Source organism: Azospirillum endophyticum, assembly GCF_016595245.1.
GTDB lineage: Bacteria > Pseudomonadota > Alphaproteobacteria > Azospirillales > Azospirillaceae > Azospirillum > Azospirillum endophyticum.
In genome coordinates this window covers 1-57,051 of sequence record NZ_JAENHM010000074.1, presented here as the reverse complement: position 1 = coordinate 57,051, position 57,051 = coordinate 1, and the positions used below count along the sequence as shown (strand labels likewise).

Here is a 57,051-nt window from a genome sequence, read left to right as displayed (position 1 = left end):
AGCAGCGCATGTAGGGCACCGGCGTCGGCGAATTCAGCGTGAAGCGGACGGCGCCGCAGCGGCAGGAACCGGAAAGCTTCATGGCAGGGATCTCCGCGATCAGAGGCGTTCTCCCGTACCAGATGGGGCCGCGATCGTCCTTTGACACCGCCGGCACCGATGGAATGCAGCGGAAGGGGGCCTGCGATCCCCGGAATCCTCGATGCGATATGCGGAGCTTTGGCCCGCCGAAAGCAGGGGAAAGGTTAGGATGAGGGGGGTGCGCGGCCGAAGAGATCCTCGACGCGGATCCCCCTCATCCTCATCCCCGTACGGGGAGGTCAACCAACAAACACTCCCGCCCGGAAAGGCGGAAGCGACCCCTATCACCCCATGATGTTCTCGTCCGCCATGCGGCGAGGCATGTCGGTCTGGTGCTGGCGGTCCTGCTTCGGCGCCTTGGTAACGGTGAAGCCTATTCCCGACAGCAGAAGGACGCCCAGCGAGGCGACGGTGACGATGTTGCAAAGCATAGCGACAGACCCTTTCCCTAACCTCTTTCGGCCGTCCGGTTTCCCCGGCGGCCAGACCCTTATTGTGCGGTCTCCTGGGCAATAGACGCCGGGAGCCGTTCTTTCTTCCGTGAGCCGGGCCGGGATGAGGAAAAATAATCGTCCGTTATTCGAACTGTATTTGTTTCCAACACCTTGCCAGCACAGGCTGTGCGGAGCGGTCAGATAGTCCCGCAGCTGCGAACTGGCAATGGAAGCCGGCGACATATCCGCGCAGCTCTGGTTAACGAAATTGTCATGTCACGGCCCAGGGCGGGGGAGGCGTCCCTGCGCCGCGTCGTCGTCCACCAACGAACCCTTTGAACCGGCATCCTTTTCCGCCGGACGCAGGCTGACCGTCACCTTCAGCCCCTTGCCATCCTGTCCGGCGTCGAGCCGCACCGACGCTCCCAGCCGGTCGGCCAGGGCGCGGACGATCGCCAGCCCCAGCCCGCTGCCGGTCCGCGGCGGCTCGCCCGGACGGGTCAGCCGGTAGAATCGCTCGAACACCCGCCCGCGCTCGGCCTCCGGGATGCCGGGACCGTCGTCCTCGACCTCCATCACCGGGCCGGCCCCCGGTTCCTGCCCGACCCGCACCGCCACCGTGCCGCCCGGCCGGTTGTAGCGGATGGCGTTGTCCAGCAAATTGCCCAGCAGCTCGCCGACCAGCACCGGATTGCCGGCGACCCGCAGGGCGGTGCCGTCCTCCGGTCCCTCGAAGCGGACCTCGATATCCTGGGCCAGCGCCGCCGGAACCTGCTCGGCGGCGACCTCCATCGCCACCTGGATCAGGTCGGTCACCTCGGGGGCCGTGGGCATCACCGGCGCGTCCTCGTCGGCGCGGGCCAGCGCCAGCAGCTGGACCAGCAGCCGCTCCAGCCGCTTGACCGCCCCCTCGACGTCGTCCAGCGCCGCCCGCCCCTCGGCGCTGTCGGTGCCGTGGCGGCGCAGCAGCGCCAGATGGGTGCGCAGCACCGCCAGCGGCGTGCGCAGCTGGTGCGAGGCGTCGGCGGTGAAGCGCCGCATGGTGCCGATGGACTGGTCCAGCCGCGCCAGCAGGCCGTTGATGGCGACCACCAGCGGCAGCACCTCGGCCGGGACCACCGCCAGCGGCAACGGCACCAGCGCCAGCCCGCCCCCCGCCGCGCCGCGCGTCGAGCGGGCGTCGATCACCCGGCGCAGCCGGCCCAACGGCGCCAGCCCGCGGCCGACCGCTCCCCACACCAGCATCCCGCTGCCGCCGACCAGCGCCACCTCCAGCAGGGTCAGCCACAGCAGCAGGTTGACCTCCACCGCGCGCCGTCCCTCGGTCGTCTCCGCCACCTGGACCAGCACCGGCTGCGGCACGCCGTAGAGCCGGCGGACCTGCGCCGCCACCCGCACCGGATGGCCGTGATAGGTGGCGTCGCGGAACACCGTGACGTTGGTCGGCATGGCGGCGATGTCCGGCAGCGGCAGGTCGAGATAGCCGGTGATCACCCCGCCCTCATGGGCGACGTTGTAATAGATGTTGTCGCGCGCCTGGCTCTCCAGCATGCCGAAGGCGACGGCCGGCAGGTCGACCGTCACCTCGCCGTCGTCGTCGCCCACCGCCAGCCGCTCGGCGATGGCCAGCGTCGAGCCGGCGAGCAGCCGGTCGTGGGTCGACTGCACGAAGCCGTGGATCAGCGCCGCGCCGCCGACGCCCAGTCCCACCGCCAGCGCCGCCAGCGGCACCAGCAGCCGGGTCAGCAGCCGGCGCCGCAGCGACGGCACCCGCTCCGCCCGGCCGCCCGGAAATGCCGCCATCAGGCGCCTTCCATCAGATAGCCCAGCCCGCGGATGGTGCGGATCTGCGGCCCGTCCGGCTCCAGCTTCTTGCGCAGCCGGGCGACATACAGTTCGATGGCGTTGGGCGCCACCGGCTCGTCGAAGCCGAACACCTCGCCGGCCAGCCGGTCCTTCGGCACCACCTTGCCGGCGCGCGTGATCAGCCCCTCCAGCACCGCCAGCTCGCGCTTGCGCAAATCCAGCACCCGGCCGTTCAGCGTCACCGTCGCGGTGGAGCGGTCGTAGCGCAGCGCGCCGCAGGCCAGCTCCGGCACCGGCGTGCCCTGGCCGCGGCGCATCAGCGCCCGCACCCGCGCTTCGAACTCCGCCGGATCGAAGGGCTTCAGCAGGTAATCGTCGGCCCCCAGGTCCAGCCCCTTCACCCGGTCGGCCACCGCCTCCCGCGCGGTCAGGATCATCACCGGCACGGTGGAGCCGCGGCGGCGGATGCGGGTCAGCACCTCGAACCCCGACAAATCGGGCAGCCCGAGGTCGAGCACCACCAGACCATAGGGTTCCGCCCGCTCCAGCCGCACCGCCTCCTCGCCCGACGCGACATGGTCGACGGCATAGCCGGCCAGCTTCAGCCCGCCCGTCACCCCGCGCGCCAAGGCGGCATCGTCCTCCACGATCAGGATGCGCAAGGGAGCCGCCTATCATCCGAATGGGCCATCATCCGATCGCGCCTGTTCCGTTCCACCAACAATTTTTGCACGCGACAGATTGGCGACAGGTTGATTGCCTATAGTCACGGCAAATCCGCTTGTAAGCCCAACCAACCCGGCCCGCAACGGCGCCGTGGAAACCAACCGCAGGAGAGGAAGAGATGCGCACCAAACTGGCCCTTCTGGTCGCGACCGCGCTGACCATTACCGTTCCGGCCTTCACCGCCGGCACCGCCCAGGCGCAGTCGGTCCCCGCCGGCTACGACCCCGCCTATGCCAAGATCATCGAGGCGGCGAACCAGGAAGGCGCGCTCAGCATCTATTCCGCCACCGACGCGGCTGCCGTGTCGGAGCTCCTGAAGGGGTTCGAGGCGCTCTATCCCAAGGTCAAGCTGGAATACGCCGACCAGAACTCGACCGAGATGTACAACCGTTTCATCAGCGAGGCGGCGGCCAACACCGGCACCACCGACCTGATGTGGTCGTCGGCGATGGACCTGCAGATGAAGCTGGTCAACGACGGCTACGCGCAGTCCTACACCTCGCCGGAATCGAAGAGCATCCCGGATTGGGCCAACTATAAGAACGAGGCCTTCGGCACCACCGCCGAGCCGATCGTCTTCGCCTACAACAAGCGCGTGGTCCCCGCCGCCGACGTGCCGAAGACCCACGCCGACCTCGCCAAGCTGCTTGCCGAGAAGCCGGACGCCTACAAGGGCAAGGTCACCTCCTACGATCCGGAGCGCAGCGGCGTCGGCTTCCTCTACATCACCCAGGACGTCCAGGCGAACAAGAACACCTGGGATCTGGTGAAGGCGATGGGCCAGACCGGGGTGAAGCTCTACACCTCGTCGGGCGCGATGATCGAGCGGCTGACGTCCGGCGAGCACACCATCGGCTACAACATGATCGGCTCCTACGTCTACGAGCGCCAGCACAAGGATCCGGAGTCGCTGGGCATCGTGCTGCCGTCCGACTACACCATCGTGATGTCGCGCATCGCCTTCATCCCGAAGGGCGCCAAGCACCCGAACGCCGCCAGGCTGTTCCTCGACTATCTGCTGTCCAAGCCGGGCCAGCAGGCGATGCAGGCCCGCTACATGGGGTCGATCCGCACCGACCTCGCCAGCGCCAACCCGACCGCGGGCATCCCGGAAAGCACCCTGCGCCCGATCCATGTCGGCCCGGAACTGCTGACCTACCTCGACCAGGTGAAGCGCCTGAAGTTCCTGAAGGACTGGCAGAAGGCCCTCCAGGGGAAGTGATCTAGTCCGACCTGAAATCACCCTCTCCCGCCCCGGGAGAGGGAAGGGGCCCGCCGAAGGCGGGAAGGGTGAGGGGCGATCCAAGGAGCCGGGTGGTTCCTGATCCTCGCCTCACCCCTCACCCTCCCCGCGCCTTTGGCGCGGGTCCCCTCCCTCTCCCGGGGCGGGAGAGGGAAGATTTGCGCCAAAAGGAAATCCCCCATGAACCGCGCGACGCGCATCGCGGTGATCGTCGCCATGGCGATTGCCGTGCTGGCCCCGATCGGCCTGGTCGTCTACCAGAGCTTCCTCGACGGGCCGTTCTTCCAGCCCAAGACCGCCTTCACGCTCAGCGCCTACGAGTTCGTCCTGGACGACGAGGATTTCTTCGACGCCCTCTACAACTCGGCGATCATCGCCCTCGGCATGACCGCCATCGCCGTGCCGGTCGGCGCGCTGCTGGCCTTCCTGATGACCCGCACCGACCTGCCGGGCCGCCGCTGGATCGAGCCGGTGATCCTGGTGCCGATGTTCGTGTCGTCGGTGGTGCTGGCCTTCGGCTTCGTGGTCAGCCTCGGCCCGGCCGGCTTCGTCACCCTGTGGTTCAAGGGCGTCTTCGGCTTCGTCCCCTGGTATCTCTATTCCAAGTGGATGCTGATCGTCATCGCCGGCCTGACCCACGTGCCGCACGTCTTCCTCTACACCTCGTCGGCCCTGCGCAGCCTGGGCTCCGACGTCGAGGAGGCGGCGCGCATGACCGGCGCCGGCCCGCTGCGTACGGCGATGACCGTCAGCCTGCCGATGGTGATGCCCAACATCCTCTATGCCGCCGTGCTGGTCTTCTTCCTCGGCTTCGAGCTGTTCGGCCTGCCGCTGGTGCTGGGCGACCCCGAAGGCATCCTGGTGCTGGCGACCTACCTCTACAAGCTGACCAACAAGCTGGGCACGCCGTCCTACCAGCTGATGGCGGTGGTGGTGGTGGCGATCATCTGCATCGCCCTGCCGCTGGTGGCCCTCCAGCGCTTCCTGCTGCGCGCCGCCAACCGCTACGTCTCGGTGAAGGGCAAGGCATCGGCGCAGAAGCCGGTGTCGATCGGCGTCTGGCGCTGGCCGGCGGCGGCGATGATCACCGGCTGGCTGCTGTTCACCGTGGTGGTCCCGATCAGCGGCCTCGTGCTCCGCGCCTTCGTGTCGAGCTGGGGCGAGGGCGTCAACCTGCTGGACGTGCTGACGCTGGCGCATTTCCGCGAGCTGATGGAGTTCCCCAACCTGACCCGCGGCATCGTCAACACGCTGCTGATCGCGTCCGTCGGCGGAGCGCTGTCGGTCGGCGTCTACACCATGCTGAACCTCGCCGCCCACCGCTGGCAGTCGGGCTGGACCAGGCTGATGGACTATCTGGTCCTGCTGCCGCGCGCCATGCCGGGCCTCGTCGCCGGTCTGGCGATCTTCTGGGTCTTCCTGTTCACGCCCTTCCTGTCGCCGCTGCGCCAGACCATGATCGCCATCTGGGTCGCCTACACGCTGGTCTGGCTCGCCTACGGCATGCGTCTGGTCAGCGGCGCCCTGCTGCAGATCGGCCCCGAGCTGGAGGAGGCCGGCCGCATCGTCGGCGCCAGCCCCGGCCGGGTGTCGCGCGACCTGACGATCCCGCTGGTCAAGGTCGGCCTGTTCTCCAGTTGGCTGCTGATCTTCGTCACCTTCATGCGCGAATACTCGACCGGCGTCTATCTGCTGGCCCCCGGCACCGAAGTGATCGGCTCGCTGCTGGTCTCGCTGTGGGGCACCGGCGCCGTCGACCTCGTGACCGCGCTCTCCACCGTCAACATCGCGATGATCGGCGGCGGCCTGCTGCTGATGTCGCTCTTCGGGAAACGCTCCCATGGCTAAGCTCATCATCGACGACCTGCATCTGTCCTACGGCAGCACCGAGATCCTGAAGGGCATCACCGCCACCTTCGCCCAGGGCGAGATCGTCGCCCTGCTCGGCCGGTCGGGCAGCGGCAAGACCACGCTGCTGCGCTCCATCGCCGGGCTGGAGGAGCCGAAGAAGGGCGTCATCTCCATCGGCGACCAGCCGGTGTTCGACGCCGCCGCCGGCCTCAACGTGCCGTCGGAGAAGCGCGGCCTCGGGCTGGTCTTCCAGTCCTACGCGCTGTGGCCGCACAAGACGGTGTTCGAGAACGTCGCCTACGGCCTGCGCCTGCGCAACGTGCCGAAGGCCGAACTCCAGCAGCGCGTCGCCGCGGTGCTGGACGGCGTCGGTCTCGGCCATCTCGGCGACCGTTACCCGCACCAGATGTCGGGCGGCCAGCAGCAGCGCGTGGCGCTGGCCCGCGCGCTGGTCTACAACCCGCCGGTCATCCTGCTCGACGAGCCGCTGTCGAACCTCGACGCCAAGCTGCGCGAGGAGGCCCGCATCTGGATCCGCACGCTGATCAAGCGGATGAACCTGACCGCCGTCTTCGTCACCCACGACCAGGTCGAGGCGATGGCGATTGCCGACCGCATCGTCCTGCTCGACGGCGGCCGCATCGTCCAGGCCGGCACGCCCGAACAGCTCTACACCGAACCGGTGAGCCTGTTCGCGTCGGAGTTCATGGGCGTCAACAACCAGATCAAGAGCCGGGTGCAGGACAAGCGCGGCGGCTACGCCCGCATCGAGCTGTCCGGCCATCCGCTGTGGGGCAAGGACCGCGCCGGCAAGGGCGTGTCGGAGGAGGCGACCGGCGTCATCCGCCTGGAACAGGTCGAGGTGGTGGACGGCGAAGGGGAGAACCGGGTCCCGGCGGAGCTGGAGACCTCGGTCTATCTCGGCAGCCACTGGGAGCATGTCTTCCGCTGCGGCGACCAGACGCTGCGCGCCTTCGGCCGCCCGCTGCCGGCCGGCACCCACTGGCTGCACTTGCCGCCGGAACAGCTCTGGGTGTTCTGAGCGGGGCTTTCCCCGCCTCCCGCTTCCGCGCAAGCCAACCTTGCGCGCGGGCGGGGGGCGGGCATCCTCAGACCCGGAGCGCCTCGATGACTGCCCGCAGTCCGGCCGACAAATGCTTGCGGGTGGGGTAGTAGAGATACAGCCAGTCCTCGGGCGCGCACCAGGAGGCGAGGCATTCGATCAACTCGCCGCGCTCTATGAAGGGCCGCGCCCGCTCCTCCCAGACATAGGCCAGCGCCACGCCCGATCTGGCGGCCTCGACCATCAGTTCATGGTCGTCGAGCGACAGCGGCCCGGCCGGCTCGAACGCGATGATCTTGCCGGCCCGGCTGAATTCCCAGGCATAGGCCGCACCGCTGGGATAGAGGTTGCGGATGCAGACATGGTCCTTCAGGTCGGCGGGCGCCTTGGGAACCGGCCGCGTCTCGAAATAGGCCGGCGAGCCGACGACCGTCAGCCTCAGCCGCGGCTTGATCTTCACCGCCGTCATGCCGTCGCGCAGGCTTTCGCCCAGCCGGATGCCGGCGTCGAACCCCTCGTCGACGATGTCCACCAGCCGGTCGGTGGCGACGATCTCCAGCTCCAGCTTCGGGTTCTGCGCGATCAGCGTCCCCATCACCGGGCCGAAGACGAAGGGCGCGATGGAGTTGGGCGCATTGATCCGCACCTTGCCGAACGGCGTGTCGCGGAACTGGTTGAGCGCGTCCAGCGCCGAGCCGATCTCGCCGAAGGCCGGCGAGAGCTGGGCCAGCAGCATGGCGCCGGCATCGGTCAGCGACACGCTGCGGGTGGTCCGGTTGAGCAGCCGGATGCCGACGCGGGCCTCGAGATTGCCGACGGCATGGCTGATCGCCGACGCGGTGACGCCGCGTTCCTCCCCGGCCCGCCGGAAGCTGCGGTGCCGCGCGACCGCATCGAAGGCGGCCAGTTCCGAAAGGTCGGTGGTGCGCATTACTGAAATCCACTCAGCATTGATGAGAGAACTGTCTAACTAATCAGCGTAATCGAAAAGCGGCAGATTTCTCCTCGCAAGCCCGGCGGGTGCCGGGCCAACCCAGAGGAGAAAGAGCATGGCCGACTTCGTTCCCCCCGCCCGCAACGCCGCGTCCCCCTTCGCCGACATGCGCGGCCATCATGTGGCGGTCCGCACGCCGGACCTCGAAACCGCCAAGCGCTTCTACGTCGACACGCTCGATTTCCGCGTCGTCGCCGAGTGGGATTATGCCGACGAGCAGCTGGCCTATCTGGCGCCGCCGACCGACGACCATTTCTACATCGAGGTGCTGGGCGGCGGCGACCCGACCCCGCAGGACGTGCGTCCCTACAGTGACCTCGGCGACAGCCTGAAATATGCCGGCTACCACCATTTCTGCCTGAACGTCGACAGCGTCGACCGCACCGTCGAGACGCTGCGCGAGCGTGGCGTGACCATCGTGACCGAGCCGTTCGAACTGCCGGCGATCAGCCGCCGGCTCGCCTTCTTCTGCGATCCCTTCGGCAACCTGATCGAACTGGCCGAACTGCTCGCCTGAACCGCTTCCCGCCGGCTGCGCCCCCGGTCGGGGGCGCCGGCAAATTTCTTGGCAAATCCCGTGAAGGAATCGTCATGACCAAAGCCATCATGATCGTCGGTGCCGGTCCGGGCATCGGACAGGCCGTCGCCGGACGCTTCGGCCGCGAGGGCTGGACCGTCGTGCTGACCGCCAGGAACCCGGAGCGTCTCGCCGGCCTCGCCGCCGACCTGTCCGCCCAGGGCGTGACCGCCCATGCGATCCCGGCTGACGCCACCGACCCGGCGGCGCTCCGCGCGGCGCTCGACGAGGCGGACCGCCTCACCGGCGGCCTCACCGCCCTCCATTTCAACGCCGCCGTGGTCCGCCGCCAGGACCTGTTCAGCATGACCGACGAGGAGGTCGCGCAGGATCTGGCGATCAACGTCACCGGCGGACTGCATGCCATCCGTGCCGCCACCACTCTCTTCGATGGCCGGACGGGGACGATCCTGGTCACCGGCGGCGGCCTCGCGGTCGCCCCGCACGAGAGCTACGCCAGCCTCGGCGTCGGCAAGGCGGCGCTCCGCAACATCGTCCAGGCACTTGCCGAACCGCTTTTCGGCAGGGGCGTGCGCATCGCCACCGCCACCGTCGCGACGCTCGTCAGCCCGGGATCGCGGGAGGCGCGGGACGTCGCCGACCTCTTCTGGCGCCTCGCCACCGATGCGGATGCCCCCTGGGAAATCACCTATCCGCCGACCTGAACCCGACATTTTCGGAGGGATCGATATGCACGGCATATCACTCCCTCTCCCGCCTCGGGAGAGGGAAGGGGCCCATGGCATCGCCATGGGAAGGGTGAGGGGCTATCCAAGAATCACAAACCGCATGGTTCCTTGCATGACCCCTCACCCTCCCCACGCCTGACGGCGCGGGTTCCCCTCCCTCTCCCGGGACGGGAGAGGGCAATTGGCTGCGTGCCGCACCAGGATAACGACGATCCCAGCGTCTGCACTCTTTGCAAGACTTGACGATCACACGGCGATCTCGATGCCCAATGATGATTTGAGGAGCAAACCACCATGAAGACCTGGTTCATCACCGGCGCCTCGCGCGGCTTCGGTGCGCTCGTCGCCGAGCGTGCGCTGCGAAAGGGCGACGCCGTCGTTGCCGCCGCCCGCAATCCGCAAGCCGTCGCCGACCGGTTCGGCGACCATCCCAACCTGCTCCCGGTCGCGCTCGACGTGACCCGCGAGGATCAGGCAGCCGCCGCGGTGGCTTCCGCCGTGGAGCGTTTCGGGACCATCGACGTCCTGCTCAACAATGCCGGCTTCGGCCTGATGGGCGCCGTCGAGGAGGCGAGCGCCGCCGAGGTCGAGGCGGTCTACCGCACCAACGTGTTCGGCTTGCTGAACGTCACCCGCGCGGTGCTGCCGCAGATGCGCAAGGCGCGGTCCGGCCGCATCCTGAACATCTCCTCGATCGGCGGCTATCGCGGCGCTGCCGGTTTCGGCGTCTACAGCTCCACCAAATTCGCAGTCGAAGGGCTGTCGGAGGCGCTGCACGCCGAGCTGGCGCCGCTCGGCATCCATGTCACCGTCGTCGAACCCGGCTATTTCCGCACGGATTTCCTCGACGCGGCGTCGCTGTCGGTCAGCCCGGCCATCATCGCCGACTATGCCGAAACCGCCGGCAGGGTCCGGACCATCGCCGCCGGTCTCAACCATGCCCAGCCCGGCGATCCCGCCAAGCTGGCCGATGTGCTCGTCAGCTTCGCCGATGCCGCCGACCCGCCGGTTAGGCTGCCGCTCGGCAGCGACACGGTCGCGGCGATCGAGGCCAAGCACGCCGCCGACCGGGCGATCCTCGATGGCTGGCGCGGGGTTTCGCTGTCGACCGACTTCGCGCCGGCTTGAAGCCCGATCTGCCGCCCTCAGACCTCGATCAGCGCATAGGGCCGTCCGGTCTCCTTCGGGATCGTCTGCGCCACGTTGTAGACCGGCGTCCCCCGCAAGGTTTTCCCGCTGTAGCTCCCGTGATGGGCATGCCCATGCGCCACCGCCCGCACGTTGTCGAAGCGGTCGATGGTCTCGGCCAGCCGCGACGATCCCAGGAAGGGGAAGATCTCCGTCGGTTCCCCCTCCACCGTCGCGGCGATGGGGGCGTAATGCAGCACCACGAACACCCGTTCGGTGTCGAGCTGCCGCAGCGCGCTCTCCAGCCGCATCGCCTCGTTCACCGCCTCGTGGACGAACTGCTTGATCGCCGGTTCGCCGAAGCTGTCGAGCATGCGGTTGCCGAAGCCGCCGCCGAAGCCCTTCACCCCGGCGAAGCCGACCCCGCCGATCTCCTGCGGCGCCCCGTCGAGGAACCGCACCCCGGCCTGGGTCAGGATGTGCTGGACCTCCTCCAGATGGCCGCATTCGTAGTCATGGTTGCCGAACACCGCGACCACCGGAATGCCGATGGAACGCAGGGCGTCGGCCAGGATCTCGGCCTCGCGCGGCTTGCCGTGGTTGGTCAGGTCGCCGCACAGCGCCAGCACGTCGGCCTTGCCGGCGATCTCCTGGAACAGCTCGCGATAGGGATATTGCGTGGTCTCGCCGACATGGATGTCGCCGATGGCGGCGACGGTCAGCCTGCGCTGCTCATCCATTCCCGGTCTCCTTCAGGCCCTGCTTGGTTCCCTCCTCCCCGACCACGTCGGCGAAACCCCATTCGGTGACGTCGATCAGGTAATCCTCGCGCGAGAAGAGCCGGCCGCGGCAGATGCGGGTCTGGGCGACCGGCAGCTTGGCGCGCTCCTGCATCCGTTCCAGCAGCTCCGCCACCAGCCAGTCGGGCACACGGTCGCGCTCGGTCGGATAGATGAAGCGGAAGTTCAGCAGGTGGATCAGCAGCACCTCCCAATGCTGTTCCATATGGGAGAGCAGCCTTTTCCAGTCGATGCTGTCGTGCTGCTTCAGGATCATGTGGACCACGTCCGGCCCATCGTATTTGTGGCGCATCTGGACGAAGGATTTGGAGAAGATCATCTCGGTCGGCGCCACCAGCCGCACGTCGGCGCCGCAGATCACCGCCCGGTGCTCCTCCTTGAACCAGCGGTCGGTGACCGGGTTGATCGCGACGGCGGAATTGAAGATGACGTCGAAGAACAGCTCGCCGTGCCTGACCTTGCCGATCCAGCGCTCGTCCTCGATCTCCGTCTCGAAGCCATGGTCCTGGAAATGGGAGAGGATGCGCGGGAAATCGCCGCCGCGGCAGAAGATGTCGATGTCCTTGGTCGGCCGGGTGATCCCGGTATAGGCGCTGACCGCATAGGTCCCACCCAGCAGGAACGGGATGCCCGACTGGATCAGCAGCTTCAGGCTTTCGGTATAGAAGGCCTCGGCCTCCGCGCTGACGGTGGCGCTGCCCTCCCGGAGTACGCTCATGGACCACTCCCCGTTGCATGCCGATGCAGCACGTCGTCCCGGTACAACAGGGCAGGGCGGGAAGCGTTGCGGGGAGAGGTTTTCCCCCGCCGTTCGGCCGCTCCTTGCCTGGCATGGCGTAATTTGATTTGGTGCGGCCGACCGGCCTTACTGGAGCGCGCCATGGATGTATCCACCAGGAAATCTGCCGAGGATTTCGCGGATGCCGTCGACGCGCTCGCCGCCGCGATGCGTCGGCCGGTCGAAAGCGGCTCGGACCTGAGGGCGATCGAGGCGCTGCTGGAGCCGCTCCGCCAAGCGCTCCCGGCCGGCCGGGCGGAGGCAGTCCTGCGGCTGGCCGGGATGGTCCAGGAGGTCGATCCGGTTTTGCGCCTGTCGGCGCTGGCCGCGATCACCGGCGATCTGCGCCACTATGAAGACCTGTTCGATCTGGTCGAAGCGCAGTTCGAGCAATCGGACTTGGACAGGCTGCTCCACATCCAGTGCTGCATCGGCCGCCAACTCTTCCTGATGCGCATGGACGCGGCGAGCCGGCCGGGCTTCTTCGAGGACCGGCTGTTTCCGTATTACATCCGCCTGATCGGCGCGATCCGCCGCCGGCTCGGCATCGATCCCCGGCCCCGCCCGCCGGGCAACCCGGCCACCGGGCGGGTCATGCTGGTGACCAACCAGTTCCTCTCCCTGCGCCATCAGCCGTCGCGCGACCTGCTGTCCTATGCGACGGTCCTGGAGGAACGCTGTGGGCGGGACGTCGTCATTCTCAACACCAACATCATGCCGGCCGACCTCCACAGCCTGTTCGTGCCGTCCTTCGCCGCCAGCATCGAGCCGGCGTTCGACGGCAAGCAGGTGATCGAGGCGGAGGGCCGGTCCTATCGGATGCTGTCCTCGACTGGCCGCGCGCTGACGCGGGACAAGGTCGACTGGTTCCTGCGCGCGGTCGACTGGCACGACCCGGACGTGGTCGTCTCGCTGGGCGGGTCGGTCGTCGTCGCCGACCTGCTGGCGGCGGCCCGTCCCACCCTCTGTATTCCCACCACCAGTGGCCTCACGCCGTCGCTGGCCGGCATCGTGCTGGATTACGGCGGCGGAAGCCGGCCGGCCGGCGGTCCGCTCGCCGCCTCGTGGCGGCCGTCCCGCTTCCTCTTTTCGCTGATCGGCACCCCGCCGCCGGTCCAGGCCGCGCCCGCCCAGATCGCAACCGACTGGACCGCAACGGCCAGGGCGGAAAGCCGGGCCGGCTTCGGCCTGCCGGACGACGCCTTTCTGTGCGTGGTGATCGGCAACCGGCTGGACGAGGAGGCCGATGGCGCCTTCCTTTCCATGCTCGACGCCCTCATCGACCGGGTGCCGCGGGCCGCGGTGGCCTTCGCCGGCGAAGCGGCGGCGCTTGCCGGGCGCCTGCACAGGGCTCGGCATGCCGGTCGGCTGTTTCCTCTGGGCTACGTGAGCGACATGACGACCCTCCTGCGGGTGGCGGACGCCTATGTCAACCCGCGGCGCACCGGCGGCGGAGCGAGTGCGGCGGCGGCGCTGGCCGCCGGCGTCGTCCCGGTCTCGCTGCCGGCGGGCGACGTGGCCGCCGTCATCGGCCCCCGCTTCGTCGTGCCCGACTATGCTGCGGCCTTGGACCGGCTCGCCCTGCTGGCCGAGGATCCGGCCGCCTTCGCGGCGGTCGCCGCCGAAGCCCGGAGCCGAGGGGCGGGGCGGGCCGACCCGGCCGAGGCCGCAGCGGCCCTGTCGCGTTACCTGGACGAAGCGGTCGCGGTGCACCGACCTCTCCCGTGACCGCCGGTGAGGATGCGGCAGCGATCCATAGCCAAGGCTATAGAATGAAATATTTGTCATCCAACAGTAATTACCTGAAGTTTCCCGTGATAGAGCGATGGATGTGGCGGCCCTTGAAGTGAAGATAAATGTTCGCTCCGGCGGTTGACGCATGGTGACTGCCGATATATGGTCGCCCGCAGTTGGGGAGTAGCTTCCGGCGCCTCGCCGGGGACGTGTCAACATTCTTGCGCTGGCTCCAGTGCATGGCACGTTCAGTGGACGATCGTCTGCCTAGCGAGACCAGTGTGTCCGGGAATCCGTGCCGGCCGGATTCCGGGCATGCTGATCCATGTGCCCGGCAGGAAGCGCTCCGTGACTCCTCTTTCCATTGCGGTCCTCTCGCTCAGCATGTCGGCCGACGCCTTCGCCGCCTCCATCGGACGGGGGGCGTCGCAGCGCCCCAGCGTCTCCGTCGCCCTGAAGGGCGGACTGGTGTTCGGGGTGGTCGAGGCCATCACGCCGCTCGTCGGCTGGGCGCTCGGGCTGGCGGCGGCCAGCTATGTCGCCGCCGTCGATCATTGGATCGCCTTCGTGCTGCTGTCCCTGGTCGGCGGCAAGATGGTCTGGGAAGGCTTCCAGCCCGAGAGCGGCGATGCGGAGCAGCGGGCGCGGCGCGCGAGCCCGTGGACGCTGGTCGCCACGGCGGTCGGCACCAGCATCGATGCGGCGGCGGTCGGGGTCTCCCTGGCTTTCCTCGGGTCCGACATCGTCACCATCGCCCTGTCGATCGGCTTCGCCACCTTCGTCATGACCACCATCGGCATGCTGATCGGCCGTGCCGTCGGGCACCGTCTGGGCAAGACCGTGGAGGTGCTCGGCGGGCTGGCGCTGATCGCGCTTGGGAGTTCGATCCTGGCCGATCATCTCGGCCTGTTTGCCTGACCGGGCCTGCGGTCCTCATCGCCCCTTTCCGGCTGCTCAAGCAGGGGCGGCATGGAGGGGCAGAGGGGGCGCGATGACCGGCGAAAGGCCCGGGCCTCCACGGCCAAAACCGAAATAAGTAAAAAAGCAGTTGAATCAGAAAAAATTCCTATAACATGCCCGCGTCATTTTCCAGCCGCGGAGTTCCGACCATGCCCATCGACACCCGGACCCTCAAGGACGACCATTTCCCCTGCTGGGCGGAGGAGCCGCCGGCGCCCACCGAAGGCTCGCTGGTTCCCGGCTCCCAGTTCCATGAGGAGCAATGGGTGATGGCCGCCGGCATGCTGGCCCGCGGCAGCAGCTTCCTGTCCGTCTCCCGCGCCATGGGCTGCGGCCGCACCACGCTGTGGCGGGCCTATTACGGTTCCAAGGACTTCCGCATCCGGGTCTGGTGGGAGCGCGAGGCGTTGAACCGCGAGGCCGAACTGCGGCTGTCCTCGCTGCGCATCCTGGTGGCCGAGCAGATCGAGCGGCTGGTCGCCGCCGGCGATTCGGCGACGGTGCGCTGGCTGGCCGAGCGGCTCGGCCTGTTCCCCGGCCTCGATGCCACGCGGAACGCTCCCCGGAGCATCCCGGACGCCGGGCGACCGCTCGACGCGCAGCCGCCCCGTCCTCGATCTCCCCGGCCCGAGGATCCGCCCGCCGTCACCGTTCCGGAACTCGACGACGACATCCCCGGCGCGTTGCGCGAGCGCACGCCGCCCGATCCGGCCGTCATCGCCGCCATCGTCGCCCACCCGGAAACGGAAGGCCCGAAGGGCGTCTTCCCCTGGACCTTCAACCCCGACGATCCCTTCCCCAGCCTCGCCGCCGGACCGGTCAGCCGCCGCGCCGACGGTCCGTTCTCCCGGCGCCGGTAGGCCGGGCGGGATGGAACATCACCCGGATTCCTGTTCCACGCTGTTCCATCGCTTCGAACAGGAGGCCCCGGTCCCGGTCACACCCTGAAGTCAGGCTTCCCGGCTAGGATGTTGGATGTGACGGTCTTGATGTCGCGCAACCCGCACATCGCCATGGTCACGTCCATCTCCTTGCGGATGATCTCCAGGCACTGGGACACGCCGGCTTCGCCGCCGGCGCCCAGCCCATAGAGGAAGGCGCGGCCGATGAAAATGCCCTTGGCGCCCAGCGCCAGAGCCTTGACCACGTCCTGGCCGGAGCGGATGCCGCCGTCCATCAGCACCTCGATGCGGTCGCCCACCGCCTCGACGATGGCCGGCAGGGCCGAGATGGAGGAAACGGCGCCGTCGAGCTGCCGGCCGCCATGGTTGGAGACGATCAGCGCGTCGGCTCCGGTGTCGGCCGCCATCACCGCGTCCTCCGGGTCGAGGATGCCCTTCAGGATCAGCTTGCCGCCCCAGCGGTCGCGGATGCGGCGGACGTCGTCCCAGTTCAGCGTCGGGTCGAACTGCTCCGCCGTCCAGGAGGACAGCGACGACAGGTTGCTGACGCCGGTGGCGTGGCCGACGATGTTGCGGAAGGTGCGGCGCTGGGTGCGCAGCATGTTGATCGACCAGCGCGGCTTGGTCGCCATGTCCAGGATGTTGCCGATGGTCAGCTTCGGCGGGGTCGACAGCCCGTTCTTGATGTCCTTGTGGCGCTGGCCGAGGATCTGGAGGTCCAGCGTCAGCACCAGCGCCGAGCAGCCCGCCGCCTTGGCCCGGTCGATCAGCTTGTCGATGAAGGCGCGGTCGCGCATGACGTAGAGCTGGAACCAGAAGGGCTTGTCGGTGTTCTCCGCCACGTCCTCGATCGAGCAGATGCTCATCGTCGACAGGGTGAAGGGAACGCCGGCCTTGGCGGCCGCGCGGGCGGCCAGGATCTCGCCGTCGGCATGCTGCATGCCGGTCAGGCCGGTCGGGGCCAGCGCCACCGGCATCGCCACCGGCTGGCCGACCATGCTGCTGGCCAGCGTCCGGTTGGTCATGTCCACCGCCACGCGCTGGCGCAGCTTGATCCGGCCGAAGTCGGACTCGTTGGCGCGATAGGTCGACTCGGTGTAGGAGCCGGAATCGGCATAGTCGTAGAACATCCGCGGCACGCGCCATTCCGCCAGCTGCCGCAGATCCTCGATGCAGGTGACGGGCCGGTCGGTGAACAGGTTCGCCCAGCGCGACGGCGGCCGCGACGAGGGCATGCGAACGGAGGTCATGGGACGTGTCTCGACGGTTGCGCGTGAAACGGAAGGGCGTCGATTTGGCCACTCCCTCCGCGCACCGTCAAGCCATGGCTGCGGCAAAGCCGCCACTTGGCCGGCCGGTATCCCGCGGCTCAGCGGGCCGGCTTGCCTTTCCGTTTCGGCTTGTCCTTCGCCTGTCCGGACTTCGGCGGCGTCATCATGGCCTTCAGCGCCGCCGACTGGTTGCGCTTGGCCGCCGACATCGCCGCGGTCGTCCACATGCCGGCGGCGCGGTTGGCCCAGGACAACCACGCGCTCATGAAGGGGTTCTTGGTCATCATGGCAGCGACTCCGGAACAGGGGACGGCTGATCCCACAACAGCGCCCGGCCGCCGATGTTGCACTGCACATCATCGCGCCATTCAGGCGCCCAAATTTGTGGCATTGACGCTGCATTCCTGGGCAGTTGCGCGAACGCTGGTCAGCCGACGCTGCCTGCGAATGCCATGCCTCCCGCTGGCATATCCATTGCGTACAGGGCCGTGGGATAGGGTGTCGTCGGGGGAACAGGCCGCATGGATACGGAGCGTGAGACCAGGGGAAAAGGGACGGGCGCCGCCGCGGCGCGGTTCCTGCGCGCGGCCAGGCTGTGCCGCATCCGCGACGTCGAACAGCTTCTGGCGGTCAGCGCCCTGGTCCGCGATCTCAGCGCCCTGATCCATGCCCTGCAGAAGGAGCGCGGCGCCTCCTCGATCTATCTGGGGTCCAGCGGCAGCCGCTTCGCCGCGGACCGTGCCCGCTGGCAGGGCGATGCCAAGGCGCTGGAGGCGGTGCTGCGCAGCCGGCTCGGCCTCGTGGACGAGCAGCTCGACCGCCTCAGTTCGGGCGCGCAGTTCTACAACCGGGTGGCCATCGCGCTCCATGCGCTGGACGGGCTGCCGGTCCTGCGCGAGCAGGTGTCGTCGCTGGCGCTGGTGCCGCAGGATTCGGTGAAGGCCTTCACCGACGTCGTCGGCCATCTGCTGTCCGTGGTGTTCGAGGCGGCCGACATCGCCGCCGACCCGGCGATCTCCCGCGCGCTGGTCGCCCTGTTCAACATGGTGCAGGGCAAGGAATTCGCCGGGCAGGAGCGGGCGACCGCCAGCGCCGGCTTCTCGCGCGGCCGCTTCGACGGGGTGGAGCATGGGCGGCTCGCCCACCTGATCGACGCCCAGAACCGCGCCTTCCGCATCTTCGCGGAATTCGCCGACCCGGCCCATGCCGCCGCCTTCCGCACCGCCCTGGCCGACCCGGCGGTGGCGGAGGTGGAGCGGATGCGGGCGGTGGCCCTTGGCGCCGATGCCCGCCATGGCGAGCTGTCGGGCATCACGCCCGAGGTCTGGTTCGAGCAGGCGACCCGCCGCATCGAGCTGTTGAAGACGGTGGAGGACCGGCTGACCGAGGATCTGCGCCGGCTGTGCGAGGCCAAGCTGGCCCAGGCCCGCGCCGACCTGGAGCGGGCCGACGGAAGCGGTCCCGACGCGGTGATGCCGGTCGCCATGCTGCTGGTCGATGCCGATCCGGCGCTCGCCGGCCAGGAGGGCGCCGGCCTCTACGCCCCCGACGGGCTGCGGCCGAAGCTGATGCGCTCGGTCCTCGACGTCATGCAGGCCCAGTCCCAGCGGCTGCGCGACGTCAGCCTGGAACTGGAGACGGCGAAGGCGGCGCTCAACGAGCGCAAGGTGATCGACCGTGCCAAGGGCCTGCTGATGTCCACCCGCAACCTGTCGGAGGAGGAGGCCTACAAGCTGATCCGCAAGACCGCGATGAACCAGAACAAGCGGATCATCGAGGTGGCGGAGGCGATCCTCAGCATGTCCGACATCCTCCGCGGCGTCACGGCCGGGGGAGGGTGAAGAGGGGGCTGTCGCACATGAATATGATGTTCTTTACAAGGAAACCCGTCATCCCCGCGAAGGAGCCTGTGAAAAAATCAGTCACTCACTGAGAGAAGCCCCAAGTTCGAACCACGTCGCGTTGGATCGCATCGTGCGCGTCCCTCGGCCGTCATTCCCGCGAAGGCGGGAATCCAGTCTTCACAAGCACTTGTGTTGGAAATCCTGGTTCCCCGCCTCCGCGGGGATGACGAGTAGGAGATGTGCACGCCTGTCAGATCAGGGCTTTCTCATATAAGTTCGATTTCTTCACAGGCTCCTTCGCGGGGATGACGAAAGTCTTTTCAAAAGAATGCAATGCTCATATGCGATTGCCTTGGGGTGAAAGGGGAGGGACCGATGCCCGTTCCGCGGCTACCGTTCGATGCGTCCGCCCCGAAACGGGCGACCAACGTCAGCCTCAACAGCGACCTGTTGGAGCAGGCGAAGGCGCTGGGCGTCAATGTCTCCCGGGCTTGCGAACGTGGCTTGGCGGAGCAGATCGCCGAACTGCGCGACAAGCAGTGGCTGGAAGAGAACCGCGAGGCCATCGCCTCCTCCAACGCCTATGTCGAGGCGCATGGCCTGCCGCTGGCGAAGCATCGGCCCTATTGATGGCGAGGTTCGACGTTTACCGGCCGGCTTGGCCTGTTGTCGGAGGATTCGCCAATCATCATCGTTGGAGTGAGGGCCGGACATGCCATCCGGCCCCACTTCTGCCTCACTTCATCGACGGGAAAGCGAACTGGGCGCCCTCGCGGACTCCGCCGGTCGGCCAGCGCTGGGTGACGGTCTTGCGCCGGGTGTAGAAACGGACCCCGTCGGGACCGTAGGCCGACAGGTCGCCGAACAGCGACCGCTTCCAGCCGCCGAAGCTGTGGTAGGCGACCGGCACCGGCAGCGGCACGTTGATGCCGACCATGCCGACCTTGATCATGTCGCTGAAATAGCGGGCGGCCTCGCCGTCGCGGGTGAACAGGCAGGTGCCGTTGCCGTATTCATGGGCGTCGATCAGGTCCATGCCCTCCTGCATCGTCTTGACCCGGACCATGCACAGCACCGGGCCGAAGATCTCCTCGCGGTAGATGGTCATGTCCGGGGTGACGCGGTCGAACAGGCAGCCGCCCAGGAAATTGCCGTTCTCATGCCCCGGCACCACCAGCCCGCGGCCGTCCACCGCCAGGTCTGCGCCTTCGGCGACGCCCTGGTCGACATAGGCCTTCACCTTCTCGTAATGCGCCCGGGTGACCAGCGGCCCCATCTCGCAGCCGGCCGAGGTGCCCGCCCCGACCTTCAGGTCGCGCAGCGCGACCGACAGCTTGTCCTTCAGCCGCTCCGCCACTTCGTCGCCCACCGCGACGACGACGGAGATCGCCATGCAGCGCTCGCCGCAGGAGCCGTAGGCTGCCCCCATCAGCGCGCTGACGGCGTTGTCCAGGTCGGCGTCGGGCATGACGATGGCGTGGTTCTTGGCCCCGCCCAGCGCCTGCACCCGCTTCCCATGGGCGGTGGCGGTCGCATAGACATACTCGGCGATCGGCGTCGAGCCGACGAAGCTGACGCCCTGCACCCGCGGGTCGGTCAGCAGCGTGTCCACCGCCTCCTTGTCGCCGTTGACGACGTTCAGCACGCCCGGCGGCAGGCCGGCCTGCTCGGCCAGCTGCGCGATGTAGAGGGCGGCGCTCGGGTCGCGCTCCGACGGTTTTAGGATGAAAGTGTTGCCGCAGGCGATGGCGATGGGATACATCCACAGCGGCACCATCGCCGGGAAGTTGAAGGGCGTGATTCCTGCAACGACTCCCAGCGGCTGGAACTCGGACCAGCTGTCGATGGCCGGCCCGACATTCTTGGAGAACTCGCCCTTCAACAGCTCCGGCACGCCGCAGGCATATTCGACATTCTCGATGCCGCGGGTCAGTTCGCCGAAGGCGTCGTCCAGGACCTTGCCGTGCTCCTGGGTGATGAGCGCGCAGACGCGCTCGGCATTCTCCTCCAGCAGCTGCTTGAAGCGGAACATGACGCGGGCGCGCTTGGCCGGCGGCGTGGCCCGCCAGGCCGGGAAGGCGGCCTCGGCGGCGGCGATCGCCTCCTCGACCGTCTTGCGCCCGGCGAGCGCCACCTGCCCGGCGATCTCGCCGGTGGCGGGGTTGACGATGTCGGCGGTGCGGCTGCCGGCGGGGGCGTCGGTCTTGCCGCCGATCAGGTGCGGAACGATGGGCATTGGGCGTTTCCCGGACTGTAGCGTGTGGATGTGCTTAGGTGGTCGCCTGGATCGCGTCGGCGACGACGTTGAACAGCCGGTCGAGGTCTTCGCGCTCGCTGATGAAGTGCGGGCCGAACTGCAGGGTGTCGCCGCCGTAGCGCACGTAGTAGCCGGCGTCCCAGCACTTCATGGCGATCTCGTAGGGCCGCCGCGCCGGTTCGCCGGGCAGGGGTGCGATGGTGACGGCGCCGGCGAGGCCGCAGTTGCGGATATCGGCGACGTTCTTCAGTCCCTTCAGCCCGTGGATCAGATCCTCGAAATGCGGCATCAGCGCCGCCGCCTTGTCGGCCAGCTTCTCGCGCTCGAACAGCTCCAGCGCGGCGAGACCAGCGGCGCAGGCGACCGGATGGGCGGAATAGGTGTAGCCGTGCGGGAACTCCACCAGATATTCGGGCCCGCCATTGTCCATGAAGGTCTGGTAGATCTCGTGGCTGGCGACCACGGCACCCATCGGCACGGCGCCGTTGGTCAGCCCCTTGGCGACGTTCATGATGTCCGGCACCACGCCGAAGTAATCGGCGCCGAAGGCGGTGCCCATGCGGCCGAAGCCGGTGATCACCTCGTCGAAGATCAGCAGGATGCCGTGCTTGGTGCAGATCTCGCGCAGGCGCTGGAGATAGCCCTTGGGCGGCGGCAGCACGCCGGCCGATCCGGCCATCGGCTCCACCACCACCGCGGCGATGTTGGAGGCATCATGCAGGGCGACCAGATCCTCCAGCGCATCGGCCAGATGGGCGCCTTCGTCCGGCATGCCCCTGGTGAACAGGTTCTGCGGCAGCAGGGTGTGCGGCAGATGGTCGGCATCGACGCCGGTGCCGAACAGCTTGCGGTTGCCGACGATGCCGCCCAGGCTGGTGCCGCCGAAATTGACGCCGTGATAACCCTTCACCCGGCCGATCAGCTTGGTCTTGGCCGGCTGCCCCTTCATCCGCCAATAGGCCCGCGCCATCTTCAGCGAGGTGTCGGCGGCTTCCGACCCGGAATTGACGAAGAAGACATGGTCCAGCCCGGCCGGCGTCATCGAAGCCAGCTTGTGCGCCAGCTTGAAGGCGGCGGGGTGGCCGTGCTGGAAGGCCGGGCTGTAGTCGAGCGTGGCGATCTGCTGCGCCACCGCGTCGGCGATCTCGCGGCGGCAATGGCCGGCGCCGCTGCACCACAGGCCGGACAGGCTGTCATAGATCTTGCGGCCCTGCGCGTCCCAGTACCAGGCGCCTTCGGCCTTCACCATGACGCGCGGGTTCTTCTTGAACTCGCGGTTGGCGGTGAAGGGCATCCAATGGGCGTCGAGTTCCTCGCGCGTCAGGCCGCCGGTTTTATCGAGGGCGCTGCCGATCTCGTTGTCCAGGGGGGCCATGACGCCGCTCTCCTCATGTGGTCCGGGGATGATGAGGAGGAGTGTGCCGTCCGGTTCGCTGTGGTTAAATCCAAACCATGCGAACTTCACGTAAGCCATGGCTTACCCGAACCCGAGCCGTCCCATGAGCAAGCCCGCCCGCCCGTTGCCGTCCGTCGCCGACGCCGACATCCGGCTCCTGCGCGTCTTCACCACCGTGGTGGAGTGCGGCGGCTTCTCCGCGGCGGAGGTCGAGCTGAACATCAGCCGGGCGGCGATCAGCCAGCATATGGCCGACCTGGAACGGCGGCTCGGCCTGTCGCTCTGCCGGCGCGGGCGGGCCGGGTTCCTGCTGACGGAGGAGGGGCGGCTCGCCCACGAGGCGGCGCTGCGCCTGCTGGCCGGGCTGGAGAGCTTCCGCAGCGAGATCAACGCGGCGCATGGGCGGCTGCGCGGCGAACTCAGCATCGGCATCACCGACAGCCTCGTCACCATGCCGCGGATGCGGGTGACCAACGCGCTGCGCGGCCTGAAGCGCGAGGCGCCGGAGGTCCGCGTCAACATCCGCATGATCCCGCCCAACGAGATCGAGCGCGGTGTGCTGGACGGCCGGCTGCATGTCGGCGTGGTGCCGGAACGCCGCGCCCTGCCGGGGCTGGAGCGCCTCGACCTGTACGAGGAGGAATCCCGGCTCTATTGCGGGCATGGCCATCCGCTGTTCGATGCGGCCGCCGTGACCCGCGAGACGGTGGAGACGGCCGACGCCGTCGCCCCGACCCAGTCGCAGCCGCCCCATGCCCTGACCGCCACCGCGACCGCCACCGACCGCGAGGGCGTTGCCTTCCTGCTGCTGACCGGCTGCTACATCGGCTTCCTCCCGGTGCATTACGCGGCGCACTGGGTGGAGCGCGGCGTCATGCGCGCCCTGCTGCCGGACAGCCACCATTACCGGGTACAGTTCAGCGCCGTCACCAAGAAGGGAGTCCCGCCCAACCTGGTGCTGGAGCGCTTCATGGATCTGCTGGAGCGGACGGAGGAAGCCTGACGATCACTGCCCTGGGGATCACTGAACCGTGCGCACCGGCGAGAAGGGCAGGCCGGCCTGATCCAGCGCCCGGTCGATCACTTCCTCCGACTTCTGGTCGAACAACTGCAGCAGCAGGTCGTCGACCATCCAGTCGTTGGTCGGGGTGCAGGCGGTGAAAAGCTCGCTGATGACCTCCGCCTGGAAATCTTCGCGGCCGGCATCGCCGCCCTCATACTCCAGGCGCTTGGCGACGCCGACCGCGACCTGGAAGGGATGGGTCAGGCCGGGGGCGACGGTCGCCTTCTTCATCAGCGCCGCCATGCCCAGCTCGCCGTCGTCCCAGGCGAGGCGGCGGGCATTCTCCGGCGGGACGCCGGCGCGCGCAGCCATGCCGGCGACGAACAGGGCCAGGTCGCCGGCGCACAGCGCGCGGAACAGCAGGACCGGCGTCAGGCGGCGGTTGGTGTGCAGCCACTGGATCACCGCATCGATGTCCTCGGCCCCGCGCAGCACCGGGCGCAGCATGCGCATGGTCGCCGCTTCCCGGCCACGCTCCACCAGCCGTTCGACCAGCTCGCGCGACAGGCCGTGCGCCTGCATCAGCGTGGCGCGCATGCTGTCGGAGACGAAGGCGACCACCCGCTCCACCATCGCCAGCGACAGGCCGGGGCGGGTCGCCGCCGCCTCGCTGACCATGCGGACGCGGCCGAAGCGGTCGAGTGCCCGGCTCATCGCGCTGTCCGGCACCTGGGCGCCGTCGTTGCGCAGCAATGCCGTCACGGCGATGACGTTGCCGCGCTCGGCGATCGCGCCGGAAACGCGGGCGGAGACGGTGGAGCGGCTGGCGACCGCCACATGCTTGCCGGAATCGGGATCGGACAACACGTCCAGCAGAAGGTCGTCGGTCAGCCCGGCGGCATCGCGCAGGATGGGGAAGGCCACCCGGCCGACGTCGCGGACCAGCCGCTCCGCCAGATCCCCGGTCAGCAGCGGGCTGTTGCGCAGCTGCCAGGCCACTGCCTCGCGCACCGCCACCTGGGCGTCGCCGGCGAAGCAATGGACCACCTCGATGGCCAGTGACCGTTCGGCCGGGCTCAACGCGCCCGCCTCCAGATCGTGGAACAGCTTGTTCATCGTCTCGATCCGCGTTTCCGCGTTCGGCGAGACGAGCAACCGCTCCACGTCCTTCGACGACAGGCCGTTGGAGTGGGGGGCGTCTGGTTGGGCGGCGGCGTGTGGCATCATGGCACCCGGCTGCGGCATCGGAGGAGCACCTTCAATCGAAATCGAGGCAGGAATAGCGGACCATGTCGCCCCACAGCCGGTCGAGCCGGCGGAGCGTGCGGTAGCTGGCCTTCAGGTCGCGGACTTCGGTCTCGTTGCGCACCAGGGCTTCGGCCTGCGCCTGCTCCATCCGCCGCAGCCCCTCCCACAGCTCCCGCCCCTTGTCGGTCAGCTGGAGGCGGGCGGTGCGGCGGTCGCGCTGGTTGGCGGCGCGGTTGATGTAGCCGGCATCGACCAGGATCTTCAGGCTGTAGGAGGCGTTGGATCCCAGGTAATAGCCGCGCTCCATCAGGTCGCGGACCGACAGTTCGTCCTCGCCGATCAGCATGACCATCAGCGCCTGCACCGGCCCGATGTCCTCGACGCCCTGCTTGGACAGGCCGACGCGGACGACGTCGAGATAGCGCCGGTGCATCCGCTCGATCAGCCGCGCCATGCCGTGGAAGTCGGCGAGGTCCAGTTCCTCGCCCGGCTTGCGGCCCTCCTGGCCCGGGGCATTGTCGTCCGGTCCCGGTTCGGGTGCGTCGTCATCGTCCCAGTTCAGGTTGCTCATCGCGTCCATGATCCCGACTCAACCCCCGGCTCAACCATTGCCGTGTCCTTCTCGCTCAAGTCACTCTGCCGCGGCGGCGAGGCCGCGGAAGCCATGCGGATGCGCGCTGCGCCATGCCCAGGCGCTGCCGATGATGCTGTCCAACTCCGGGAAGCGCGGCTGCCAGCCGAGATCGCGGCGGATGCGCTCCGACGAGGCGATCAGCACCGGCAGGTCGCCGGGGCGGCGGGGTCCGGCCTTCACCGGCACGGTCTTGCCGGTGATGCGCTCCACCGAGGCGATCACCTCGCGCACGCTGTAGCCGGTGCCGTTGCCGAGGTTGTAGCGGACCGACCGTTCCTCCAGCGCGTCCAGCACCCGCAGATGGGCGTCGGCCAGATCGCAGACATGGATGTAGTCGCGGATGCAGGTGCCGTCCCGGGTGTCGTAATCGTCGCCGAAGATCTCGATGTGTGGGCGCTTGCCGGTGGCGGCGTCCATCACCAGCGGGATCAGGTGCGTCTCCGGATTGTGATCCTCGCCGAGCCGGCCGTTGGGATGGGCGCCGGCGGCATTGAAGTAGCGCAGGCAGGCGGAGCGCAGGCCATGGCAGCGGTCGGCCCAATGCAGGGCGCGCTCGATCATGAACTTCGATTCGCCATAGGGGCTGCCGGGATCGATCGCCTCGTCCTCGTCGATGGGGATCCGCTTGGGCGAGCCGAACAGGTTGGCGGTGGAGGAGAAGACCAGCTTCATCACCCCTGCCTTCACCGCGGCGCGGATCAGGGTCAGCGAGGTGACGGTGTTGCCGTGCAAGTAAGCGTGCGGGTCGCGCATCGATTCGCCGACCACCGAAAGGGCCGCGAAATGGAACACCGCGTCGAAGCGCCATTGTCCGAACACACGGGCCAGCGCCGCCTCGTCGGCAAGGTCGGCCTGGACGAAGGTCGCCTCGGGCGGAACGGCGGCGGCATGGCCCTGGCGCAGGTTGTCGAACACCACGACCCGGTGGCCGCGGTCGAGAAGCTCCGCCACGCAATGGCTGCCGACATAGCCGGCGCCGCCGGTGACGAGGACGGTTTTCGAAGTCGTCATGGACTGGGTTTCCTTGAACCGGATCTCGGGCCGCATCCGGAATCGGGCGGCCGCTCAGGGTGGAAGGAAAGCGGGGGGCGGTGCGGGGGGCCGGATGGGGGGATCACGGCGCCTCGTGCAAATTCATCGCGTCGCAGCATGCACGATCTCGGCGGGGTCTTACCAGATGGCCGTAACGACCGGAACGAACGGCCTAGGACCTTGGTAGAAGCTTGGTTTCCTCTATTGTTATCAATTACTTGATCTACAGTTGCTACCCCTTTTTCGGAAACTGGAAAGGGGTGCGTACCGAAACTTGTCACACGTCTCTAAAATGTCTCCGGTGTAAAGCTTGAGCGTGCCAAGTCCGCCGACGCCTCCCCCCGCGTCAGGATCTGTCCAATCATAGGTGGCCGCCCCTTCGTCGGGCCGGCCGCATCCGGCGCCCCCCAGCCGGCCTCCTGTCCCGCGTCCGTCGCCGCCGGCAGCTTTTTCCGTTCGTCCCGCTCTCCCCGATTATCGGCGCCGCGTCAGGTGGCGAATCCTCCTTCAGGAAGGATCGAAGATGAGTTCCGTGGATCGGCCCCTGCTGACCCAAGCCTACCGGAAGATCGGACAGGGCCTGTTGCTGGCCGGCGTCCTCAGCCTGTTCGTGAATGTCCTGATGCTGGTGCTGCCGCTCTTCACCATGCAGGTCTATGACCGGGTGATGAGCAGCCGCAGCCTGGAAACGCTGACGATGCTGGCGATCATCGCGGTGGGCGCGCTGGCGCTCTACGGCGTGCTCGACTTCATCCGCGCCCGCGCCTTCCTCGTGACCAGCGCGGTGATCGCCCACCGCTTCAACGTCCCGGCGCTGGAAGCGTCCATCGTCGACGCGCTGTCGGGCGGTCCGCGCAACGCGGCGCAGACCATGCGCGACCTGAACGACCTGCGCAGCTTCATGACAAGCAGCGCCGTGACCGCCCCGCTGGAATTGGTCTGGGCGCCGATCTTCCTGGCGATCCTGTTCCTGCTGCATCCGGTCTACGGCGTGCTCGCCATCGTCTCGGCCCTGGTGCTGCTGGTGATGGGGGTGCTGACCGACATGCTGACCCGACGGCCGATGGCCCAGGCGAACGAGGCCTCGGCCCGCGTCTTCGCCGACATCGCCGGCACCGTCCGCCATGCCGAGGCGATCGAGGCGATGGGCATGCTGCCGGCGCTGGCCCGGCGCTGGCAGTCGGCGCAGAGCGGGTCGGCCGGGATGATCGACCGCGGCGCCACCCTGTCGCGCGGGCTGGCTGCCGCCTCCCGTTCACTGCGGATGATCCTGCAGGTCGGCGTGATCGCGGCCGGCGCCACCCTGGTGATCGACAATCTGGTGACCCCCGGCAGCATGATGGCCGCCGGCCTGATCACCGGCCGGCTGCTGCATCCCTTCGAACAGCTGGTTGACGGCTGGCGGCAGTGGGTGAAGGCGCTGGAGGCGCATCGCCGCATCCGCGACCTGCTGAACAACGGCGCCTCGGCCCGCTCCACCATGCCGCTGCCGCAGCCGCAGGGGGCGCTGACCGTCGACCGGGTGACCCATGTGCCGGCCGGACTGAACCGCCCGGTGCTGCGCAACGTCTCCTTCGCGGTGGAGGCGGGGCAGGTGCTGGGGGTCATCGGCCCGTCGGGCGCCGGCAAATCGACGCTGGCCCGCCTGCTGGTCGGCGTCTGGCAGCCGACGGCCGGCGGCATCTATCTCGACGGCACCAGCACCTATCTGTGGGAACGCGAGAGCTTCGGCAAATATGTCGGCTATGTGCCGCAATCGGTCGCTTTGCTGGACGGCACCATCGGCGAGAACATCTCCCGCATGGCCAGCGCCGACCCGGCGGAGATCGTCCGCGCCGCCCGGCTGGCCGGCGTGCACGAGATGATCGGTCGATTGCCCTTCGGCTACGACACGCCGGTCGGCGACAGCGCCTTTTCCCTGTCCGGCGGTCAGCGCCAGCGCATCGCGCTGGCTCGCGCCCTGTTCGGTCGTCCGCGCCTGCTGGTGCTGGACGAGCCCAACTCCAACCTCGACCATGACGGCGAGCAGGCGCTGCTGAACGCCGTCCACAAGGTGAAGGCCGACGGAACCACCGTGGTGATGATCGCCCACCGTCCTTCCATCGTGGCGATCGCCGACAAGCTGGTGGTGATGAAGGACGGTGCCGTCGAGCATTTCGGCGCGCGCAGCGACGTCCTCAAACTGGTGCAGCCGGGCGGCGTTCCCGCCGGCGTGACCCGACTCGTCCGCAGCGGAGAACAGCGATGACCGGCCAGACTCCCCTCCTGTCGTCGCAGTCCGCCTGGACCGCGACCATCGAAATGGCTCCGGTGGAGCCCTCGCTGCGCGGCACCGCGCTGGCCGGTGCGCTGGCGGTGTTGGTCGGGTTCGGCGGCTTCCTGACCTGGGGCATCACCGCCAGCCTGGACAGCGCGGCACTCGCCGCCGGCACGGTGATGGTGGAAAGCCACCGCAAGACCGTTTCACACCTGGAGGGCGGCATCCTGCGCGAGTTGTTGGTCACCGATGGCGACCTCGTCCGGGCCGGCCAAGTGCTGCTGCGGATGGACTCCACGCAAAGCCAAGCTGTGGTGGCGCAACTCCAGGGGCAGTATTGGACCGCATTGGCCCGGCTCGGCCGGCTGCGTGCCGAGCAAGCGGACGCGCCGAACTCCCTCTTCGCCGACGAACTGGTGAAGGCTGCGCGCGACAATCCGGTGGCGGCCGAGGCGATGGCGGTGGAGGAGCGGCTGTTCCGGTCGCGCCGTGACAGTTACGAGGCGCAGCTGGGCATCCAGCGCCGCCAGATTTCCCAGCTGCGGGATGAGATCGCGGCACTGGAGTCCCAGCGGGTCGCCACCGCCGACCGGCTGCGCTACACCCAGGAGGAGTCGCGCGTGGTGCAGGGCCTGCTGGCCAAGGGCTACGAGCGCAAACCGCGCCTCCTGGAGCTTCAGCGCAACGTCGCCGATTCCGAAGGCCGGCTGGGTGAGCTGATGGCGAACAAGTCCAAGGCGGAACAGGCTATCGCCGCCGCCGAACTGACGATGATCAACATCGCGAACACTCGCCGGTCGGACGTGTCGACCGACCTTCAGACAGCCCAGGCCAGTGTCTCCGACCTGTCGGAACGGCTGCGCAGCGCCGACGACGTGCTGCTGCGCCAAGCGGTCACCGCACCCCAGGCCGGGCGGGTCACGGGCCTGAAATTCTTCACCTCAGGCGGGGTGATCCCCGCCGGCGCCGGCATCCTCGACATCGTGCCGCAGGACGACGCCATGATCGTGGAGGCCCGCGTCTCCCCACACGACGTCCAGAATGTGGAGGTCGGCAGCAAAGCCATGGTGAAGCTGACCGGCTACCGCCAGCGCGCCGTGCCGCCGGTGGCGGGGCAGGTGGTGTCTCTGTCGGCCGACCAGCTTGAGGACGACCGCACCGGGGCCTATTATTTCGCGGCGCGGATCAGCATGGATGCGGCGGAGCTGAAGGCCCTGCCCAATGTCGAACTGCATCCCGGCATGCCGGCCGAAGTGATGATCCACGGCCATGCCCGCCGTGCGATCGACTACTTCCTCACGCCGTTGACCGATGGCCTGCAGAGAGCTTTCCGCGAAAAATAAGCGGAACAGCCATCCCCCCGGCCCTCCCCCGTTCGGGCCGGTGTGGGCTGGGGTCCTTGTGCGGGCTTCCATCCCCCCTCAAGCGGCCCCGTGGAAGGGCCGGCGTCCCCCACGCCGGCCCTTTTGCACGTCTGTGGCGAGGGAAAAGGGCGCCTGTTTCAAGACGCTCCTGTTTCGCCGCTCCGGTAACTTTATGCAGTCCAGACGATATTTTAAAATTCGTTCTTCACCAAAAAAAGCCTTTCCTTTCAAAACGGAAGATTTGCGGTAGTCTGGTAATGAAATGCGGGCCAATACGTCATTTTTCAGGATTGAAACTGCTTAGAAATTCGAAGCAAATCAGAATAACTGTCTTTTTGAAAATATCGACAATGCGTTCTACTGCAAGAATCCTCTGTCTTGACTCAACTTTCTCTTCCATGAGGCCAAGTTTTATCACACTATCCGCCCGATAGATTTGGTTACACCGAAAGGCGAGCTCAGCCTTTTCGAGCGAGGCCAAAAGAAGGCCCAAAAATCCCAATCACATCGCAAGGAGACACCTACGATGGCTACGGTTCCTGGAGGCAGCTACGACGTGCATATCGGCACGAATCACGACGATCTGCTGGTCGGCGGCGAGGGTAACGATCTGTTGCTGGGGGGCAACGGAAGCGACACCCTGCTTGGCAGCGCTGGACATGACGCTCTGTTCGGGGGGAACGGGGCGGACGTGATCCATGGCGGCGCGTCGGCGGATATGCTGCTGGGGGGTAACGGCAACGATATCATCGACGGCGGTTCGGGCGACGACATCATCCTGGGGGGGAATGGTGACGACGTTCTGGTCGGCGGCGCCGGTCGTGATCTGCTGGACGGCGGCAACGGCGACGACGTGCTGTCGGGGGGCGACGGCGACGACGTTCTGAACGGCGGCAACGGCGACGACACGCTGTTCGGCGGCGGCCACAACGACATCCTCAACGGCGGCAAGGGTGACGACCTGCTGCGTGGCGGCACCGGTGACGACGTGCTGAATGGCGGTGACGGCGACGACACCCTGTTCGGCGACGAAGGCAACGACCGCCTGGAAGGCGGCAAGGGCGATGACCTGCTGATCGGCGGCGCCGGCCACGACGTCTTCATCTTCTCCGGCGGTGGCGGCCAGGACGTGGTCCTGGACTTCAAGGCCGGCGAGGACGTTCTGCAGATCTCCCGTAACATCAACGGCCTGAAGGTGACCGACGCCGCCGATCTGGCGGCCCGCGTCACCGACCAGCATGGCGACGCCGTGATCGACCTCGGCCATGGCGACAGCATCACGCTGAAGGGTGTCTCGGCTGCGGACATCCACAACCACCCGAACGACTTCTTCGTCATCCACTGATCGTCCGCTGCATCTCCAGCAGTGAACGAGAAGGACGGACCGGTGGTGCCAAAACCGCCGCCGGTCCCCCTTTGCCCGAATTTCGCCTTTCCGACTTTCAAACCCCATCGACGTTGCCGGAATCCCATCCATGACCGTCATCGCCGTCCTGCCGAATTCGGTGTCGATCGCCCCCGCCCAACATCTGGCGCTGGGCCGCCGCTTCCTCCTTGTCTGCTGGACGATGGATGGCGCGACCAATGCAGCCGGCCCGATCACCCCGAGCGTCGACGGCGAGCCGGTGCGTCCGCCCTTCACAACGCTGACCATCGACACCGGCTGGGGCGGACGTCGCGTCCTGTCGATCCTGCCGGCACCGCGCGACCCGCGGATGCCCATCCATTTCATCGCCAACAATCGCGTGATCGCCGAGCTTCGCACCGAATCCGCCGCCGCCGATCTTGACCCCGCCGGGCTGCTGGGCAGCCTGGACGGTGCCGCCCGGCTGAGGGTGCTGCGCTTCCTGTTCGACTTCGCCTGCTCCACCCCCGGGCTTCACCGTGACCCCGCCTTCGCCGCGCTGTGCCGTCGGCTGGTGCTGGACCGTGCGGCGGAGCCGGCGCTGCTGGCGGTCCGCGCCACGGCGGGTGGCGCGCTTCTGCTCTGTGCGGGTGCGCTGTCCGGACGTTTCGGAGCCATCAGCAGTCTGGTGGTGCTGTCGGCGGATAGGATGGCGCGGGCGCCCTTCGACGCCTGCATCGGACCCGATCCGGCGGGGAAGGGGCGCATCGCCTTCGACATGCTGATCGACCGAGGCTTGTGCGCACCGGGCAACCTGCTGGTCGTGCTGGGCGCCAACGGCGTCGCCTGCCGCCGCTTCCCCGAGGAACCCGCCGGCCTGCCGACCCTGACCGACCGGCTGAATGCCCGTCCCGACACGCCGGCCACCCTCCGTCACTATCTGCTGTCCTGCCTCGCCCAGCGTGGTCGCCGCGATGCGTCGGCCGCCTCGGCAGTCAGCGAGTTGCAGGCGCTGGCCCCGCTGCCGCGCCGGCAGGCCGCAGACGCCAAGCGGCCGATCGGTGCCTCGCTCGACCTCGCCATTCCGACATCCGACGGCGGGCTGTTCCTCGCAGGCTGGCTGCATGATCCGCATGGTCTGGCGGCGGAACTGGTGGTGCGCACCCCCTTCGGCGGCGAACGCCGGGTGGAGCGCTTCGCCCACCGCTTCCCGCGCGAGGATGTCGCCAAGCTCTACGGCTCCACCGGTATCGATCGCAGTGGTTTCGTCCTGCATCTGCCGAGCAACCCGGAGCCGGCGGAGGCGCTTCAGGTGACGGCGGAGCTTCGGCTGGCCTCAGGCGGGGCATTGCGCCTCGTCCCGCCGCCGCGTCCGCGCGCCCATGCCGACGCGCGTGCCGCCGTGCTGGGCAGCCTGCCGCCGCGCTTCGCCACGCCGGAGCTGCTGGAGACCGTCATCGGACCGGCCGTCGCCCCGCTGCATGCAGCCCATCTCGCCACCCGCGGCGAGCCGGAACTGGTCGTCTATGGAGAGCGCAAGGCGAAGCCCGCGGTATCGGTCATCATCCCGCTCTACCGCACGTTGGAATTCCTGCGTTTCCAGATCGCCTGTTTCGCCACGGACCCGGCGATGGCCGACGCCGAGCTGGTCTTCGTGCTCGACAGTCCGGAACAGCGCGACGAGGTGGTGCATCTGTTGCGCGGCTTCCACGGCCTCTACGGTCTGCCGATGCTGCTGCTGGTGCAGAGCGCCAATTACGGCTATTCCGCAGCCAACAATGCCGGCGTCGCGGCGGCACGCGGCAACCGCCTGCTGTTCCTCAATTCCGACGTGGTGCCCGACCGCGCCGGCTGGCTGCCGCAACTGGTTGCGGCACTGGAGGAGCGTCCGGGTATCGGTGCCGTGGGACCGAAGCTGCTGTTCGACGACGACAGCCTTCAGCATGCCGGCCTTTACTTCGACCGCGACCTGCAGGGCGCTTGGTACAACCATCATTACTTCAAGGGCCTGCCGCGCGACTTCGCCGCCGCCGGCTGCCCGCGGTCGGTTCCGGGTGTCACCGGCGCCTGCCTGCTGACCACGCGTGCCGCCTTCACCACCGCGGGCGGCTTCTGCGAGGACTACATCATCGGCGACTTCGAGGATTCGGACCTGTGCCTGCGCATCCGCGGGCAGGGGCTGGACATCCGCTATGCCCCGTCGGTGGAGCTGTACCATCTGGAACGCCGCTCCATCGGCCGGCACCAGGGCTACACCCGCGGAGTCGCCTCCGAATACAACCGCTGGCTCCATGGACGCCGCTGGGCCGACCGCATGGCCGAACTGATGGCGCGCGACTGGTACGACGACGACGAGGTGCGGCCCAGCCAGGCCGGCCTTGTCGGCAAGCGTGGAGCCCGCAAGACAGCACAGGTGACCCGATGAACGCGATCGTGCCGACTCCGCAGCTTGCCGTCCTGCGCCGCCAGACCGATCCGCGTCTGGAATGGCTCTGCGCCCAGATCGCGCGCAACCGCTTCCTGCCGGTGCCGCCGCCCGAGCTGCATTTCATCGGCGACGGCGATTTCCGCGCCATCGGGGCGGAGTTCCTACGCAATTTCGTCCGGCTGGGCGGGCTGCGTCCCGACCACAAGGTTCTGGAGATCGGTTGCGGCGTCGGCCGCATGGCGCTGCCGCTGACCCAGTATCTGGACTCCTCATACGACGGCATCGACATCGTGCTGGACGGCATCCGCTGGTGCGCGTCGACCATCACCCCGGCCTATCCGGAGTTCCGCTTCCACCATCTCGACATCGCCAACGGTCTCTACAATCCCGATGGTCGGATCGAGGGGGAGACGGCGACGCTGCCGTTCAAGGCAGGGTCCTACGACTTCGTCATCCTGACCTCCGTCGTCACCCACCTGCGCACGGCCGATACCGAACGCTATGCGGCGGAGATCGCCCGGGTGCTGAAGCCGGGCGGTCGCTGCTTCCTCAGCCTGTTCCTGGCCGACACCACCGCGCGCGCCGGCATCGCCAAGGGCACCGCCCGCCCTCCCTTCCGCGACGGTGCGGGGGTGGAACTGCTGGCCGATCCGGAGCATCCCAACGCCGCCGTGGCCTATGACGAGCAGTTCCTGCTCGGCCGTTTCGCTGCCCACGGCCTGCACGCCTGCCGCGCCGTCATGCGCGGCCATTGGAGCGGCCAGCGCGAGGCGGAGAATTTCCAGGATCTGCTGGTCCTGGAGAAGGGGACCGCGTCATGAGCCGGCGCCGCCTGCCTTTGCTCTCGGCCGGCCATGCCGGGGCCGGCCACGCTTCTCGCCCGGTGCCGCGCCAGCCGGCGCGTCCGCTGGTCGCCGCCCGGCCGCCGCGGGTGCTGCTGATCGCGCACAACCATCCCAGCCTGCATCCCGGTGGCACCGAGATCTTCGCGCATGAGCTGTTCGGCGGCCTGAAGGCGGCGGGGGCGGAATGCCTGTTCCTGGCCTGCACCAACGACACCCACCGCACGCCGCGTCCCGGCACCGGCTTCCAGACGCTGGGCCGCAGCGCCGACGAGGTGCTGCTGTGGGCCGGCCATTTCGATCATTTTCACCAGAGCCAGATCGACCTGCACGGGCTGGTTCCAGACCTGTCGAACCTGCTGCGCGCCTTCCGTCCGGACATCGTGCATGTGCACCACACGCTGCTGCTGGGCGTGGAGATGCTGTTCCTGATCCGCCGCGTCTGTCCGGATGCGAAGATCGTCTACACGCTGCACGACTATTACCCGATCTGCGCCAATGACGGCCAGATGGTCACCCCGCCGCGTGACGAGGGCGGCGCGCGCGCACTCTGCACCGCGGCGTCGCCGGATGCCTGCCACCGCTGCTTCCCCGACCGGCCGGCCGACCAGTTCCTGCTGCGCGAGAAGCACATCAAGGCGATGTTCGGCCTGGTCGACCGCTTCCTGGCGCCCAGCCGCTTCCTGCGCGACCGCTATGTCGCCTGGGGGCTCGACCCGGCGCGGATCGAGGTGATGGCGAACAGCCGCCCGTCCGTCGAACCGGCTCCGCTCCGCGAGATCGCTGCCGGTGCCACGCGCGACGCCTTCGCCTATTTCGGCAACCTGAACCCGTTCAAGGGCATCACCGTGGCGCTCGACGCCGTCGCCCGCATGGCGCGGCAGGGGCTTTCGCCGTCGCTGGCCGTCCATGGCGGCAGCCTGTACCAGGCGCCGGAGTTCCGTCGGCAGGTCGCCGACGGTTTCGAGGCCGCGCGTGGTCTCGCCACCGCCCACGGCCCCTATCGTCCGCAGGAGATGCCGGCGCTGATGGCCGCCGCCGACTGGGTGGTGATGCCGTCGGTCTGGTGGGAAAACGCGCCGCTGGTGATCCAGGAAGCCTTCCAGCACCGCCGGCCCGTCATCGTCAGCGGCATCGGCGGCATGGCGGAGGCGGTGCGCGACGGTGTCGACGGGCTGCATGTCCGTCCCAACGATCCGGCCGATCTCGCCCGCGTGATGACCCGTGCGATGACCGAACCCGGTCTGTGGGATCGGCTGTCGGCCAACAGTCCCGCCATCCGCCCGACGGAGGAGGCCGCGTCGCTCCACCTCGCCCTCTACGGCGAGCTTCTGTCACCGGCACCCGCTTCTCACACACCCGCCGCTCTCACCTTGGGGAACCGCAACCGATGAAGGACCGCAGCACCAAGGCCGACATCACCGCCGCCGTCCTGCTGGACGAGGATACGCTGATGCTGTTCGGGGCGATCGACCACCCCCTGCCGGCAGACGGCGCGGTCATGCTGGACGGAATGATCGACGGGCGTTTCCGCGGCGGCTGCTGGACCGACGGCGCGGGGGAACGCTGGTTCCTGGGTGCCATCCGGGTCGCCGGCCTGGCCCATATGCGCCCGTCGCGCATCGAGATCGAGGATGCCCGAGGCAAGCAGCTGCTGTTGCCGCGCCTGTCGAACGTGCGCACCAATCCCGCCCATCTGGTCGCCGCCCTGCGCGAGGTGCAGCCGCAGTCGCTCGAAGTGGCGTTGGACGTCGCCGTGTCCCTGCTGTCCGAACCCGGGATGGGCGAGGGCGAAGCGGGGGAGGGCAACCGCCGCACCCGCCTGCTGTCCGGTCTGGCGCAGGAGGCTTCCCGGCCCGACGGCTTCGCCGAGGTGCTGGGCCGCTTCCGCGACGGCGCGCTGATGGTGCAGGGCTGGTCGCACGGCTTCCCGGGCGGTGCCGCCCAAGTGCTGGTCGAGGCGGAGGACCTGCGCACCCATGCCATCGCCGGCGCTCCCTTCCACCGCCCGGACCTGCCCGACGACGCGGCCGGCCTGCTGGCGGTGCTGGAAGGCCCGGTCGCGCCTCCCGACACCATTCGCCGCATCCATTTCCGCGCCGCCGACGGCTGGCGCCATCTGGCGATCTTCGAGCATCGGCAATTGCTGGCCGACGGCGTCGCTTCCGCCCACGCCCGCGACATGCTGGGCCAGTTGCAGGGCGAGGCTGCCCGCCGCGGTGTCGCCGCCGCCATCGCCGCCCGCTACAACGGGGTGGAGACGGTGTCGCAGATCCAGGCGCCGCTGCGCATGGGATTGGACATGGCGGTGCGTGTTCCGGGCGCCGGGCTGTTCGTCTGCGGCTGGCTGCTCGATCCCACCCAGGCCGTGCGGGCGGTGACGGTCAAGGGCGGCGGCATGGCGGCACGGCTGGATGCCGACTGGTCGCGGCTGGGCCGCAAGGATGTGTCCGACGCCTTCGCCTGTGATCCGCTGTTCGCCGGCCGCCTGCTGCCGGGCGACGACGCCCATGGCTTCACCGCCTTCGCCCGTGAGCCGGCCGGCATCGCCGCCGACGCCGAGTTCCACCTGGAACTGACGCTCGCCGACGGCATCGCCTTCCTGCCGCTGCCCTGCCAGCCGCCGACCGGCGATTCGCTGCGCCGCATGCTGGGTGCGGTCAATCCCGACAGTCCGGCCATCGACCGCGTGGTTTCCACCCATCTGGGGCCGATGCTGCGCACCGCGGCATCGGGCCGGGCGGTGCCGTCTTCCATTTTGCATCCCATGGGCCGAGCACTGAAGAGTCCGCGCGTGTCGGTGGTCCTGCCGGTCTGCGACGGGCGCGAGGATGTCGACCTGAACCTCGCCCGCATGGCGAACGACCCGGACTTCGCGGAAGCGGAGATCCTGGTGGTCGCCGGTGCCGGCACCCATGAACGGTTGGCCGGCATGGTCCGGCAGGCTGCCGGCTTCTACCGGCTGGCGGTCGGCTTCGTCGCGGCGCCGACCGCCGCCGATCCGTTCGAAGCGGTGGCGGCATCCCTGCCGCATGCCCGTGCCGACCGCGTCCTTCTGATCTCGCCGTCGGTTCTGCCGACCGAGCGGGGCTGGCTGTCGGCGCTCGATCGCGCGACCCGCAAGCCGAACGCCGTGGGCAGCGCGGCGCTGGCGCCGGTGATGGTCAGCCCGACCCTGCTGTACGAGGACCATTCGGTCCGTTTCGCCGGCATCGTCGCGGTGGAAGGGCCGGGCGGCGCGACCACCTACGAGCGCCGCTACGCCGGCTATCCGCGCGACTGGCTGAAGGAGCAGGAGGCGTCGGCGGTCGATGCCGCCTCGGCCGACTGCGCGTTGCTGCCGCGCGACCTGCTGATGCGGGCGATGGCCGACGGTGGCCGCTATCTCGGTGTGGAGCCAAAGGGGCTCGACCTGTGCCTGCGGGTGCGGGCGGCCGGCGGATCGTGCCTGTGGCTGCCGAAAGTCCGGCTGGTGGCGGTCGACGAGCAGCCCCGCCACGCCCGCGACCCGCGGCTGGAGCGCATGAGCGCGCTGGTCGACGAATGGAGCTTCGCCGAGCGCTGGAAGGCGTCGATCGCGGCTTAGTGCATCGTCTTCCCAACCATTCCCCTCCCGCCTCCGACGAACGGTCACACGATGAGCAAGACCAAGCGCGCGCTGATCATCAGCCATGGCCATCCCTCCTTCTCGCTGGGCGGGGGTGAGGTCGCCTCCTACAATCTGCACAATGGCCTGCACGACCTCCCGGGCTGGGAAAGCCACTATCTGGCCCGTGTGGCGCCGCCCATCGCCCAGCATCGCGGCTCCGCCCTGATGGCGCTCCGCCAGAAAGAGCGGGAGGTGCTGTACTACGCCAACGACTACGATCATTTCCGCCTGTCCAACCGCAACCTGCCGGGGCTGGAGAAGGATTTCGTCCGCTATGTCCGCGACCTTCAGCCGGACGTGGTGAACTTCCACCATTTCCTGGGTCTGGGGATCGAGACGATCCAGGCGGTACGCCAAGCCCTGCCGCGCGTGCCCATCGTGGTGACGCTGCACGAATACCTGTCGATCTGCCATCACCATGGCCAGATGGTGAAGACCAGCCGCAACGCGCTGTGCTACCGCGCCAGCCCGGCCGACTGCGCCGGTTGCTTCCCGCACATCGGCGAAGCGGAGTTCTTCAAGCGCGAGCTGTTCCTGAAGACCTTCCTGGAGCAGGCCGATTTCTACGTCAGCCCGTCGAACTTCCTGATCGACCGCTATGTCGACTGGGGGCTGCCGCGCGAGAATTTCCGGATGATCGAGAACGGCCTGACCATCGAAGGCATCGCCCCGCCGCGTCCGGTCACCCGCGGCGGCAAGCGCAACCGCTTCGCCTTCTTCGGCCAGTTGACGGAATTCAAGGGCGCCCATCTGCTGGTGGAGGCGGTGTCGCGCATTTCCGAGAAGGCCTGGGGCGAGGACGGCGCGCTGATGATCTTCGGCGGCAACCTGGAGCGCCAGCCCGAGGCCTACCAGAAGCGTTTCAACGATGCGGTGGAGAAGGCCGGCGACCGGGTGCGCTTCTATGGTAGCTACCGATCGGCCGAGCTGCCGGGCCTGATGAAGGACGTCGACTGGATGATCATCCCGTCGATCTGGTGGGAGAACTCACCCGTCGTCATCCAGGAGGCCTTCCTGCACGGCCGCCCGATCATCGCCAGCAACATCGGCGGCATGGCGGAAAAGGTGACCCATGGCGTCGACGGCCTGCATTTCCGCAACGGCAGCGTCGAGGACCTGGTGGACCGCATGACCGAGGCACTGACCTCGCCCGACCTGTGGGACCGCCTGCGCCTGCGCATCCGCCGCCCGATCGACCGCACCGAATGCGCCCGCCAGCATGCGGAGGTGTTCGACGCGCTGCTCGTCGCCGGAGGTGCCGCAGCCTCGATCCCCGAACGGGCGGTGGCGCAGCGGTCCTGACAGGAAAAACGCGATATGCTGTGATAATTTGGAATTCTCAGAATAATTTTTCCAAAACAGGAAGATTAATTTGATAATATCAAAATGAAATCCGCAAGTTCTTCCGAGTAAGATCTGCGTTATGACACGAAATCGCCCGCCGACGACCCGGGCGCTACCTATCCCCATTATCGCCCAACCCAGGGAGAGCCGCCGTGGCCAACATCCTCGTCATGATTCCGTCGGGCGAAGTCTATGATCACGACTGCGTGCGTTGGTACAGCTACCAGGACATTCAGCGCAGCATCAACCACTACCACAACATCGGCGACGCCTTCGTCTTCGACTCTTCGCTGAAGTTGCTGACCTACGACAAGCTGGATGTGCTGGAGATCCGCGAGTTCCGGCAGGAGGCCGTCGACCGGATCAACGCGGAATACGACTACGTCTTCCTGCGCGGCAGCAACTACATCCACGATTCGATGGATTGGCCGGCGGCGACCATCCAGGTGCTGGCGAAGCTGCGCATCCCCGTCATCGCCTTCGGCGTCGGCGCCCAGGCACCGGCCACCGGCAAGCTGACGCTGACCGAGGAAAGCAAGCGCATCTGGCGGATGATCGCCGACAAGTCGGCGACGCTCGGCGTACGTGGCACCTACACCGCCGAAGTGCTGTGGGATCTCGGCATCAAGAACACCCGCATCGTCGGCTGCCCGACCGCCTTCCGCAACCGCGACCCGGAATTGCGCATCGACCTGCCGGCGTTCGACAGCGTGCGCAAGGTCGGCATCACCATGCGTCGCGAGGTCTCCAAGCATTATTCCCCGGATGTTCGCAAGTATCTGGAGCGCCACCGCGATTTTGTGAAGGACATCTCCCGCCGCTTCGACACCGTCCTGATGATGCAGGGCGAGGTGGAGGAGAAGAAGCTGCTATGGGGCACCGACGAGCAGAAGGCGGAGGCCTGGACGCATCTTCATGACAGCGCCTGGCTGAAGCAGTGGTATTTCGACGACGAAATGGACGCGCTGTACCGCGAGCGCCTGTGGTATTCGGATGTCGTCGCCGATTATGAAAACCTCGTGCGCTCGAAGGATCTCGTGCTGGGCTACCGCCTGCACGGCAACCTGATGGCGCTGTCGAACGCCACGCCGTCGGTCTATTTCAGCTATGACAGCCGCACGGCGGAGTTCGCGGAGACCTTCGCGATCCCCTGCTACAACGTCTACTCGGACAAGCCCTTCGTCCTTGAGGAGTATTGGGACCAGAGCCTGTTCGAGAAGTTCAACCGCACCTACTACCAGCGCTATCGCGACATGCGGGAGTTCCTGGACGAGAACTACGTCCCCCACCGCATGCCCAGCCACACCCTGCGCCGTGCTACCGAGCGCAAGGCGGCTTAAGCGTCAGCCCTCTCCAGCCCAACAACCGGAAGCCGGTCCATGTCCGCCACCGCCAAGATCGTCGAGCTTCGCGACTCCACCCCCGTGGCCGATCCGCTCGACGCCCCCCAAGCGGCCGCGATCGTCGGTCACATCGACGCCTTGCAGGGGGGCCGGGTCTTCGGCTGGGCCTGGGACGGCAACCATCCCGGCGACCGGCTGGAGGTGGAATTGCGGCTGGAGCGCGACGGTGGACCGCCGGAAACGCTGGCGCGGGTGGCGGCCGACCGGCCGCGGCCCGATCTGGCCGGTGGCGGCATCGGCGACGGCGCCCATGCCTTCGAAGCGGAGGTGACCCTGCCGGAAGGGGCGGACCCGTCGCGGGTGGTGGCGGTGGTGCGCTCGCCCTCTACCGGTGAAACGGCGATTTTCGCCCAACCCAACCCGGAGGACCAGCGGCTCGACCGGCTGCTGGGGCCGCATCTGCAGCGCATCGGCGAGCGGATCGACGGGCTCCGTCGCGACCAGCGCCAGCTCGCCGCCGCGCAGCAGACCATCGGCCGGTTGCTGCGGGATGCGGGCGAAGGGGTGACGGCGATACGCGCCGATGCCTGCCGTCTGGAAACGGTCCATGGCGAGCGGGCAGACGCTTTGGCCGAATCCCTGCGCGACCTGAGCGAGCGGGTGGGCGGGCTGGAGGTGTTCCTGATGCGAATGGACCAGAGCCTGCGGGGAATGGACAACGCATCGACGGAGAAGGGTGGCGGAGCCGGCTGGTCGCCGTTGCTGAGCGCGCTGGGGTCGACGGCCGGCGCCTTCCTGGCGGTGCTGGTCGGCTGGCTTGTGCTGCACTGATCGGGAAGGTTCCGATAGACTGAAGGGTAGGCAACCGGGAGGTCCCCGGCGGTGTTGTCCCTCTGCGGTCCGCCGTCCCCCGCTCGCTCCGGGGCCCTGCGGTGCCGCTTTGCGGTGTCATAGACCGGAGCCTGCCCACAATGTGCGTCCATCATGCTTGACGGAGCTCCCGTCGCCGATCCGTGCCCCGACGCGCCGCTCCCGGCCCCGTCGTCGCCCACCACCCTGACCGTGCAGAGCGAAGGCGAACTGGCTGTCCGGTTGGCCGCCCTCGCCCGGCGGCCCGGCGGCGTCCTGATGCTTGCCCGCAGCGATGGGCGCGCCGCCCGACTGGCCCGGTTGGCCGGCGACCTGTCTCCCGATCTCGACGTCGTCCTGCTGCCGATCGACGAGACGGCGGCGGGTGACCGTGCCGCGCCGTCGCGGGCCGTGCTGGGACGCCGCGCCGCCGGCCTGATGCGGCTTGCCGAGGCGGATGACCCGGCGGCCGGCCGCTTGGTGGTGGCATCGGCCGATCTTGCGCTGCAGCGGTTGCCGCCGCCCCACGCCTGGGCGGGGGGACGTTTTCGCCTGACGCGGGGGATGGCCTATGACGAGGAGGTCTGGCGCGGTTGGTTCGCCCGGACCGGCTATGTGCTGGACGACCGGGTGGACGAGCCCGGCGAGGTGGCGATCCGCGGTGCCGTGGTGGAGGTCTTCCCCGGCCATTGCGACCGGCCGGTCCGCTGCGACATCGCCGATGGAGTGGTCCGTGAATTGCGCCTCTACGACCCGGTGTCCCAGCGTTCGGTAGAGGCGATCGACGGAATCACGTTGGGACCGGTCACCGACCTGATCGTCGGGCCGGAGATGCTCGACCGGCTGGCCGCGACGCTCGCCGGGCTGGGGGCTCGCCTGCCGGATGATCTGCGCCGGGATCTGGAGGAGGGCCTGCGGCCCTATGGCTTCGACCTTCAGCTTCCCAATGTCTTCGACGACTGTCCGCTGCTGTCGGACCTGCTGTCGGATGCGCTGATCGTGCTGGATGCCGGCGCCCGCGACCGCATCGAGGCGCGGGCAGACGATCTGGCCGAGGCCGGCCTGGACCGGCGTATCCGCCGCGACGACGCCTGCGTCCTGCCGGTCCCGGCATTGGAGCGCCGGCTGATCGGCTCGGACGCGCTTGCGCAAAGCCTCGCCGCCCGCCCGATGCTGCCGGTGGAGGTGGGCGTCGGCCGTCCCGTGGAGGCGGTGCGGACCGAGCGCACGCTGCTGCGGCGCGCGGCGGCCCTGATCGAGGAGGGCAAGGCGGTGCTGCTTGCCGCCCGCTCCGGTCAGGATGCGGATGAAGCCGACCAGCTGGCGCAACGGGCGTCCGCGGCTTTGGGGCGTCCGGTGTCCCGGCTGGATCGCTGGCCCGATCCGCCGCTGGCGGCGGGCGACTGCGCGGTGCTGGCGCTGCGGACGGCCGATGGTTTCGTCTGCGACGGCATGACCGTCCTGGCGGCGCCGCGCCACGCCGAGGAGCGGGGCGGAGCGGCGGCCGGCCGGCCGCCGCTGGTTCCGTCGGAACTGGCGACCGGTGATTTCGTCGTGCATCTCGACTATGGCATCGGCCGGCTGATCGGGCTGGAAACCATCACGGCCGACGACGGGGAAGGGACCACCGCCGACTTTTTGGTACTGGACTATGCCCATGACGACCGGCTGCTGGTGCCGACGGCCGATTTCGACCGCTTGTGGCGCCATGGTTCCGCCGATACCGGAGCCCGGCTCGACAGCTTGAAGAACGCCCATTGGCTGGAACGCCGCGCCGCGCTGGAGGCGGAGATCGGTGAGACCGCCAAGGGCATCCTGCGGGGAGCCCGCCGCCGCGCGCGGGAAGCGGCGCCGGTCATCGACCCGCCGGCGGACCGCATGCGCCGCTTCGGCGCCCGTTTCGGCTTCGACCCTACGGACGGGCAACGCCGTGCCATCCAGGATGTGCTCGATGCCATGCGCCAGGGCCATCCGATGGACCATCTGGTCTGTGCCGATGTCGGCTACGGCAAGACGGAGGTGGCCTTGCGTGCCGCGGCGGCGGCCGTCTTCGCCGGCCATCAAGTGGCGGTGATGGCCCCGACCTCCGTCCTCGCCCGCCAGCATCTCGAGGTATTCCGCCGCCGTTTCGCCGGCTTCGGGGTAACGGTGCAGCCCCTGACGGGCGCCATGACCAAGGCGGAAGCCGACGGGGTGCGCACCGGGCTGGCCGACGGGTCGGTCGACATCGTCATCGGCACCCATGCGCTGCTGTCCGACGATGTCCGGTTCGATCGTCTTGGCCTGATGGTGGTGGATGAGGAGCAGCGCTTCGGGGCCGCCCAGAAGCGGACGCTGAAGCGGCGGACCAAGGGCGTCCACAGCCTGGCACTCAGCGCGACGCCGATCCCCCGCACGCTGCAGGGGGCATTGGCGGGCTTGCGAGGGCTCAGCATCATCGACACGCCGCCGGCCCGACGCCGGCCCGTGCGCACCGCGGTGACGCCGCGCGACCCCACCACCGCCCGCGCCGCCCTGCTGCGCGAACTGGCGCGCGGCGGCCAGGCCTTCTGCGTCACCCCGCGCATCGCCGACCTGAAGGATCTGGAGGACTGGATCCGAGAGCTGGTGCCGTCGGCCCGCATCGCGGTGGCGCATGGCCGGCTGGGAGCGGCGGCGCTGGACGACGCGGTGATGGGCTTCGTCGACGGCGAGAGCGACATCCTGCTGGCGACGCCGATCATCGAATCCGGTATCGACATCCCGCGCGCCAACACGCTGCTGCTGTTCCGGCCCGACCTGTTCGGGCTCGGCCAGCTGCATCAGCTGCGCGGCCGGGTCGGTCGCGGCGCGGTGCAGGGTTATGCCTATCTGCTGACCGACCCCGACCACCCGCTGGAAGAGCGGGCGGCCCGCCGGCTCGGTTCCCTGGAGGTGATCGAAAGCCTGGGCGGCGGCTTCGTGCTGAGCATGCTCGACCTCGACCAGCGTGGCGCGGGCGACCTGCTGGGCGAGGACCAGAGCGGCCATCTGCGTGCGGTGGGGACCGAACTCTACCAGCGCATCCTGGCCGACGCCCTGCGGGCGCAGCGCCGCCAGCCGGACGAACGCTGGGACCCGGAGGTCGCGGTCGCGGTGCCGCATTGCATCCCGTCGGCCTATATCCCGGAGGAGGAACTGCGCATCGGCCTGCACCGCCGCATCGCCCGCACCCGCAACGCGGGTGAGCTGGACGCCCTGCGCGAGGAGATGGAGGATCGTTTCGGCCCGTTGCCGGACCCGGTGGTGCGCCTTCTGGCAATCGCCGACCTGCGCTGCCGTTGCCGGGCGCTGGGCGTCGCGTCGCTCGGCTGCGGCCCGGCGGGTGTCGCCGTCACCCTGCGGGGCGAGCGCGCGGCGACCAGGGCCGCGACGCTGGCGAAACGGTCCAAGGGATTTCTGCGCGCCCAGGACGACCGGCTGTCCGCCGCGCTGGAGGCGCCCGATGCCGATGGCCGGCTCGCCAATGCCGCCCGTGTGCTCGACTGCGTCGAGACGATCGTCCGCAAGGCCCGGCGGCGAAAGCGGGAGTAGCGGCGAAAGCGGGAATAGGTCCCGTCAGCGGCCGGCGCGACCGACCACCCGCGGCAGGATGGCGGTCAGCGCCAGGGCGTCGAAGCAATGCTCCAGATGCGCCGACCGCAGCCTCGCGCGGCGGTCGGACTCCTTGGCCAATGCCGAGAGGAGGCGCACCGCATCCGCCTCGTCGACGAAGGTCAACTCGTCCTCTTGCGGGCCGAAAAGCCGGTCGGTGTCGGCGTGGCGCCAACTCACCAGCAGGCCGCCCCGTTTGACGATCTCCAGCGTTCTCGGGAAGATGGCGGTGTCATAGGCGAGGCTGCCGAAGTCCAGGCAGGCCGCCGCGGCAGAATAGGCGTTCCGCGGGGCGGGTGAGACCGGGCCTGCTTCGATGCCGAACCGCGCCCAGCCATTGCCCCGCAGCGCGAAGCCGTCGCCGAGGCCGTGACGCAGGGCGGCGGCGAAGCGGCGGCGGTTCTCCACCGCGAAGGCGATGGTGAAGGCCCGGTTGAAGTCCAGTGTCCAGGCTGGGTCAGCCGAGCGGTCCGTCAGCCCGCAGGTGTCCATCGCCTGCAGCCTGTCCAGCATCGGCCGCTCCGTCATCGCGGCGGCCACCGCCTCAGCATCGCGCCGGATCGCCGACGGAACCGGCTCGCGTCCGGATTCGAGATGGTCCGGCCAACCCTGCCCCAGATAGAGGAAGCGGTCGCGCACCGACGCTTCGGCGTCGACGTCGGTCTGTCCCCTCATGGCGCCGTAGGGGTGACGCCGCAGTCCAGGCGTATCCGGTGCCATCCAGCGCTTGTACAGGTCGACCGAGCCGTCCGCCGCCGGTGCGGTATAGATCCAGCTATGGACGCCCAGCGGCTGATGAAAGACCCTGGTCAGCCCGAGCCGGACGGCTTGCTCCGCCGATCCCCGGCACATGCACCACATCGAAACATCGTGTTCGGTCATCCAGCGGTCAGCCTCGCGGATTTGCTCCACCGTGCCGGCGCCGATCTCCTCCAGCGGGTGCTTGAGGCAGATATGGATGATGGCCGGCTCCGCGCCGAACTGACCGATATAGGCGCGCAGCATCTCGACCGTCGGCCGGGGAATCTCGAACAGGTTCAGGACGAACAGGACGTCGATCCGCCGGTCGATCAGCTCCTGCGAAATATCGGGCAGCGCCAGCACGGATTCGTGTCCGAGATCGATCAGAGCCGCATGGATCGACCAAAGGATCTCCGACGTGCCCTGTCCGCAAAGGAGAAAGCGCATGGCCTATCTCCGCCTTCCGAACAGGGCGATCGCCTCCGCCATATGGGCCGAGAGCTGCCGATCGTCGGCGCCTTCCCGCTCCACCGTGGCGAAACGGGTGCGGGCCTCCCGCCTCGCTTCGGCCAGCAGCGCCGAATCGTCGGCCAGGGCGGCGGCGCGGGCGACGAACGCCGCGTCGTCCGCGACCAGGAAGGATGGGCCGGCCACGCTGGCCACGTCGCCGCCGTCGAAGGCCAGCACCGGCACGCCGCCCGCCATCGCCTGCGCCGCCCCGGCTCCGCCGCCGGTGCGGCGCGGGTTCAGGAACAGGTCGCAGACCGACATCAACGCTTCCATGCGCTCGACATGGCCGAGACAGCGCAACCGACCGGCGTGGCGGTCGGCGGCCAGCCGTCGGGGCAAGCTCTCGACTCCGCCGGCGAACAGAACCAGCGCCCGCGGCACGGCGTCCAGAATCCGGCCCAGCAGGTCAAGGAAAGCGCCGCCGGCCTCCAGATCGAGGCGATTGCCCACCACGACGCAGACGAACGCGGCGTCCGGTAGAGAAAACTCGGCCCGCGTCGCGGTTTCCCCGGTGCGGCGCAGCGACAAGCCGAAACGGGCGGGCCGCCAGGAGCGGGCCAGTCGGCCATTCCCGGCCGGCGGCGCCTGGCCGCCGAAATCCAGCACGATGTCGGCGAGCGAGACGGTCCGCCCACTGGTGGTCGGGATGCACAACACCGGACGCGTGCCTTCCAGCAGATCGGCGACGATCACCGAACCGCCGAAGGCGATCACCAGATCGGGATCGAACGCCTCCACCGCCGACAGGAAGCTGCTCAGCTTGTCTGTGGTGAGGCCGGGCGCGGTGGAGGACAGCATGCGGATCCGCTCGCCGCCACACCGGATCGTCTGATCGCCCGACAGCCTGTCCTCGACCGTGGCGGCGAAGGGCGGGACGAAGGGGCTGTAATAGCGATCCGGCATCATGTTGGTGTTGAGCACAAGGACCGTCCGGCCAAGATCGCGCTGAAGCCGGACCGCCAGCAGCAGCAGGTCCCGCGAAGGCTGGTGTTCGGCGGAGAGGAACTGGTTCGTCACGATGACCACCCGCTCCGTGCCGGGCATTCCCGGCTGCCTCGCAACCGGTGTCAGACCCAGCCGCACCGAGATCTGCCGCAGGAACCGCTCGTAGAACGGGAGCAGGCGGTCGGTGACGAAATCGGGCACCGACGCCATGTCCATGCGCATCAGGAACAGCTGGCGCTGCATCGACCAGTAGATCTGGTTGATGCCTTCCAGCGGCGCCAGGTCCAGAACATTGTCCAGCATGTCGACGATGTGCAGGTAGCGGTGGAGATCGGCGGAAACATAGGCCAGAGCCGATTCCCGCAGGATCGGATCAAGGCTGACGGTTGCGCTGTCCAGCGTCTTCATCGCTTCGGTGTCGTTTCCGAGCCCCGCCGTCCTCACGGCTTCGCAGCTCTCCGCAATCGCCTTCAAAGCCTCTCCGGTCGCGGCCGGACCGTGCAGCCGGGCAATGAGGTCCGCCAGCGGCGCGGCATGGGAATCGGAGGCTTCCATCGTTCGAACGATCCCGTTTGACGCATTGCCGAGCTGTCGCGACGAGCGCGGCGCCGCTGCGACAGGGCAGGGCCGGCAGCCGACTTCACGGATAGGAGCGATGCCGCTGGGTGTCAATGCGATCCGCCGACACCTTCCGACGGATGGCGTCGCCGCCATTGCTCCTCGTACCGGCTGCGTTCGCCGGCCGCCGATCGGTCGCTGCCGATGGCGAAGGTCCAGTAGCCGATCTGGAACGCGATGTAGCAGGGCAGATAGAAGGCCACAAGACGGCGGTCTAGCGGTATGGCCTCTTCGACCCTCCGGCAGAGGGCTTCGGCCTGCGCCCGGGACAGGTCGAACTCCACGATGCCGCCGGCCACGTCCCAGGCGACGTCCTGGCAGCCGATCAGATCATGAGCGGCGGCATGGTCCAGCGCATCGGTCTTCATGATCCGCCCGTCGGGCAGCCGCAGCCATTCCCAGCGATGCAGGCGGTTGTCGGTGACGACCCGACGCAAGCCGGCCTCCAACCCGGCCAGCAGGTCGGGCGTCCAGCGGTCGAGCGCCTTAGCGGCGGTGTCGCCCAAAGCCTCGGCGATATTCGTGCGGGCCATGGTCAGCAGGTCGGGCAAGGCTGCACCCGAGCCGGGGGGGGCTGGGAATCGGGTCGCGCGAAAGGCCAGATAGGCGCCGAGGCGATCCACGGCGCCGGGCGGCAGTTCGGTCAGCGGGTGGCCATCCTCCAGCCAACACTCCGCAAGAATCCCATGGCGCAATGCCATCGGCTCCGCTGTGAAGCCGGCGTCGTGAAGGGCGCGGGCACGCTCCAGCGCCATCTCCCCCGTACGGCCCAGTCCGGTGAACTTCAGCAGCCATGATCCCTTGGCGGTGCGCAGCAGGAATTTGCGGCGCTCCTGTTGCGGATTGGCCGGCAGTCCATCGGCCAACAGTCCGTCGGCAGGGCCGTACAGCCGCCGCCAGCCTCCGCCCGATAGATCCTCCAGCGGAACGACAGGCGTGCCGAGACTATCCGTGAACCAGCGTTCCAGCGCTGGGAAGCGTCTATCTCCGGACCTGAACAACTCGTCGAAGCCGACCACCGGGCGCACCGCGTCGATCCATCGCCGCCGGTGGCGGTCGGAGGATTGCGGGCCGAGTTGGCCGCCATGTCCGGGCAGAAAGGCGATGCGGTCCGCCGCCACACCCTGGTCCTCCAGCCAGTCGGCGACGGCGCCGAAGGAACTGCCGGAAAGTCCCGGCCCTTCGTCCACGATGACATAGGTCGAACCCGAATCGGCCAGCAGGGCGGCGCGCAGGCGTTCCGATACCCGCAACTCCCGTCGGAAAGGATGCCCGACCGGCCGCAGGGTCACCGGTGGTGGCGCATTCAGCGCCGCCGCGGCCAGCGCGGCCAGCCCGGTTCCGATGCTGCGCAGGCCGATCACCACCGGGGAATGGGTGAAAAGCGGCGGAAGCCGCGCCGCCGCTTCCAGATAGGCTTCGGGGTAAAGACTGTAGAAGGCATAGCCCTCCGCCCGGCGCATGCTGACCATTCTGGGCAGCGGCAGAGCGGATAGCCGGTCCAGCATGTCCAGAACGGCTGCTGGATTCTGTGGATCCGTCGCTTTCCAGGATGCCGCCACCTGTGCGGCAAGTGCCATCACCACGGCCATCGCCGCATCCTGCAAGGGCGTGCGGTCGTCCATGCCTGCGGCGTGGAATTCCTGGTCGGCCAGACCCTGCGCCAGTTCGGCCGCTTCGATGAACAGCGTCACCAGCGTGTCGTGCCGTTCCGGACCAGGAGCGGCACGGGCAAGGCTGGAAAAGCCGAATCTCAGCCTCTCGATTCGGCAGAGGGGGGCCTCGCAAACCCCCTGGTCGCCATAGACCAGCATGGCGGCCGGCGGTCCGTCACCAAGTCGGGAAGAACAGCAGCAACAAGGCCATAACCGCAAGGATTCCCAGAATGGTCCACATGGCGGGGCGCCCCATGCCCCGCGAGGTGCCGGCCTTCGGGAGTTCAGTACCCACTTTCCGGAAAGGGCCAGCCATGGTGTTTGCTCCTGACAGTGTCGATCTCTCGGTAATCAACAAGGCAAAGCCGGCAAAGTTGCCGGTTCCGATCACGATCCCCCATCCGGCACGGCTCCGGCCCCCGCATGCCGAACGAAGTCGCCGAAGCGCTTTTTGCCGTAACGCCAAGGGGTTGATGGGGCATCGCCGTTTTCCCGCATCCGGGTGCGAAAAACTGCTTCCCAAGCTCCCAACTCACATGCAAACTCTACAAAGAAAATAGAAAAATCGCCGAGAATACCACGAAAGAAAATGGTGGAAATCGGCAGCAACCGAAGGAGGTCCCTGCCATGTCGCTTCGCCGTCTGACCCTTCTCGCCGCCGGCCTGACGATGGCCTGGCTGGGTGTTGCCGCTGCGGATTCCAAGGATACGCTGCTGAACGTGTCCTACGATCCAACTAGGGAATTTTATGTCGAGTTCAACAAGGCATTTGCCAAGACGTGGCAGGCGGAGACCGGCCGCGTCCTGACCGTCCGCCAGTCGCATGGCGGGTCCGGCAAGCAGGCCCGTTCGGTCATCGACGGGCTGGATGCCGACATCGTGACTTTGGCGCTTGGCTATGACATCGACGCCATCGCCGATGCCGGCCTGCTGCCGAAGGACTGGCAAAGCCGCCTGCCGAACAACAGCGCTCCCTACACCTCGACCATCGTGTTCCTGGTGAAGAAGGGCAATCCGAAGGGGATCAAGGACTGGAACGACCTGGTGAAGCCGGGCGTCCAGGTCATCACGCCCAACCCGAAGACCTCGGGCGGCGCCCGATGGAACTATCTGGCGGCATGGGCCTATGCCCTGCAGGCCAACGGCGGGGACGAGGCGAAGGCCAAGGAATTCGTGTCGCAGCTGCTGAAGAACGTCCCGGTTCTGGACAGCGGCGCCCGCGGCGCCACCGTGACCTTCACCCAGCGCGAGATCGGCGACGTCCTGCTGGCCTGGGAGAACGAGGCCTATTTGTCGCTGCAGGAATTCGGTGCCGACAAGTTCGAGATCGTGGTGCCCAGCCTGTCGATCCTGGCCGAGCCGCCGGTCGCCGTCGTCGACAAGGTCGTCGACCGCAAAGGAACCCGCAAGGTGGCGGAAGCCTATCTGCAGTTCCTCTACACCCGCGAAGGGCAGGAGATCGCCGCCAAGAATTTCTACCGCCCGCGACTGCCGGAACTGGCGGCCCAGTATGCGGGACGCTTCGCCGATGTTAAGCTGGTCACCATCGACCAATTCGGGGGCTGGCGTGCCGCACAGGAGAAGCATTTCTCGGACGGTGGTGTCTTCGACCAGATCTTCCAGAAGGGACGTTGATCGATGGTCGCCGCTGCCGACAGCGACGGCCCTCTGGCAGGAAAGGGGCGCGCGGTGACGGTCCGCGCCCCCGTTGCCTTCTTCCGGAAACCCAGCGTCCTTCCCGGTTTCGGGCTGACGCTGGGTTTCACGCTCAGCTATCTCAGCCTCATCGTGCTGGTGCCGCTGGCGGCGCTGATCGTCAAATCCAGCGGGCTCGGCTGGAACGGGTTCTGGGCGGCGGTGACCACGCCGCGCGTGCTGGCCGCGTTCGAGGTTAGTTTCGGGCTTTCCTTTGCCGCCGCCCTGACCAACGCGGTGTTCGGCTTCCTGGTCGCCTGGGTTCTGGTCCGCTACGACTTTCCCGGCAAGCGGCTGGTGGATGCGCTGGTCGATCTGCCTTTCGCCTTGCCGACCGCGGTGGCCGGCATCGCGCTCAGCGCGCTCTACGCCCCGAACGGCTGGTTGGGCAAGCCGCTGAACGAGCTGTTCGGCCTGAAGGTCGCCTTCACGCCGCTCGGCATCGCCATCGCGCTGACCTTCATCGGCCTTCCCTTCGTCGTGCGCACGGTGCAGCCGATTCTCCAGGATTTGCCGGCGGAGGAGGAGGAGGCTGCGGCCTCCCTTGGTGCTTCCCGTTTCCAGACCTTCAGCAGCGTCATCCTGCCGGCCATCCTGCCGGCGCTGGTTACCGGCTTCGCGCTGTCCTTCGCCCGCGGCATCGGCGAATACGGCTCCGTCATCTTCATCGCCGGCAACATGCCCGGCCTGACGGAGATCCTGCCGCTGCTGATCGTCATCAAGCTGGAGCAGTACGACTATGCCGGCGCCGCCGCGGTCGGAACCGCGATGCTCGGGGTCTCCTTCATCATGCTCCTGATCCTCAACCTCCTTCAGCAGTGGATGAGGTCGCGCCATGCCCGCTGACGTCAGCCTTACCGCATCAGCCCCTGTTCCGGTGCCTCCGGCCCAGTCGGCGCTGACCGAGCCGGTCTGGGTTCGCATCGCCTTGATCACCGGCGCCCTGCTGTTCCTGGCGCTGTTCCTGCTGCTTCCGCTGGTGGCGGTGTTCGTCGAGGCGTTGCGCCGCGGTTTCGACGCCTATTGGGTGGCGCTGATCGAACCGGATGCGGTCGCCGCCATCGAGCTGACGCTGATCGTCGCCGCCATCTCGGTACCGGCCAACCTGTTGTTCGGTGTGGCCGCTTCCTGGTGCGTCGCCAAGTTCGACTTCCGCGGCAAGAACCTGCTGATCACGCTGATCGACCTGCCGTTCTCGGTGTCGCCGGTGATCTCGGGCCTGATCTACGTCCTGCTGTTCGGCATGAACGGCCTGTTCGGCACGTATCTGCGCGACATGGGAGTCCAGATCATCTTCGCCGTGCCGGGGCTGGTGCTTGCCACCATCTTCGTCACCTTTCCTTTCGTCGCGCGCGAGCTGATCCCTCTGATGCAGGAACAGGGGTCCGACGAGGAGGAAGCGGCGCTGGTGCTGGGCGCGTCCGGCTGGCAGACCTTCTGGCGGGTGACGATCCCCAACATCAAGTGGGGGCTGCTCTACGGCGTGCTGCTGTGCAACGCCCGTGCGATGGGCGAGTTCGGCGCCGTATCGGTCGTCTCCGGGCATATCCGGGGCGAGACCAACACGATGCCGCTGCATGTCGAGATTCTCTACAACGAATACAATTTTGTCGCCGCCTTCGCGGTCGCCTCGCTCCTGGCCATGCTGGCGCTGGTCACGCTGGTCGTGAAGACCGCGCTGGAATGGCGATTCGGGGACGAGCTGGCGGCGGCCCGGCACTGATCGCCGGACTCTGGAGAGGATACGGGACCCATGGCGATCCAGGTTTCAGGCATCACCAAGCGCTTCAACGATTTCACCGCACTCGACTCCGTCGATCTGGAGGTGAAGTCGGGAGAGCTTCTGGCTCTGCTCGGCCCTTCCGGTTCGGGCAAGACCACCTTGCTGCGCATCATGGCGGGGCTGGAAAGCGCTGATGGCGGCGGCCTGCTGCTGAACGGGGAGGAAGCGCTTGGATTGAAGCCGCGCGACCGGCAGGTCGGCTTCGTTTTCCAGCATTACGCCCTGTTTCGGCACATGACCGTGTTCGAGAATGTCGCCTTCGGGCTGAAGGTCCGGCCGCGTGGGCAGCGCCCGGGCTCCGCCGAAATAAAGCGGCGGGTGACCGAATTGCTGGATCTGGTGCAGTTGTCGCCTTTCGCTAGTCGTTATCCGGCGCAGTTGTCGGGGGGGCAGCGTCAGCGCGTCGCGCTCGCCCGCGCGCTGGCGATCGAGCCCAAGGTGCTGCTGCTCGACGAACCCTTCGGGGCGCTCGACGCCAAGGTCCGCAAGGAGTTGCGGCGCTGGCTGCGCAAGCTGCACGACGACATCCACATCACCTCGGTCTTCGTCACCCATGACCAGGAGGAGGCGCTTGAGTTGGCCGACCGCGTCGTGGTGATGAACCAGGGCCGGATCGAGCAGATCGGTACTCCGGCGGAGGTGTACGACCATCCGGCGTCCGCTTTCGTCTATGAATTCCTCGGGCAGGTGAATCGCTTCGATTGCATGGTGGAAGGCGGTATCGCCCGCGTCGGTGACGGCACCCTGGCGATCCCGACCCAAGGCGGCGTGCAGGGACCGGCCGTGGCCTATGTCCGTCCGCATGACCTCGGCGTCACCCCGGCTTCAGCCGGCCCGGCCCGCATCTCCGGCATCCATGTCGTCGGCCCGGATGCCCGGATCGACATCGACCTCGCCGGTCTTGCGCTGGAGGCGGAGATGGACCGCGAGCGCCTCGCCACGCTCGGCATCGCAGCCGGCGACCGCTGCGCGGTCCACATCGACCGGGCGCGGGTGTTCGCCCGCTGACGCCTTTCAGTTCGCGGCCTGCTGTTCGGCAAGCGTTCGATAATTGCCGTCGCGGTGGGCCTTCAGGCTGAGCTCCACCGCGGCGGCTTCGACCCCGGCGCTGCGCAGCACCAGGCCGGCCAGTTGCAGGCTGGCCTCCATGGTCTCCGGCACGATGGCGCTGGCGCCGGCAGCCGCCAATGCGGCGCTCTGACCCAGGTCATGGGCACGGGCGATGATCGGCAGCTTTGGCGCCGTCGCATGGATCGCCTCTACCGCGCGATGGGCGGCGTCCGGCCGGTTCAGCGTGATGACGGCGGCACGCGCCCGCTCGATCCCGGCTGCGCGCAATACGGTCCCCTGGCTGGCATCGCCGAAATAGACCGGCAACCCGTCATGGCGTGCGGCGGCGATGCGCTGCGGCTCCAGATCCAATGCCACATAAGCGATGTTGTGCTCGGTCAGCAGCTTGGCGACCGCCTTGCCGACGCGGCCATAGCCACAGATCAGCACATGGCTTTTCAGGTCGCTGGTCTCGATGCCGAAGGCTTCAGCGCCGAGCCGTGCCTCGATCCCCTGGGCGAAGCGCTGGGCGACCGCACCGATCGCCGGGGTCACCGCCATGCTGAGCGCCACCGACGAGGACAGCAGCAGGCCGGTGTGGGTATCGAGAACGGACAGGCCGACCGCCTTGCCGATCAGAACGAAGGCGAATTCGCCGCCCTGCGACAGCAGCAGCCCGATCCTGAGCGAGGTCGCCAGCCCCAGTCCGGACAGCCGGCAGAGCAGGAACAGCAGCAGGCTCTTGCCGATCAGCAGGGCGGCGGTCAGCGCCGCGATGGTCTGCGCCTCCGCCACCATCGCCGGCAGGTCGAGCGACATGCCCACCGTCATGAAGAACAGGCCGAGCAGCAAGCCGCGGAACGGCTCGATGTCGGCTTCCACCTGATGGCGATAGGCGGTGTCGGCCAGCAACATGCCGGCCAGGAAGGCACCCAGCGCCATCGACATGCCGGCCTGCGCCGTCAACCAGCCGACGGCCAGGACCACGAACAGGTTGGTGGCGGTGAAAAGCTCCGGATTGCCGGCCGAGGCTATGAAGCGATAGGCCGGTCGTACGACGAAGCGGCCCAGCAACATAATGACCAGGATGGCCGCCACCGCCTTTGCCGCGGCGAGCGCCAATGCCAACGGAATGCTGGCGTCGGGATCGGCCAGCAGCGGCAGCAGCGTCAGCAAAGGCACGACCGCCAAATCCTGAAAGATCAGCACCGCGACGGAAATGCGTCCGAATCGGGCGACCGTCTCACCCCGCTCGACCAGCAGCTTCAGCACCGTTGCAGTGGAGGAGAAGGCCAGCATGCCGCCGACGATCAGCGCCGCTTCCGGTGCCAAGCCCAACCACCAGGCGGCAAGGCCGATGGCGGCGCTGGTCAGTCCGACCTGCATCAGGCCCAGGCCGAAAATGTAATGTCTCATGGCGCGGAGGCGCGAGACCGGCAGTTCCAGACCGATGGCGAACAGCAGGAAAACGACGCCGAATTCCGACAGCACCTGAGGCACGGCCAGATCGACCACCGGTCCCGGCGTGTGCGGCCCCAGCATGGCTCCCGCAACCAGATAGCCCAGGACCGCGGGGATGCGCAGTGCTTGAAACAGTGGCACCACCAGGATTGCGGCCAGTAATAGAAACAGGACATCGAGCAGAAGGGTAGGATCGTGCATGGCCGGATCGGGAGATGGGCAGGAGCGCACCTGTATCGTCTCCCACTCGCCTGTCCCGCAAGGGCAATGGCAAGGCCGAGATCCGAATTGCCCTCGTCCGGCCGGCTTCCGAGAGGGGACGGGCGGAGTACGACGAAATGCCCGAGGAACGCATTTTGCCCTGGACGAGTCTGAAGCGGCTGCGTATATACCCGCCCCTCGACCGGCGGTGAGCTTCCTGAAGCGAAGACATCGATGGCCGAGGCCCCGAGGATTGGGGCAGGTGCTTTATCGCTCATCGCTCCGCCGACGCTTCGGTGGAGATGCCGGAAAAAAGGGCTTGACCCCATCGGCCAAGAGGGCTAGAAAAGATGCCTGCCAGCGCGAACCGGTCGGTTTGCGCGCCTCCGATCTTAAAATACGACACTTCGAACCGGTTCTCCGGGCGATGTTCTGTCGTGATCGGGATGGATCTTGGACATTGTAGATCGTGAAGTCGAGAAGGGATGCGCAGGCGGCGGCAGTTGGTAGCCGTTGCGGCCTTGGGGTGTTGGTTCTTAAGGGGATCGGCACAATCGAGGATCGTCTGTGCATCTTTTGAGCAGAGAAACTGTATCAGTATCGACGTTTCAGGAGATCGCTATCGGCGGTCCTGTCAGTCGTGGCTTCGGCCGCGATCTGAACCTGAGAGTTTGATCCTGGCTCAGAACGAACGCTGGCGGCATGCCTAACACATGCAAGTCGAACGAAGGCTTCGGCCTTAGTGGCGCACGGGTGAGTAACACGTGGGAACCTGCCTTTCGGTTCGGAATAACGTCTGGAAACGGACGCTAACACCGGATACGCCCCCCAGAGAGATTTGGGCGGGGAAAGTTTACGCCGAGAGAGGGGCCCGCGTCGGATTAGGTAGTTGGTGAGGTAAAGGCTCA

The 57,051-nt window shown here is 67.9% G+C and carries 47 protein-coding genes and 1 rRNA gene (1 of these 48 only partly in view); 28 read left to right on the top strand and 20 right to left on the bottom strand.

Annotated features, from left to right (window positions below):
• From JHL17_RS31360 to JHL17_RS31345, 4 genes are all read right to left on the bottom strand, one after another.
• On the bottom strand, window positions 1–82 hold the start of the coding sequence (locus JHL17_RS31360) for a GFA family protein (protein ID WP_200198583.1). Its footprint begins 413 nt before the window's first position; only the first 82 of its 495 coding nucleotides appear in the window; it begins with the start codon at window positions 80–82; its stop codon lies off the left edge, out of view.
• Between the two features lie 283 nt (window positions 83–365).
• Entirely contained in the window at window positions 366–512 is a 147-nt protein-coding gene (locus tag JHL17_RS31355) for a hypothetical protein (RefSeq protein WP_200198582.1), read from the bottom strand.
• Between the two features lie 279 nt (window positions 513–791).
• Entirely contained in the window at window positions 792–2,318 is a 1,527-nt protein-coding gene (locus JHL17_RS31350) for a sensor histidine kinase (protein ID WP_200198581.1), read from the bottom strand.
• Window positions 2,318–2,983 (bottom strand): response regulator, encoded by a 666-nt coding sequence (locus JHL17_RS31345; protein ID WP_200198580.1) that lies wholly within the window; start codon window positions 2,981–2,983, stop codon window positions 2,318–2,320. The genes JHL17_RS31350 and JHL17_RS31345 overlap by 1 nt, the downstream gene beginning before the upstream one ends.
• 182 nt (window positions 2,984–3,165) lie before the next feature.
• Here JHL17_RS31345 and JHL17_RS31340 point away from each other — a divergent pair, with 182 nt between their 5' ends.
• From JHL17_RS31340 to JHL17_RS31330, 3 genes are all read left to right on the top strand, one after another.
• Window positions 3,166–4,269, top strand: a complete 1,104-nt coding sequence (locus JHL17_RS31340) for an ABC transporter substrate-binding protein (protein WP_200198579.1) — start codon at window positions 3,166–3,168, stop codon at window positions 4,267–4,269.
• Between the two features lie 201 nt (window positions 4,270–4,470).
• Window positions 4,471–6,138: an ABC transporter permease gene (locus JHL17_RS31335; RefSeq protein WP_200198578.1), complete on the top strand. Its 1,668-nt coding sequence runs from the start codon at window positions 4,471–4,473 to the stop codon at window positions 6,136–6,138.
• Window positions 6,131–7,183, top strand: a complete 1,053-nt coding sequence (locus JHL17_RS31330; RefSeq protein WP_200198577.1) for an ABC transporter ATP-binding protein — start codon at window positions 6,131–6,133, stop codon at window positions 7,181–7,183. The genes JHL17_RS31335 and JHL17_RS31330 overlap by 8 nt, the downstream gene beginning before the upstream one ends.
• A 67-nt stretch (window positions 7,184–7,250) precedes the next feature.
• Here JHL17_RS31330 and JHL17_RS31325 read toward each other — a convergent pair whose 3' ends face one another.
• Window positions 7,251–8,135 (bottom strand): LysR family transcriptional regulator, encoded by an 885-nt coding sequence (locus JHL17_RS31325; protein WP_200198576.1) that lies wholly within the window; start codon window positions 8,133–8,135, stop codon window positions 7,251–7,253.
• Window positions 8,136–8,253: 118 nt separating this feature from the next.
• Between JHL17_RS31325 and JHL17_RS31320 the strand changes: the two genes are divergently transcribed.
• The 3 genes from JHL17_RS31320 to JHL17_RS31310 all read left to right on the top strand — a co-directional run bounded on the left by JHL17_RS31320 (window position 8,254) and on the right by JHL17_RS31310 (window position 10,592).
• Window positions 8,254–8,715, top strand: a complete 462-nt coding sequence (locus JHL17_RS31320; RefSeq protein ID WP_200198575.1) for a VOC family protein — start codon at window positions 8,254–8,256, stop codon at window positions 8,713–8,715.
• Between the two features lie 74 nt (window positions 8,716–8,789).
• Window positions 8,790–9,440 (top strand): SDR family oxidoreductase, encoded by a 651-nt coding sequence (locus JHL17_RS31315; RefSeq protein ID WP_200198574.1) that lies wholly within the window; start codon window positions 8,790–8,792, stop codon window positions 9,438–9,440.
• A gap of 318 nt (window positions 9,441–9,758) precedes the next feature.
• Complete coding sequence (locus JHL17_RS31310; RefSeq protein ID WP_200198573.1) at window positions 9,759–10,592, top strand: oxidoreductase; 834 nt, start codon at window positions 9,759–9,761, stop codon at window positions 10,590–10,592.
• 17 nt (window positions 10,593–10,609) lie between these two features.
• Here the strand turns inward: JHL17_RS31310 and JHL17_RS31305 are convergent, their stop codons facing one another.
• Together JHL17_RS31305 and JHL17_RS31300 are read right to left on the bottom strand one after the other, a co-directional pair.
• Complete coding sequence (locus JHL17_RS31305; RefSeq protein WP_200198572.1) at window positions 10,610–11,332, bottom strand: metallophosphoesterase family protein; 723 nt, start codon at window positions 11,330–11,332, stop codon at window positions 10,610–10,612.
• The gene (locus JHL17_RS31300) at window positions 11,325–12,110 is read right to left on the bottom strand and encodes a nucleotidyltransferase domain-containing protein (RefSeq protein ID WP_200198571.1); all 786 of its coding nucleotides are present in this window, start codon (window positions 12,108–12,110) and stop codon (window positions 11,325–11,327) included. Before JHL17_RS31300 ends, JHL17_RS31305 begins: the two co-directional genes overlap by 8 nt.
• Before the next feature lie 162 nt (window positions 12,111–12,272).
• Between JHL17_RS31300 and JHL17_RS31295 the strand changes: the two genes are divergently transcribed.
• From JHL17_RS31295 to JHL17_RS31285, 3 genes are all read left to right on the top strand, one after another.
• Window positions 12,273–13,898: a glycosyltransferase gene (locus JHL17_RS31295; protein WP_200198570.1), complete on the top strand. Its 1,626-nt coding sequence runs from the start codon at window positions 12,273–12,275 to the stop codon at window positions 13,896–13,898.
• Window positions 13,899–14,252: 354 nt separating this feature from the next.
• The gene (locus tag JHL17_RS31290) at window positions 14,253–14,822 is read left to right on the top strand and encodes a manganese efflux pump MntP (RefSeq protein WP_345773919.1); all 570 of its coding nucleotides are present in this window, start codon (window positions 14,253–14,255) and stop codon (window positions 14,820–14,822) included.
• A 191-nt stretch (window positions 14,823–15,013) separates the two neighbouring features.
• A complete protein-coding gene (locus tag JHL17_RS31285) occupies window positions 15,014–15,724 on the top strand; it encodes a hypothetical protein (RefSeq protein ID WP_200198568.1) in 711 nt (236 codons plus the stop codon).
• 77 nt (window positions 15,725–15,801) lie between these two features.
• On the opposite strand, the gene JHL17_RS31280 is transcribed toward JHL17_RS31285, so the two are convergent.
• Window positions 15,802–17,016, bottom strand: a complete 1,215-nt coding sequence (locus tag JHL17_RS31280; protein WP_282189389.1) for an alpha-hydroxy acid oxidase — start codon at window positions 17,014–17,016, stop codon at window positions 15,802–15,804.
• A 119-nt stretch (window positions 17,017–17,135) separates the two neighbouring features.
• Complete coding sequence (locus tag JHL17_RS31275) at window positions 17,136–17,324, bottom strand: hypothetical protein (RefSeq protein WP_200198567.1); 189 nt, start codon at window positions 17,322–17,324, stop codon at window positions 17,136–17,138.
• A gap of 234 nt (window positions 17,325–17,558) precedes the next feature.
• On the opposite strand from JHL17_RS31275, the gene JHL17_RS31270 reads away from it, so the two are divergent.
• On the top strand, window positions 17,559–18,878 hold the full coding sequence (locus tag JHL17_RS31270; RefSeq protein ID WP_200198566.1) for a nitrate regulatory protein: 1,320 nt from the start codon (window positions 17,559–17,561) through the stop codon (window positions 18,876–18,878).
• Window positions 18,879–19,256: 378 nt separating this feature from the next.
• Window positions 19,257–19,511, top strand: coding sequence for a type II toxin-antitoxin system CcdA family antitoxin (locus tag JHL17_RS31265; RefSeq protein ID WP_200198565.1), 255 nt, complete (start codon window positions 19,257–19,259; stop codon window positions 19,509–19,511).
• A 106-nt stretch (window positions 19,512–19,617) separates the two neighbouring features.
• Here JHL17_RS31265 and JHL17_RS31260 read toward each other — a convergent pair whose 3' ends face one another.
• Entirely contained in the window at window positions 19,618–21,117 is a 1,500-nt protein-coding gene (locus tag JHL17_RS31260) for a CoA-acylating methylmalonate-semialdehyde dehydrogenase (protein WP_200198564.1), read from the bottom strand.
• Between the two features lie 34 nt (window positions 21,118–21,151).
• Window positions 21,152–22,513 carry an omega-aminotransferase AptA gene (gene aptA / locus JHL17_RS31255; RefSeq protein WP_200198563.1) on the bottom strand — a complete coding sequence of 454 codons (1,362 nt, stop codon included), beginning with the start codon at window positions 22,511–22,513 and terminating at the stop codon, window positions 21,152–21,154.
• A 124-nt stretch (window positions 22,514–22,637) separates the two neighbouring features.
• On the opposite strand from aptA, the gene JHL17_RS31250 reads away from it, so the two are divergent.
• Window positions 22,638–23,537 carry a LysR family transcriptional regulator gene (locus JHL17_RS31250; protein WP_200198562.1) on the top strand — a complete coding sequence of 300 codons (900 nt, stop codon included), beginning with the start codon at window positions 22,638–22,640 and terminating at the stop codon, window positions 23,535–23,537.
• Between the two features lie 18 nt (window positions 23,538–23,555).
• Here JHL17_RS31250 and JHL17_RS31245 read toward each other — a convergent pair whose 3' ends face one another.
• From JHL17_RS31245 to galE, 3 genes are read right to left on the bottom strand one after another with little or no spacing between them, the layout of a single operon-like run.
• Window positions 23,556–24,782, bottom strand: a complete 1,227-nt coding sequence (locus tag JHL17_RS31245) for a DUF2336 domain-containing protein (protein WP_247893945.1) — start codon at window positions 24,780–24,782, stop codon at window positions 23,556–23,558.
• A 13-nt stretch (window positions 24,783–24,795) separates the two neighbouring features.
• Window positions 24,796–25,356 (bottom strand): MarR family transcriptional regulator, encoded by a 561-nt coding sequence (locus JHL17_RS31240; protein WP_247893944.1) that lies wholly within the window; start codon window positions 25,354–25,356, stop codon window positions 24,796–24,798.
• 60 nt (window positions 25,357–25,416) lie between these two features.
• Window positions 25,417–26,430 (bottom strand): UDP-glucose 4-epimerase GalE, encoded by a 1,014-nt coding sequence (gene galE / locus JHL17_RS31235; protein WP_200198560.1) that lies wholly within the window; start codon window positions 26,428–26,430, stop codon window positions 25,417–25,419.
• 544 nt (window positions 26,431–26,974) lie between these two features.
• On the opposite strand from galE, the gene JHL17_RS31230 reads away from it, so the two are divergent.
• The 11 genes from JHL17_RS31230 (at window position 26,975) to JHL17_RS37790 (ending at window position 45,424) form a co-directional block, all read left to right on the top strand.
• The gene (locus JHL17_RS31230; protein ID WP_200198559.1) at window positions 26,975–28,699 is read left to right on the top strand and encodes a type I secretion system permease/ATPase; all 1,725 of its coding nucleotides are present in this window, start codon (window positions 26,975–26,977) and stop codon (window positions 28,697–28,699) included.
• The gene (locus JHL17_RS31225) at window positions 28,696–30,051 is read left to right on the top strand and encodes an HlyD family type I secretion periplasmic adaptor subunit (RefSeq protein ID WP_200198558.1); all 1,356 of its coding nucleotides are present in this window, start codon (window positions 28,696–28,698) and stop codon (window positions 30,049–30,051) included. Before JHL17_RS31230 ends, JHL17_RS31225 begins: the two co-directional genes overlap by 4 nt.
• A 547-nt stretch (window positions 30,052–30,598) precedes the next feature.
• A complete protein-coding gene (locus tag JHL17_RS31220; RefSeq protein ID WP_200198557.1) occupies window positions 30,599–31,417 on the top strand; it encodes a calcium-binding protein in 819 nt (272 codons plus the stop codon).
• Between the two features lie 130 nt (window positions 31,418–31,547).
• Window positions 31,548–33,842, top strand: coding sequence for a glycosyltransferase (locus JHL17_RS31215; RefSeq protein ID WP_200198556.1), 2,295 nt, complete (start codon window positions 31,548–31,550; stop codon window positions 33,840–33,842).
• Window positions 33,839–34,666, top strand: coding sequence for a class I SAM-dependent methyltransferase (locus JHL17_RS31210; RefSeq protein ID WP_200198555.1), 828 nt, complete (start codon window positions 33,839–33,841; stop codon window positions 34,664–34,666). Before JHL17_RS31215 ends, JHL17_RS31210 begins: the two co-directional genes overlap by 4 nt.
• Window positions 34,663–36,081, top strand: coding sequence for a glycosyltransferase family 4 protein (locus JHL17_RS31205; RefSeq protein WP_200198554.1), 1,419 nt, complete (start codon window positions 34,663–34,665; stop codon window positions 36,079–36,081). The genes JHL17_RS31210 and JHL17_RS31205 overlap by 4 nt, the downstream gene beginning before the upstream one ends.
• Window positions 36,078–38,273 (top strand): hypothetical protein, encoded by a 2,196-nt coding sequence (locus JHL17_RS31200; protein ID WP_200198553.1) that lies wholly within the window; start codon window positions 36,078–36,080, stop codon window positions 38,271–38,273. The genes JHL17_RS31205 and JHL17_RS31200 overlap by 4 nt, the downstream gene beginning before the upstream one ends.
• Window positions 38,274–38,324: 51 nt before the next feature.
• Window positions 38,325–39,638, top strand: coding sequence for a glycosyltransferase family 4 protein (locus tag JHL17_RS31195; RefSeq protein ID WP_200198552.1), 1,314 nt, complete (start codon window positions 38,325–38,327; stop codon window positions 39,636–39,638).
• A gap of 194 nt (window positions 39,639–39,832) precedes the next feature.
• On the top strand, window positions 39,833–41,020 hold the full coding sequence (locus JHL17_RS31190) for a polysaccharide pyruvyl transferase family protein (RefSeq protein ID WP_200198551.1): 1,188 nt from the start codon (window positions 39,833–39,835) through the stop codon (window positions 41,018–41,020).
• 39 nt (window positions 41,021–41,059) lie between these two features.
• A complete protein-coding gene (locus JHL17_RS31185; RefSeq protein WP_200198550.1) occupies window positions 41,060–41,854 on the top strand; it encodes a hypothetical protein in 795 nt (264 codons plus the stop codon).
• A gap of 153 nt (window positions 41,855–42,007) precedes the next feature.
• Window positions 42,008–45,424, top strand: a complete 3,417-nt coding sequence (locus tag JHL17_RS37790; RefSeq protein WP_200198549.1) for a DEAD/DEAH box helicase — start codon at window positions 42,008–42,010, stop codon at window positions 45,422–45,424.
• Between the two features lie 24 nt (window positions 45,425–45,448).
• Here JHL17_RS37790 and JHL17_RS31175 read toward each other — a convergent pair whose 3' ends face one another.
• The 5 genes from JHL17_RS31175 to JHL17_RS31155 form a co-directional block, all read right to left on the bottom strand.
• Complete coding sequence (locus JHL17_RS31175; RefSeq protein WP_200198548.1) at window positions 45,449–46,672, bottom strand: glycosyltransferase; 1,224 nt, start codon at window positions 46,670–46,672, stop codon at window positions 45,449–45,451.
• Window positions 46,673–46,675: 3 nt separating this feature from the next.
• The gene (locus JHL17_RS31170) at window positions 46,676–48,235 is read right to left on the bottom strand and encodes a glycosyltransferase (protein WP_200198547.1); all 1,560 of its coding nucleotides are present in this window, start codon (window positions 48,233–48,235) and stop codon (window positions 46,676–46,678) included.
• Between the two features lie 113 nt (window positions 48,236–48,348).
• On the bottom strand, window positions 48,349–50,112 hold the full coding sequence (locus tag JHL17_RS31165; RefSeq protein ID WP_200198546.1) for a hypothetical protein: 1,764 nt from the start codon (window positions 50,110–50,112) through the stop codon (window positions 48,349–48,351).
• 16 nt (window positions 50,113–50,128) lie between these two features.
• Window positions 50,129–50,344 (bottom strand): hypothetical protein, encoded by a 216-nt coding sequence (locus JHL17_RS31160; protein WP_200198545.1) that lies wholly within the window; start codon window positions 50,342–50,344, stop codon window positions 50,129–50,131.
• Window positions 50,341–50,562, bottom strand: a complete 222-nt coding sequence (locus tag JHL17_RS31155) for a hypothetical protein (protein WP_200198544.1) — start codon at window positions 50,560–50,562, stop codon at window positions 50,341–50,343. Before JHL17_RS31155 ends, JHL17_RS31160 begins: the two co-directional genes overlap by 4 nt.
• A gap of 18 nt (window positions 50,563–50,580) precedes the next feature.
• Between JHL17_RS31155 and JHL17_RS31150 the strand changes: the two genes are divergently transcribed.
• Genes JHL17_RS31150 through JHL17_RS31135 form a run of 4 tightly spaced genes read left to right on the top strand, consistent with a single transcriptional unit; the run spans window position 50,581 to window position 54,439 of the window.
• On the top strand, window positions 50,581–51,588 hold the full coding sequence (locus JHL17_RS31150; RefSeq protein ID WP_282189388.1) for a sulfate ABC transporter substrate-binding protein: 1,008 nt from the start codon (window positions 50,581–50,583) through the stop codon (window positions 51,586–51,588).
• Window positions 51,589–51,591: 3 nt separating this feature from the next.
• Window positions 51,592–52,494: a sulfate ABC transporter permease subunit CysT gene (cysT, locus tag JHL17_RS31145; protein ID WP_200198543.1), complete on the top strand. Its 903-nt coding sequence runs from the start codon at window positions 51,592–51,594 to the stop codon at window positions 52,492–52,494.
• Window positions 52,484–53,371: a sulfate ABC transporter permease subunit CysW gene (cysW, locus tag JHL17_RS31140; RefSeq protein ID WP_200198542.1), complete on the top strand. Its 888-nt coding sequence runs from the start codon at window positions 52,484–52,486 to the stop codon at window positions 53,369–53,371. The genes cysT and cysW overlap by 11 nt, the downstream gene beginning before the upstream one ends.
• Window positions 53,372–53,401: 30 nt before the next feature.
• Complete coding sequence (locus JHL17_RS31135) at window positions 53,402–54,439, top strand: sulfate/molybdate ABC transporter ATP-binding protein (RefSeq protein ID WP_200198541.1); 1,038 nt, start codon at window positions 53,402–53,404, stop codon at window positions 54,437–54,439.
• A 6-nt stretch (window positions 54,440–54,445) separates the two neighbouring features.
• Here the strand turns inward: JHL17_RS31135 and JHL17_RS31130 are convergent, their stop codons facing one another.
• Window positions 54,446–56,143: a monovalent cation:proton antiporter-2 (CPA2) family protein gene (locus JHL17_RS31130; RefSeq protein ID WP_200198540.1), complete on the bottom strand. Its 1,698-nt coding sequence runs from the start codon at window positions 56,141–56,143 to the stop codon at window positions 54,446–54,448.
• Between the two features lie 659 nt (window positions 56,144–56,802).
• On the opposite strand from JHL17_RS31130, the gene JHL17_RS31125 reads away from it, so the two are divergent.
• Window positions 56,803–57,051 (top strand): 16S ribosomal RNA (locus JHL17_RS31125); the annotation flags it as partial.

Excerpts from the sequence above, each read along its gene's own strand:
- JHL17_RS31355 (WP_200198582.1), bottom strand. The coding sequence starts at position 512 with ATGCTTTGCAACATCGTCACCGTCGCCTCGCTGGGCGTCCTTCTGCTG.
- JHL17_RS31350 (WP_200198581.1), bottom strand. The coding sequence starts at position 2,318 with ATGGCGGCATTTCCGGGCGGCCGGGCGGAGCGGGTGCCGTCGCTGCGG.
- JHL17_RS31340 (WP_200198579.1), top strand. The coding sequence starts at position 3,166 with ATGCGCACCAAACTGGCCCTTCTGGTCGCGACCGCGCTGACCATTACC.
- JHL17_RS31335 (WP_200198578.1), top strand. The coding sequence starts at position 4,471 with ATGAACCGCGCGACGCGCATCGCGGTGATCGTCGCCATGGCGATTGCC.
- JHL17_RS31330 (WP_200198577.1), top strand. The coding sequence starts at position 6,131 with ATGGCTAAGCTCATCATCGACGACCTGCATCTGTCCTACGGCAGCACC.
- JHL17_RS31325 (WP_200198576.1), bottom strand. The coding sequence starts at position 8,135 with ATGCGCACCACCGACCTTTCGGAACTGGCCGCCTTCGATGCGGTCGCG.
- JHL17_RS31320 (WP_200198575.1), top strand. The coding sequence starts at position 8,254 with ATGGCCGACTTCGTTCCCCCCGCCCGCAACGCCGCGTCCCCCTTCGCC.
- JHL17_RS31315 (WP_200198574.1), top strand. The coding sequence starts at position 8,790 with ATGACCAAAGCCATCATGATCGTCGGTGCCGGTCCGGGCATCGGACAG.
- JHL17_RS31310 (WP_200198573.1), top strand. The coding sequence starts at position 9,759 with ATGAAGACCTGGTTCATCACCGGCGCCTCGCGCGGCTTCGGTGCGCTC.
- JHL17_RS31305 (WP_200198572.1), bottom strand. The coding sequence starts at position 11,332 with ATGGATGAGCAGCGCAGGCTGACCGTCGCCGCCATCGGCGACATCCAT.
- JHL17_RS31300 (WP_200198571.1), bottom strand. The coding sequence starts at position 12,110 with ATGAGCGTACTCCGGGAGGGCAGCGCCACCGTCAGCGCGGAGGCCGAG.
- JHL17_RS31295 (WP_200198570.1), top strand. The coding sequence starts at position 12,273 with ATGGATGTATCCACCAGGAAATCTGCCGAGGATTTCGCGGATGCCGTC.
- JHL17_RS31285 (WP_200198568.1), top strand. The coding sequence starts at position 15,014 with ATGCCCATCGACACCCGGACCCTCAAGGACGACCATTTCCCCTGCTGG.
- JHL17_RS31280 (WP_282189389.1), bottom strand. The coding sequence starts at position 17,016 with ATGACCTCCGTTCGCATGCCCTCGTCGCGGCCGCCGTCGCGCTGGGCG.
- JHL17_RS31275 (WP_200198567.1), bottom strand. The coding sequence starts at position 17,324 with ATGATGACCAAGAACCCCTTCATGAGCGCGTGGTTGTCCTGGGCCAAC.
- JHL17_RS31270 (WP_200198566.1), top strand. The coding sequence starts at position 17,559 with ATGGATACGGAGCGTGAGACCAGGGGAAAAGGGACGGGCGCCGCCGCG.
- JHL17_RS31265 (WP_200198565.1), top strand. The coding sequence starts at position 19,257 with ATGCCCGTTCCGCGGCTACCGTTCGATGCGTCCGCCCCGAAACGGGCG.
- JHL17_RS31260 (WP_200198564.1), bottom strand. The coding sequence starts at position 21,117 with ATGCCCATCGTTCCGCACCTGATCGGCGGCAAGACCGACGCCCCCGCC.
- aptA (WP_200198563.1), bottom strand. The coding sequence starts at position 22,513 with ATGGCCCCCCTGGACAACGAGATCGGCAGCGCCCTCGATAAAACCGGC.
- JHL17_RS31250 (WP_200198562.1), top strand. The coding sequence starts at position 22,638 with ATGAGCAAGCCCGCCCGCCCGTTGCCGTCCGTCGCCGACGCCGACATC.
- JHL17_RS31245 (WP_247893945.1), bottom strand. The coding sequence starts at position 24,782 with ATGCCGCAGCCGGGTGCCATGATGCCACACGCCGCCGCCCAACCAGAC.
- JHL17_RS31240 (WP_247893944.1), bottom strand. The coding sequence starts at position 25,356 with ATGAGCAACCTGAACTGGGACGATGACGACGCACCCGAACCGGGACCG.
- galE (WP_200198560.1), bottom strand. The coding sequence starts at position 26,430 with ATGACGACTTCGAAAACCGTCCTCGTCACCGGCGGCGCCGGCTATGTC.
- JHL17_RS31230 (WP_200198559.1), top strand. The coding sequence starts at position 26,975 with ATGAGTTCCGTGGATCGGCCCCTGCTGACCCAAGCCTACCGGAAGATC.
- JHL17_RS31225 (WP_200198558.1), top strand. The coding sequence starts at position 28,696 with ATGACCGGCCAGACTCCCCTCCTGTCGTCGCAGTCCGCCTGGACCGCG.
- JHL17_RS31220 (WP_200198557.1), top strand. The coding sequence starts at position 30,599 with ATGGCTACGGTTCCTGGAGGCAGCTACGACGTGCATATCGGCACGAAT.
- JHL17_RS31215 (WP_200198556.1), top strand. The coding sequence starts at position 31,548 with ATGACCGTCATCGCCGTCCTGCCGAATTCGGTGTCGATCGCCCCCGCC.
- JHL17_RS31210 (WP_200198555.1), top strand. The coding sequence starts at position 33,839 with ATGAACGCGATCGTGCCGACTCCGCAGCTTGCCGTCCTGCGCCGCCAG.
- JHL17_RS31205 (WP_200198554.1), top strand. The coding sequence starts at position 34,663 with ATGAGCCGGCGCCGCCTGCCTTTGCTCTCGGCCGGCCATGCCGGGGCC.
- JHL17_RS31200 (WP_200198553.1), top strand. The coding sequence starts at position 36,078 with ATGAAGGACCGCAGCACCAAGGCCGACATCACCGCCGCCGTCCTGCTG.
- JHL17_RS31195 (WP_200198552.1), top strand. The coding sequence starts at position 38,325 with ATGAGCAAGACCAAGCGCGCGCTGATCATCAGCCATGGCCATCCCTCC.
- JHL17_RS31185 (WP_200198550.1), top strand. The coding sequence starts at position 41,060 with ATGTCCGCCACCGCCAAGATCGTCGAGCTTCGCGACTCCACCCCCGTG.
- JHL17_RS37790 (WP_200198549.1), top strand. The coding sequence starts at position 42,008 with ATGCTTGACGGAGCTCCCGTCGCCGATCCGTGCCCCGACGCGCCGCTC.
- JHL17_RS31175 (WP_200198548.1), bottom strand. The coding sequence starts at position 46,672 with ATGCGCTTTCTCCTTTGCGGACAGGGCACGTCGGAGATCCTTTGGTCG.
- JHL17_RS31170 (WP_200198547.1), bottom strand. The coding sequence starts at position 48,235 with ATGGAAGCCTCCGATTCCCATGCCGCGCCGCTGGCGGACCTCATTGCC.
- JHL17_RS31165 (WP_200198546.1), bottom strand. The coding sequence starts at position 50,112 with ATGCTGGTCTATGGCGACCAGGGGGTTTGCGAGGCCCCCCTCTGCCGA.
- JHL17_RS31150 (WP_282189388.1), top strand. The coding sequence starts at position 50,581 with ATGTCGCTTCGCCGTCTGACCCTTCTCGCCGCCGGCCTGACGATGGCC.
- cysT (WP_200198543.1), top strand. The coding sequence starts at position 51,592 with ATGGTCGCCGCTGCCGACAGCGACGGCCCTCTGGCAGGAAAGGGGCGC.
- cysW (WP_200198542.1), top strand. The coding sequence starts at position 52,484 with ATGCCCGCTGACGTCAGCCTTACCGCATCAGCCCCTGTTCCGGTGCCT.
- JHL17_RS31135 (WP_200198541.1), top strand. The coding sequence starts at position 53,402 with ATGGCGATCCAGGTTTCAGGCATCACCAAGCGCTTCAACGATTTCACC.
- JHL17_RS31130 (WP_200198540.1), bottom strand. The coding sequence starts at position 56,143 with ATGCACGATCCTACCCTTCTGCTCGATGTCCTGTTTCTATTACTGGCC.